The organism is Acidovorax sp. GW835-FHT14G06, assembly GCF_058793595.1.
On sequence record NZ_JBXAGA010000002.1, the window covers coordinates 326,671 to 380,889 of the forward strand.

The 54,219-nt window shown below is 66.7% G+C and carries 55 protein-coding genes (1 of these 55 only partly in view); 36 read left to right on the plus strand and 19 right to left on the minus strand.

Translation table 11 applies throughout. From position 1 onward, the window contains the following. The first annotated feature begins 45 nt into the window (after positions 1-45). The 14 genes from AC1Q64_RS04060 (at position 46) to AC1Q64_RS04125 (ending at position 15,104) form a co-directional block, all read left to right on the plus strand. The gene (locus tag AC1Q64_RS04060) at positions 46-1,335 is read left to right on the plus strand and encodes a cobyrinic acid a,c-diamide synthase CobB (protein WP_492250545.1); all 1,290 of its coding nucleotides are present in this window, start codon (positions 46-48) and stop codon (positions 1,333-1,335) included. Beyond that, positions 1,332-1,934, plus strand: a complete 603-nt coding sequence (locus tag AC1Q64_RS04065) for a bifunctional adenosylcobinamide kinase/adenosylcobinamide-phosphate guanylyltransferase (protein WP_492250546.1) — start codon at positions 1,332-1,334, stop codon at positions 1,932-1,934. Before AC1Q64_RS04060 ends, AC1Q64_RS04065 begins: the two co-directional genes overlap by 4 nt. After that, on the plus strand, positions 1,934-2,836 hold the full coding sequence (locus AC1Q64_RS04070; RefSeq protein WP_492250547.1) for an ABC transporter substrate-binding protein: 903 nt from the start codon (positions 1,934-1,936) through the stop codon (positions 2,834-2,836). Before AC1Q64_RS04065 ends, AC1Q64_RS04070 begins: the two co-directional genes overlap by 1 nt. Then, positions 2,833-3,867 (plus strand): FecCD family ABC transporter permease, encoded by a 1,035-nt coding sequence (locus AC1Q64_RS04075; RefSeq protein WP_492250548.1) that lies wholly within the window; start codon positions 2,833-2,835, stop codon positions 3,865-3,867. The genes AC1Q64_RS04070 and AC1Q64_RS04075 overlap by 4 nt, the downstream gene beginning before the upstream one ends. After that, positions 3,864-4,658: an ABC transporter ATP-binding protein gene (locus AC1Q64_RS04080; protein WP_492250549.1), complete on the plus strand. Its 795-nt coding sequence runs from the start codon at positions 3,864-3,866 to the stop codon at positions 4,656-4,658. Before AC1Q64_RS04075 ends, AC1Q64_RS04080 begins: the two co-directional genes overlap by 4 nt. Positions 4,659-4,687: 29 nt before the next feature. After that, complete coding sequence (locus tag AC1Q64_RS04085) at positions 4,688-5,155, plus strand: hypothetical protein (RefSeq protein ID WP_492250550.1); 468 nt, start codon at positions 4,688-4,690, stop codon at positions 5,153-5,155. Then, positions 5,152-5,538, plus strand: a complete 387-nt coding sequence (locus AC1Q64_RS04090; protein ID WP_116747427.1) for a DUF2149 domain-containing protein — start codon at positions 5,152-5,154, stop codon at positions 5,536-5,538. The genes AC1Q64_RS04085 and AC1Q64_RS04090 overlap by 4 nt, the downstream gene beginning before the upstream one ends. After that, positions 5,535-9,758: a cobaltochelatase subunit CobN gene (gene cobN, locus AC1Q64_RS04095; RefSeq protein ID WP_492250551.1), complete on the plus strand. Its 4,224-nt coding sequence runs from the start codon at positions 5,535-5,537 to the stop codon at positions 9,756-9,758. The genes AC1Q64_RS04090 and cobN overlap by 4 nt, the downstream gene beginning before the upstream one ends. 29 nt (positions 9,759-9,787) lie before the next feature. Next, positions 9,788-10,357, plus strand: coding sequence for a cob(I)yrinic acid a,c-diamide adenosyltransferase (cobO, locus tag AC1Q64_RS04100; RefSeq protein ID WP_056064339.1), 570 nt, complete (start codon positions 9,788-9,790; stop codon positions 10,355-10,357). 69 nt (positions 10,358-10,426) lie between these two features. Beyond that, positions 10,427-11,368, plus strand: a complete 942-nt coding sequence (gene cbiB, locus AC1Q64_RS04105) for an adenosylcobinamide-phosphate synthase CbiB (protein ID WP_492250682.1) — start codon at positions 10,427-10,429, stop codon at positions 11,366-11,368. After that, on the plus strand, positions 11,365-12,444 hold the full coding sequence (locus AC1Q64_RS04110) for an aminotransferase class I/II-fold pyridoxal phosphate-dependent enzyme (protein WP_492250552.1): 1,080 nt from the start codon (positions 11,365-11,367) through the stop codon (positions 12,442-12,444). Before cbiB ends, AC1Q64_RS04110 begins: the two co-directional genes overlap by 4 nt. Continuing rightward, positions 12,441-13,235: a HipA family kinase gene (locus AC1Q64_RS04115; protein WP_492250553.1), complete on the plus strand. Its 795-nt coding sequence runs from the start codon at positions 12,441-12,443 to the stop codon at positions 13,233-13,235. Before AC1Q64_RS04110 ends, AC1Q64_RS04115 begins: the two co-directional genes overlap by 4 nt. Further along, the gene (locus AC1Q64_RS04120) at positions 13,222-13,614 is read left to right on the plus strand and encodes a DUF3037 domain-containing protein (protein WP_492250554.1); all 393 of its coding nucleotides are present in this window, start codon (positions 13,222-13,224) and stop codon (positions 13,612-13,614) included. Before AC1Q64_RS04115 ends, AC1Q64_RS04120 begins: the two co-directional genes overlap by 14 nt. Positions 13,615-13,649: 35 nt before the next feature. Next, positions 13,650-15,104: a cobyric acid synthase gene (locus AC1Q64_RS04125; protein ID WP_492250683.1), complete on the plus strand. Its 1,455-nt coding sequence runs from the start codon at positions 13,650-13,652 to the stop codon at positions 15,102-15,104. Positions 15,105-15,135: 31 nt separating this feature from the next. Here AC1Q64_RS04125 and AC1Q64_RS04130 read toward each other — a convergent pair whose 3' ends face one another. Beyond that, complete coding sequence (locus tag AC1Q64_RS04130; RefSeq protein ID WP_492250555.1) at positions 15,136-15,924, minus strand: class I SAM-dependent methyltransferase; 789 nt, start codon at positions 15,922-15,924, stop codon at positions 15,136-15,138. Here AC1Q64_RS04130 and cobT point away from each other — a divergent pair. Further along, positions 15,923-16,987, plus strand: a complete 1,065-nt coding sequence (gene cobT, locus AC1Q64_RS04135; protein WP_492250556.1) for a nicotinate-nucleotide--dimethylbenzimidazole phosphoribosyltransferase — start codon at positions 15,923-15,925, stop codon at positions 16,985-16,987. The genes AC1Q64_RS04130 and cobT overlap by 2 nt on opposite strands. A gap of 21 nt (positions 16,988-17,008) precedes the next feature. On the opposite strand, the gene AC1Q64_RS04140 is transcribed toward cobT, so the two are convergent. After that, on the minus strand, positions 17,009-18,142 hold the full coding sequence (locus AC1Q64_RS04140; RefSeq protein ID WP_233584229.1) for a GGDEF domain-containing protein: 1,134 nt from the start codon (positions 18,140-18,142) through the stop codon (positions 17,009-17,011). Positions 18,143-18,391: 249 nt separating this feature from the next. Here AC1Q64_RS04140 and AC1Q64_RS04145 point away from each other — a divergent pair, with 249 nt between their 5' ends. From AC1Q64_RS04145 to AC1Q64_RS04170, 6 genes are all read left to right on the plus strand, one after another. Then, positions 18,392-19,462 carry an ABC transporter ATP-binding protein gene (locus AC1Q64_RS04145; protein WP_492250557.1) on the plus strand — a complete coding sequence of 357 codons (1,071 nt, stop codon included), beginning with the start codon at positions 18,392-18,394 and terminating at the stop codon, positions 19,460-19,462. A gap of 61 nt (positions 19,463-19,523) precedes the next feature. Next, the gene (locus AC1Q64_RS04150) at positions 19,524-20,816 is read left to right on the plus strand and encodes an ABC transporter substrate-binding protein (protein WP_492250558.1); all 1,293 of its coding nucleotides are present in this window, start codon (positions 19,524-19,526) and stop codon (positions 20,814-20,816) included. 181 nt (positions 20,817-20,997) lie between these two features. Beyond that, entirely contained in the window at positions 20,998-21,912 is a 915-nt protein-coding gene (locus AC1Q64_RS04155) for an ABC transporter permease (protein ID WP_492250559.1), read from the plus strand. Between the two features lies 1 nt (position 21,913). Further along, positions 21,914-22,807: an ABC transporter permease gene (locus AC1Q64_RS04160; protein WP_492250560.1), complete on the plus strand. Its 894-nt coding sequence runs from the start codon at positions 21,914-21,916 to the stop codon at positions 22,805-22,807. 13 nt (positions 22,808-22,820) lie between these two features. Beyond that, positions 22,821-23,585, plus strand: a complete 765-nt coding sequence (locus tag AC1Q64_RS04165) for a GntR family transcriptional regulator (protein ID WP_056747172.1) — start codon at positions 22,821-22,823, stop codon at positions 23,583-23,585. Positions 23,586-23,608: 23 nt separating this feature from the next. Beyond that, a complete protein-coding gene (locus AC1Q64_RS04170; protein ID WP_492250561.1) occupies positions 23,609-24,355 on the plus strand; it encodes an aspartate/glutamate racemase family protein in 747 nt (248 codons plus the stop codon). A 138-nt stretch (positions 24,356-24,493) separates the two neighbouring features. Here the strand turns inward: AC1Q64_RS04170 and nth are convergent, their stop codons facing one another. Together nth and AC1Q64_RS04180 are read right to left on the minus strand one after the other, a co-directional pair. Then, positions 24,494-25,132 carry an endonuclease III gene (gene nth, locus AC1Q64_RS04175; protein ID WP_492250684.1) on the minus strand — a complete coding sequence of 213 codons (639 nt, stop codon included), beginning with the start codon at positions 25,130-25,132 and terminating at the stop codon, positions 24,494-24,496. Positions 25,133-25,134: 2 nt separating this feature from the next. Further along, positions 25,135-26,100: a LysR family transcriptional regulator gene (locus tag AC1Q64_RS04180; protein ID WP_492250562.1), complete on the minus strand. Its 966-nt coding sequence runs from the start codon at positions 26,098-26,100 to the stop codon at positions 25,135-25,137. Between the two features lie 124 nt (positions 26,101-26,224). Here AC1Q64_RS04180 and AC1Q64_RS04185 point away from each other — a divergent pair, with 124 nt between their 5' ends. Then, positions 26,225-27,697, plus strand: a complete 1,473-nt coding sequence (locus AC1Q64_RS04185) for an amidase (protein WP_492250563.1) — start codon at positions 26,225-26,227, stop codon at positions 27,695-27,697. 89 nt (positions 27,698-27,786) lie between these two features. Then, complete coding sequence (locus tag AC1Q64_RS04190; protein ID WP_492250564.1) at positions 27,787-28,764, plus strand: Bug family tripartite tricarboxylate transporter substrate binding protein; 978 nt, start codon at positions 27,787-27,789, stop codon at positions 28,762-28,764. Positions 28,765-28,815: 51 nt separating this feature from the next. Here AC1Q64_RS04190 and AC1Q64_RS04195 read toward each other — a convergent pair whose 3' ends face one another. Beyond that, positions 28,816-29,295 (minus strand): AraC family transcriptional regulator, encoded by a 480-nt coding sequence (locus AC1Q64_RS04195; RefSeq protein ID WP_492250565.1) that lies wholly within the window; start codon positions 29,293-29,295, stop codon positions 28,816-28,818. Positions 29,296-29,420: 125 nt separating this feature from the next. Between AC1Q64_RS04195 and AC1Q64_RS04200 the strand changes: the two genes are divergently transcribed. Further along, positions 29,421-30,611 carry an aminotransferase-like domain-containing protein gene (locus tag AC1Q64_RS04200; protein ID WP_492250566.1) on the plus strand — a complete coding sequence of 397 codons (1,191 nt, stop codon included), beginning with the start codon at positions 29,421-29,423 and terminating at the stop codon, positions 30,609-30,611. A gap of 7 nt (positions 30,612-30,618) precedes the next feature. Then, the gene (locus AC1Q64_RS04205) at positions 30,619-30,846 is read left to right on the plus strand and encodes a SlyX family protein (RefSeq protein ID WP_008906148.1); all 228 of its coding nucleotides are present in this window, start codon (positions 30,619-30,621) and stop codon (positions 30,844-30,846) included. 24 nt (positions 30,847-30,870) lie between these two features. Here the strand turns inward: AC1Q64_RS04205 and AC1Q64_RS04210 are convergent, their stop codons facing one another. Continuing rightward, positions 30,871-31,503 (minus strand): TetR/AcrR family transcriptional regulator, encoded by a 633-nt coding sequence (locus AC1Q64_RS04210; RefSeq protein ID WP_492250567.1) that lies wholly within the window; start codon positions 31,501-31,503, stop codon positions 30,871-30,873. Positions 31,504-31,600: 97 nt separating this feature from the next. Between AC1Q64_RS04210 and AC1Q64_RS04215 the strand changes: the two genes are divergently transcribed. After that, positions 31,601-33,655: an oxidoreductase gene (locus tag AC1Q64_RS04215; protein WP_492250685.1), complete on the plus strand. Its 2,055-nt coding sequence runs from the start codon at positions 31,601-31,603 to the stop codon at positions 33,653-33,655. Positions 33,656-33,834: 179 nt separating this feature from the next. Here the strand turns inward: AC1Q64_RS04215 and AC1Q64_RS04220 are convergent, their stop codons facing one another. From AC1Q64_RS04220 to pstS, 3 genes are all read right to left on the minus strand, one after another. After that, positions 33,835-34,494, minus strand: a complete 660-nt coding sequence (locus tag AC1Q64_RS04220) for a 3'-5' exonuclease (RefSeq protein ID WP_492250568.1) — start codon at positions 34,492-34,494, stop codon at positions 33,835-33,837. 76 nt (positions 34,495-34,570) lie between these two features. Then, complete coding sequence (locus tag AC1Q64_RS04225) at positions 34,571-36,094, minus strand: CYTH and CHAD domain-containing protein (RefSeq protein WP_492250569.1); 1,524 nt, start codon at positions 36,092-36,094, stop codon at positions 34,571-34,573. A 110-nt stretch (positions 36,095-36,204) separates the two neighbouring features. Beyond that, positions 36,205-37,275: a phosphate ABC transporter substrate-binding protein PstS gene (gene pstS, locus AC1Q64_RS04230; protein ID WP_492250570.1), complete on the minus strand. Its 1,071-nt coding sequence runs from the start codon at positions 37,273-37,275 to the stop codon at positions 36,205-36,207. 323 nt (positions 37,276-37,598) lie between these two features. Between pstS and AC1Q64_RS04235 the strand changes: the two genes are divergently transcribed. Then, positions 37,599-39,248 (plus strand): methyl-accepting chemotaxis protein, encoded by a 1,650-nt coding sequence (locus tag AC1Q64_RS04235; RefSeq protein WP_291436213.1) that lies wholly within the window; start codon positions 37,599-37,601, stop codon positions 39,246-39,248. 15 nt (positions 39,249-39,263) lie between these two features. After that, complete coding sequence (locus AC1Q64_RS04240) at positions 39,264-39,467, plus strand: hypothetical protein (protein ID WP_291436211.1); 204 nt, start codon at positions 39,264-39,266, stop codon at positions 39,465-39,467. A 111-nt stretch (positions 39,468-39,578) separates the two neighbouring features. On the opposite strand, the gene AC1Q64_RS04245 is transcribed toward AC1Q64_RS04240, so the two are convergent. Next, a complete protein-coding gene (locus AC1Q64_RS04245; RefSeq protein ID WP_492250571.1) occupies positions 39,579-40,841 on the minus strand; it encodes a sensor domain-containing diguanylate cyclase in 1,263 nt (420 codons plus the stop codon). A 91-nt stretch (positions 40,842-40,932) separates the two neighbouring features. Between AC1Q64_RS04245 and AC1Q64_RS04250 the strand changes: the two genes are divergently transcribed. Then, positions 40,933-41,277 (plus strand): DUF6172 family protein, encoded by a 345-nt coding sequence (locus AC1Q64_RS04250; RefSeq protein ID WP_492250572.1) that lies wholly within the window; start codon positions 40,933-40,935, stop codon positions 41,275-41,277. Positions 41,278-41,328: 51 nt separating this feature from the next. Here AC1Q64_RS04250 and AC1Q64_RS04255 read toward each other — a convergent pair whose 3' ends face one another. Beyond that, complete coding sequence (locus tag AC1Q64_RS04255; RefSeq protein ID WP_492250573.1) at positions 41,329-42,609, minus strand: DEAD/DEAH box helicase; 1,281 nt, start codon at positions 42,607-42,609, stop codon at positions 41,329-41,331. Between the two features lie 241 nt (positions 42,610-42,850). Between AC1Q64_RS04255 and AC1Q64_RS04260 the strand changes: the two genes are divergently transcribed. The 4 genes from AC1Q64_RS04260 to AC1Q64_RS04275 all read left to right on the plus strand — a co-directional run bounded on the left by AC1Q64_RS04260 (position 42,851) and on the right by AC1Q64_RS04275 (position 44,175). Further along, a complete protein-coding gene (locus AC1Q64_RS04260; RefSeq protein WP_492250574.1) occupies positions 42,851-43,321 on the plus strand; it encodes a DUF2721 domain-containing protein in 471 nt (156 codons plus the stop codon). Further along, positions 43,318-43,680 carry a translation initiation factor Sui1 gene (locus AC1Q64_RS04265; RefSeq protein ID WP_492250575.1) on the plus strand — a complete coding sequence of 121 codons (363 nt, stop codon included), beginning with the start codon at positions 43,318-43,320 and terminating at the stop codon, positions 43,678-43,680. The genes AC1Q64_RS04260 and AC1Q64_RS04265 overlap by 4 nt, the downstream gene beginning before the upstream one ends. A gap of 13 nt (positions 43,681-43,693) precedes the next feature. After that, positions 43,694-43,906, plus strand: coding sequence for a DUF3820 family protein (locus AC1Q64_RS04270; RefSeq protein WP_492250576.1), 213 nt, complete (start codon positions 43,694-43,696; stop codon positions 43,904-43,906). A gap of 95 nt (positions 43,907-44,001) precedes the next feature. Further along, positions 44,002-44,175, plus strand: a complete 174-nt coding sequence (locus AC1Q64_RS04275) for a LiaI-LiaF-like domain-containing protein (RefSeq protein WP_199226324.1) — start codon at positions 44,002-44,004, stop codon at positions 44,173-44,175. Positions 44,176-44,225: 50 nt separating this feature from the next. Here the strand turns inward: AC1Q64_RS04275 and AC1Q64_RS04280 are convergent, their stop codons facing one another. Both AC1Q64_RS04280 and ytfE read right to left on the minus strand, forming a co-directional pair. Then, complete coding sequence (locus AC1Q64_RS04280) at positions 44,226-44,702, minus strand: group III truncated hemoglobin (RefSeq protein WP_492250577.1); 477 nt, start codon at positions 44,700-44,702, stop codon at positions 44,226-44,228. Between the two features lie 17 nt (positions 44,703-44,719). Then, positions 44,720-45,469, minus strand: a complete 750-nt coding sequence (gene ytfE, locus AC1Q64_RS04285; RefSeq protein WP_492250578.1) for an iron-sulfur cluster repair protein YtfE — start codon at positions 45,467-45,469, stop codon at positions 44,720-44,722. Positions 45,470-45,559: 90 nt separating this feature from the next. On the opposite strand from ytfE, the gene AC1Q64_RS04290 reads away from it, so the two are divergent. Next, entirely contained in the window at positions 45,560-46,078 is a 519-nt protein-coding gene (locus AC1Q64_RS04290; RefSeq protein ID WP_492250579.1) for an RrF2 family transcriptional regulator, read from the plus strand. Between the two features lie 73 nt (positions 46,079-46,151). Here AC1Q64_RS04290 and serB read toward each other — a convergent pair whose 3' ends face one another. From serB to mfd, 5 genes are all read right to left on the minus strand, one after another. After that, the gene (gene serB, locus AC1Q64_RS04295) at positions 46,152-46,865 is read right to left on the minus strand and encodes a phosphoserine phosphatase SerB (protein ID WP_492250580.1); all 714 of its coding nucleotides are present in this window, start codon (positions 46,863-46,865) and stop codon (positions 46,152-46,154) included. A 98-nt stretch (positions 46,866-46,963) separates the two neighbouring features. Continuing rightward, positions 46,964-47,761, minus strand: a complete 798-nt coding sequence (gene map, locus AC1Q64_RS04300) for a type I methionyl aminopeptidase (protein WP_291436192.1) — start codon at positions 47,759-47,761, stop codon at positions 46,964-46,966. Continuing rightward, a complete protein-coding gene (locus AC1Q64_RS04305) occupies positions 47,758-48,012 on the minus strand; it encodes a ParD-like family protein (RefSeq protein WP_015014749.1) in 255 nt (84 codons plus the stop codon). Before AC1Q64_RS04305 ends, map begins: the two co-directional genes overlap by 4 nt. A gap of 88 nt (positions 48,013-48,100) precedes the next feature. Then, positions 48,101-48,763 carry a hypothetical protein gene (locus AC1Q64_RS04310; protein ID WP_291436190.1) on the minus strand — a complete coding sequence of 221 codons (663 nt, stop codon included), beginning with the start codon at positions 48,761-48,763 and terminating at the stop codon, positions 48,101-48,103. A gap of 73 nt (positions 48,764-48,836) precedes the next feature. Further along, complete coding sequence (gene mfd / locus AC1Q64_RS04315; RefSeq protein ID WP_492250581.1) at positions 48,837-52,301, minus strand: transcription-repair coupling factor; 3,465 nt, start codon at positions 52,299-52,301, stop codon at positions 48,837-48,839. Positions 52,302-52,397: 96 nt separating this feature from the next. On the opposite strand from mfd, the gene AC1Q64_RS04320 reads away from it, so the two are divergent. Continuing rightward, the gene (locus AC1Q64_RS04320; RefSeq protein WP_492250582.1) at positions 52,398-53,312 is read left to right on the plus strand and encodes an IspD/TarI family cytidylyltransferase; all 915 of its coding nucleotides are present in this window, start codon (positions 52,398-52,400) and stop codon (positions 53,310-53,312) included. Positions 53,313-53,425: 113 nt separating this feature from the next. Further along, entirely contained in the window at positions 53,426-53,905 is a 480-nt protein-coding gene (gene ispF / locus AC1Q64_RS04325; RefSeq protein ID WP_291436183.1) for a 2-C-methyl-D-erythritol 2,4-cyclodiphosphate synthase, read from the plus strand. 47 nt (positions 53,906-53,952) lie between these two features. On the opposite strand, the gene AC1Q64_RS04330 is transcribed toward ispF, so the two are convergent. Beyond that, positions 53,953-54,219 carry the final stretch of a sensor histidine kinase gene (locus tag AC1Q64_RS04330; protein ID WP_291436181.1) on the minus strand. 1,278 nt of this gene lie beyond the right edge of the window, so 267 of the gene's 1,545 nt are visible here — the last part of the coding sequence; its start codon lies beyond the right edge, outside the window — the gene reads right to left on this strand; the stop codon is at positions 53,953-53,955.

Below are 54,219 nucleotides of genomic sequence, written 5' to 3' on the forward strand. Positions count from 1 at the left end.
TCCGCCTTCTGTTCGTGTAAGGCAAGACCCCCTTCACCCTCCCCCTTGCCGCTCTTGTGTACCCCCCAGGGCCGGCGGGTGCGGGTGTTCAAGTGCGGGCCGGATTTCCTGGACCCGCACTGGCACCAACTGGCCAGTGGTGCGCCGGTGCACCAGCTCGATTTGTGGATGAACGGTGAGGCCGACTGCGCGCAGCGGCTGCACGACGCTGCGCGCGAGTCGGACCTGATCCTCATCGAAGGCGTGATGGGTCTGTTTGACGGCAACCCCAGCGCAGCCGACCTAGCCCGGTACTTTGCGGTGCCGGTGCTGGCGGTGGTCGATGCCTCCGCCATGGCGGGCACGTTTGGCGCGCTGGCCTATGGCCTGCGCCACTACCGCCCGGGCCTGCCCTGGGCCGGTGTGCTGGCCAACCGTGTAGGCAGTGCCCGCCATGCCGACATGTTGCGTGACGGCTTGCAAGATGCCGACGACTGGATGGGCGCGCTGATGCGGGTGCAGACAGGCAATGCGCCTTTAGCCGCCAAGGCCGGTGCGGCGCTGCTGCCCGAGCGCCACCTGGGCCTGGTGGCTGCGCACGAGCTGGACGACAGCCTGCAGCGGCTGGACGCAGCGGCCGATGCCCTGGCCGCTACACCCCTGGGCCAGATGACGCTGGAGGATATGCAGCGCTGGGCCGTGGACTTTCCGGCGCCCGCCTCGAAGATTGCTGCGCCATCGCTGCTCGCGGGCCGCACCGTGGCCGTGGGGCGTGACGCGGCGTTCTGTTTTACCTACGCCGCTAATGTGCAATGCCTGGAACAGATGGGCGCCCGCGTGGCGTTCTTCTCGCCCCTGCAAGACACGGCGTTGCCGGACTGCGATGCCGTGTGGCTGCCCGGCGGTTACCCCGAGCTGCACACCGCGCAGATCGCGGCCAACACCGGCATGTTGGCCAGCCTGCGCGCCCATGTGGCCGCGGGCAAACCCATGTGGGCCGAGTGCGGCGGCATGATGGCGCTGTTCGATTCCATCACGCTGACCGATGGCAGCGCGGCTCCGCTGTGGGGCCTGCTGCCGGGCCGCGTGACAATGCAAAAGCGCCTAGCAGCGCTGGGGCCGCAGCAACTGACCGTGGCAGGACACACGTTGCGCGGCCACACCTTCCACTATTCGACCAGCGACAGCAGCGCCCCCGTGGTGGCCCGCACGGCGCGCCCGAACGAGGCGGTTGCGCCGGATGCGGGCGAGGCGCTGTACGAGCAAGGCAGCATCCACGCGAGCTACTTCCATGCGTGGTTCCCTTCGAGTCCCGAGGCGGTGGCGCATCTGCTGGGCGGTGAGAGCAAAGCATGAATTCCGTCTCGCATTCCATCACCACCGAACTCATCCTGGGGGGGCAGAAAAGCGGCAAATCCCGCCGCGCCGAACTGCTGGCACGCGACTGGCTGGCGCAGTCCAGCGACCACCGCGCCGTGCTGATCGCCACGGGCCGGGCCTGGGACGACGAAATGCGCGAACGCATCGCCCGCCACCAACGTGACCGCGCCGAACGGGTGCCTGGCCTGCAAACCGTGGAAGAGCCGCACGACGTGGCCGCAGCCCTCACGCGGCTCAGCACGCCGCACACCCTGGTGGTGGTGGACTGCCTCACGCTGTGGCTCACCCACTGGACCATGCCCATGGGCGTGGAAAGCATGAATTTGGAACAAAAACAGGCGCTAGCGCTTGATTGGAAAGCGCAGAAGGCTATGTTTTTGGTAGCAATTGGACAGTCCCCCGGGCCCGTTGTTCTGGTGGGCAACGAAATTGGCCTGGGGGTCATCCCGATGGGGCGCGAGGTGCGCGCCTTTGTGGATGCACTCGGCACGCTCAACCAGCAGGTGGCGCAGGTGTGCCCCCGCGTGACGCTCATGGCGGCTGGCCTGCCGCTTACCTTGAAAGAACCTCGCTGATGAAACCCACCCCCGTGCGCCGCATCCTCTGGGTGATCGCCATCGTGATTGCGCTGGGCCTGCTCATGGCCGGCTTGGCGCGTGCGCAGCCCGTGCACATCAAGGACGACAAGGGCCGCGAGGTCTCGCTGCCCCGTCCGCCGCAGCGCATCGTCAGCCTGCTGCCCTCGTTGACCGAAAGCGTGTGCGAGCTGGAGCAATGTCACCGGTTGGTGGGTGTGGACCGCTATTCCAACTGGCCAGAAGCGGTAATTGGCAAGTTGCCCAAGGTGGGCGGCGGGCTGGACCCGAGCATCGAGGCCGTCGTGGCGCTCAAGCCCGATGTGGTGTTGATGTCTGTCAGCTCGCGCGCCAGCGACCGGCTGGAGGCGCTAGGCCTCACCGTGGTACAGCTGGAGCCCAAGACACATGCCGACGTGCGCCGCGTGCTGGGCACGGTGAGCGACCTGCTGGGCGTGCCTCGCGCGCAAGGCTCCGACCGTCTCTGGCGCGTGATCGACGCGGGCGTGCTGGCGGCAGCGCAGTCCCTGCCGTCCAAGGCCAAAAATGTGCGTGTGTACTTCGAGGTGAGCCGGGGGCCCTATGCAGCGGGCGAGGCGTCGTTCATTGGCGAGTCGCTCACACGGCTGGGCGTGCGCAACGTGGTGCCCGCGTCGCTCGGACCGTTTCCGCGCCTGAACCCCGAGTTCGTGGTGCGCGCCAACCCCGACATCATCATGATCGGCAACCGCAGCATGCAGGCCATGGTGCCGTACCCCGGCTGGGCTTCCATGCGTGCCATCCGCGAGAACCGGCTGTGCGTGTTTGGCCCCGGCGATTCCGACGTGGTGGTGCGCCCTGGGCCGCGCATGGCCGAGGCGGCCCGCATCATGGCGCGGTGTCTGGTGGACAAAGCTTCATGACCGGCGTTGCCCTGGACTTGCCCACGGGTTCCGCCAGCCGCCGCGCCGCATGGTGTGCCGCCTGGCTGTTGCTCGCCAGCGTGTTGCTGGCCGTGTGTGGCGCCAGCGTGGGCAGTACGGGCTTTGACAGCGTGCTGCGCATGCACGGCGATCCCGTGGCCTGGCAGATCGTATGGGACATCCGCCTGCCGCGCACGGCGGGTGCGTGGCTGGCGGGTGCGCTGCTGGGCCTGTCGGGCGCGGTGGCGCAGGGACTGTTTCGCAACCCGCTGGCCGACCCGTACCTGCTGGGCAGCGCCTCGGGTGCCGCATTGGGCGGGGCGGTGGCGATGGCGATGTTCGGCGTGTCGCCGGTAGCGGCGCAGTGGATGGCACGCATCGGCATCACGGGCATGGCATTTTTGGGCGCGGCGGGGGCGGTGGTGCTCACGCTGCTGCTGGCCAAGGGCGTGCAGCACACGCTGCGCCTGCTGCTGGCGGGGGTGATTGTGGGCGTGGTGCTGGGCGCGCTGCGTGACCTGGTGGAACTGGCCTCGCCCGACATCCTGCAGGCCATGCAGGCCTTCACGCTGGGCAGCACGGCTTTTGTGGGCTGGGCGGCCTGTGTGCTCATGGCCGTGGCCTGGACGCTGTGCTCGGTGGTCGCCTGGATGCTGGCACGTGCGCTGGACGGCCTCACGCTGGGTGAGGCCACGGCCGCCAGCCTGGGCCTGCCGCTCATGCCCATGCGGGTGGGGCTGGTGGCTGCCATGGCGCTGGCCACGGGCACGGCGGTGGCGCAGACGGGGCTCATCGCCTTTGTGGGGCTGGCGGCCCCGCACTTGGTGCGTTCCATCGTGCGCGTCACACACGAACGGCACATCGTGCTCTCCAGCCTGATGGGCGCGGTGCTGCTCATGGCGGCCGACATCCTGGCGCGCTGGCTGCTGGCGCCACAGGAGTTGCCCGTAGGCGTGCTCACGGCGGCCCTGGGCGGCACCTATCTGCTGTGGCTCATGCACCGGCGCACCTCGCAAGGGGGCGCACTATGAAATCAATAGCTATCAGTGCAAATGGAATAAGCGCCAGCATCGGGAATAGCTCAATATTGCAGGGCATTGACCTGCAATTGCCCGCCGGGCGCTGGACCAGCATCGTCGGCCCCAACGGCGCAGGCAAGTCCACGCTTCTCAAGGTGTTGGCTGGCCTGTTGCCGCGCGCCGCGCTGCAGGGCGAAGTGTTGCTGCTGGGCCGCCCGCTGTCGCAGATCCCCGCGCGCGAACGTGCCCGCCAGCTCGCCTGGCTGGGCCAGAACGAAGGCTCGGCCGACGACCTGACCAGTTATGACGTGGCCATGCTCGGCCGCCTGCCGCATCAGGCTTGGCTGGCGCCGCCGGGTGCGGCCGACCATGCAGCGGTGGAGCAGGCGCTGCGCACCACGCAGGCCTGGGACTGGCGCCACCGCCCGCTGTCGCAGCTGTCGGGCGGCGAACGCCAGCGCGTGCTGCTGGCCCGCGCCCTGGCGGTGCAGGCGCAGGTGCTGCTGATGGACGAGCCCCTGGCCAACCTCGACCCGCCGCACCAGACCGACTGGCTGCACACCATGCGTGCATTGGTCGATGCGGGGGGCACGGTGGTCAGCGTGCTGCACGAGGTGTCGCTGGCACTGCAGTCCGACGACATGGTGGTGATGGCACAGGGCCGCGTGCTGCACCAGGGCGCCTGCGATGCACCAGCCACGCACGCGGCGCTGGAGAGCGTGTTTGACCACCGCATCCACGTGCGGCATCTGGATGGCATGTGGATGGCGCTGCCATCGATGCAGCGCAAGCACAGCCAATGAAACAACACATGGATTGAGGGAGTGGAAGCATGAACATCGAATCGGGGTTTTCGCAGGTCGCGCAGTCGTTGCTCTGGCCCGTGCTGGTGCTGGTGGGGCTGGCGTTTGTCTACGCGCTGTGGTCGGGCGGCGCCACGCTCATGGAGGCCTGGCAACGCTGGCGACAGCCGCAGTACCGCTCGCTGCGTGTGCTGCCGGGGCTGTCGATGGAAGAACTGGAGCTGCAACTGGTGCGCCAGGTGGAGCCCGTGCGCCTGCTCAGCCGCCTGTCGCCCATGCTGGGGCTGATCGCCACGATGATCCCGCTGGGCCCCGCGCTGCAGAGCGTGGCGGCGGGCAACGGCCAGCAGGCCCTCGCCGTTTTCAGCGGCGCCTTTGCGGGCGTGGTGCTGGCGCTGGCCGCCGCGTCGGTGGGCCTGGTGGTGTATTCGGTGCGGCGCCGCTGGCTGCTGGCCGAACTGCTGGTGGTGCGCAAGGAGCGTGGGGTGGCGCAATGAGCTTGCGCCACTTGAACGTCCTGGCCGAGGACGACGACGATCCGATGCTGTCCGCCGTGAACCTGGTGGACGTGTTCCTGGTGCTGGTCGTGGCGTTGCTCACGGCCGTGGCCGTGCAGACCCAGACGAGCGCCAACGAAAGCGTCACCATCATCCGCAACCCCGGCCAGCCCGACATGGAAGTGGTCGTGCGCGAGCAGGGCAAGGAAGTGCGCTTCAAGGGCGCTGGCAGCGCAGCGCAAGGGCAGGGCGTGCGCGCGGGCGTGGCCTACAAGCTGGAAGACGGCAATATCGTCTACATCCCTGAAACGGGCGCTGCTCCTGCCAGCGCTTCGGCCGGTGGCGCGGGTGGCTCCGCCACGCCGGCACCCGCCAAGCCATGAAGGCACTGATCTTGCGCGCGGCACTATGGTGCCTGCTGCTGGCTGCGCCGCTGGTGCATGCCGTCCAGGCTGAGAAAGCCTTGGCAGCGGGCGGCGCCGATAAAACAGCGCCGGTGCTGCTCTGGCTCACGTCCGACATCACCACCGCCCCGCGCACGGCCATGGTGCAGCGCCTGGCCTCCGACGCGGGCCTGGGCTTTGTGCACATCGACTACCCGCTGGCCGGCCCGGCGGTACTGGACGCGGCCCAGGCCCAAAAGCTGGAGCGCGCACTGGCAGGCGCCGCCATGGTGTGGGTGGATGCACCGCATGCCAGCGTGGAGGCGCGCTTGCGCCGCATGGTCGGCGCGCAGCTCGATGCCCGCGCCGCACGCGCCCCGGGCCGCGTGGTCTGGGTGCCTGCGGGCACGCCTGCTGTGGACCTGTCCGCGCTGGAGGCTCCTGCCCGCATGGCGGCCTACCTGCAGGCGGGTGGCCCGCGCAATCTCAAGAACGCCATCGCCCTGGCGCGCGCCACGGTGGCAGGTGTTGCGATGCCGACCCTGCCCGCGCCCGACATCCTGCCCGCCCGGGGCATCTACCACCCCGATGCGCCCCGCCTGCTGCCCAACGCCGCCGCGCTGGAGGCCTGGCGCCAGGGCCAGCCCGCGCTGCGCAGCCTGCCCGCCGTGGCCGTGCTGGTGCACCGCCACCACTTCATCGACGGCAGCACGGAGTGGCTCGATGCCTGGCTGCGCACCTTCCGTGAGCAGGGGCTGTTCGCTTATGCGGCCTTTGGCCAGCAGGTCACGGGGCAGACGCTGGCCGAGGTGCTGGAGTTGCCCGCTGAAGGAGGCTCTGGCCCCGGCCCGGGCCGCCTGCATGCCTCTGCCCTGGTGCTGCACCAGCTCGTGCCCCAGGCCGCCGCGCTGCAGCCGCTGCTGGCGCGCTGGGGCGTGCCGCTGCTGGGCACGCAGCCTTACCGTGCAGGCGATGCTGCGGCGTGGGAGGCCAGCGACACGGGACTGTCGCTGTCCGACGTGCCGTTTTACCTGGCACAGCCCGAGGCGGCAGGCGCCATCGACCCCATCCTGGTGGCAGCCCACGGTGCCGAGGGGCAAGACTTTCGCCTCATTGAACGCCAGGCCCAGGCCGTGGCCGCCAAGGCGCGGCGACTGATCGCACTGCAGATGAAGCCTGTTGCGGACAAGCGCCTGGTGGCCATGGTCTACAACTATCCGCCGGGCGGCACCAACTTCGGTGCCTCGTTCCTCAACGTGCCGCGCAGCCTGGAGCAGGTGTCCAGCGGACTGGCCCAGGCAGGCTACCGCACGCAGCAGGTGCCGGAGCAGGGCTGGATCGATGGGCTCAAGCCGCTGCTGGCCGCCTACTACCCTGGCGCCGATGTGCGCGCGCTGCTGCAAAACGGCCAGGCCGCCGCGCTGCCGCTGGCGCGCTATGAGCAGCACCTTGCCACGCTGCCAAAGGCCGTGCGCGAGCGCATGAACGCGTACTGGGGCGCGCCCGAAAAGAGCCGCTACGTGGTCGAGTGGCAGGGCGAAAAGGTGTTCGCCATCCCGCGCCTGCAGGTGGGAAAGCTCTCGGTATTGCCGCAACCCCCGCGCGAAGAAACACTGCGCCTGGGCCAGAACCCGTTCATGCACAAGAGCAAGGCGCCGCTGTCGCACCATTACCTGGCGGTGTACCTGTGGGCGCAGCTGGAGGCCGATGCGCTGATCCACTTTGGCACCCACGGCACGCAGGAATGGGCCGGTGGCAAGGCGCGTGCGCTGGATGTGTACGACGACGCGCTGCTGCCCCTGGGCGATCTGCCTGTGGTCTATCCCTACATCGTGGACAACCTGGGCGAGGCCCTTACGGCCAAGCGCCGGGGCCGCGCCGTGCTGGTGAGCCACCGCACGCCCGTGTTCGCCCCGGCAGGTTTCGAGGCGCGCATGGCCCACATGCACGAGGTGATGCACGAATGGGAAACCGTGGACGAAGGCCCCACGCGCCGCGCGCTCGAAAAGCAGCTGGTGGCGCAGTTTGTAGAACACCAGCTGCACCGCGACCTGGGCTGGAGCGCCGAGCGCATCACGGCCGACTTCCACGGCTTTCTTGAAATCCTGCACCCCTACCTGGACCAGCTCGCGCAAAGCTCGCAGCCCAAGGGCCTGGCCGTGTTCGGCCGCGTGCCCGCGCCCGAGCAGCGGCGCGAGACCATCCTGCAGGCGCTGCGCAAGCCGCTGATCGAGGCGCTGGGCGAAGACATCGACGAAGCCTTCCTCATCAAGCACGACGCGGTGTTGGCCGCACGCCCCGCGCGCTGGCTGGAAGTGGCGCTGACCGACGCGCAGGCCGCCAGCGTGCTGGACCTGCGCCCCGTGCTGCCTGACGCGCCGCCCGCACAGGACGGCTTGGTGCGCGCCGAAGACCATGTGCCCAACCGCGCCGCGCGCAAACCCATCGACACGCCCGCGCTGCTGCAGCTTGCGCAACGCGCGCAGGAGCTGGAGCGCCTGCTGGCCACGGAGGGCGAGCTGCCCGGCATGCTGGCTGCGCTGGAAGGTCGCTACCTGTCCGCTGCGTACGGCGGCGACCCTATCCGCAACCCCGACAGCCTGCCCACAGGCCGCAACCTCACGGGGCTGGACCCGAGCCGCCTGCCCACACGCCAGGCCTATGCCGTGGCGCAGACGCTGTTCAACGACTGGTTCAAGGATTACCAGGCGCGCCATGGCGGCCAGGCGCCAGAGCGTTTGGCGCTGTCGCTGTGGGCAGGTGAAACATTGCGCCACCAGGGCATCATGGAAGCGCAGGCGCTCGTGGCGCTGGGCATGCGCCCGGTGTGGGACGACTCGGGCCGCCCGGCGCGGGTCGAGACCATCCCCGCCGATGAGCTGAAACGCCCGCGCGTCGATGTGCTCATGAGCATCACCGGCTCGTACCGTGACCAGCTCCCCGCGCTGATGGCGCTGCTGGACCGTGCGGTGGCCCAGGCCGCCACGGCCGAGCCCGGCAACGTGATCGCTCGCAATACCGCGCAGATCGGCCAGGAGCTGCGCAAGCAGGGCGTGCCCCGCGCGCAGGCCGAGCAACTGGCGCGTGTGCGCGCGTTCGGCAATGCAGTGGGCGACTATGGCACCGGCCTGTCGGACGCGGTGCAAAGCGACGGCCTGCAAACCAACGATGCGCGCCTGGGCCAGATGTTCCTCGAACGCATGAGCCAGCCTTATCTGGAGGGCGAGCCGGTGACGGGCGTTGCGGGCGGTGTGGCGGCTCAGGCATTGGGTGCCCACCTGCGCCGCACCGATGCCGCCATCCTGTCGCGCAGCTCGCACCTGTATGCCATGGTCAGCTCGGACGACCCGTTCCAGTACCTGGGCGGCCTGTCGGCGGCCGCCCGCGTGGCGGGGCGAGCACAGGGGCTGGAGCTGCATGTGGCCCAGCTGCAGGATGCAGGCGAGCCCACTACCGAGACTGCGCAGCGCGCCATTGCGCTGGAGATGCAGTCGCGCTACCTGCACCCTGGCTGGCTCCAGGCGCAGAAGGCCGAGGGCTATTCGGGCACGCTGCAGGTGCTCAAGGCCGTGCAGTTCGCCTGGGGCTGGCAGGCCGTGGCGCCCGACACGGTGCGCAGCGACCATTGGCAAAGCATTTATGACGTGCTGGTGCGCGACAAGCACCAGCTGGGCCTGCCCGAGTGGCTCAAAGAGCATCCGCAGGCTTATGCCCAGTCGCTGGAGCGCCTGGTGCAGGCGCAGCGCCAGGGCTATTGGCAGGCCGATGCCGACACGCGAAAACAACTGGCGCAGATGTACCAGGAGCTGACGCGTGCCGCGCCGCTGGCGGCCGAGCTGCCCAGCGTGCGCCGCTGGGTGGAGCGAGCGGCTCGTGGTGAGGCCGTAGAGCTGACCCCGCCTGCAGGCATGGCCATTGCCGCGCCGCAGTCGCCAGCCCTGGCAGCGCCACAGCCTGCGCCCCCCGCCGCTGACCTGCCCGCGCCGCCCGCCCAGGCAGAAGCACCACCTTCTGCGCCCGCCGTGCCTACCATGGGCGTGTTGCTGGAGCGGCAGCCGGAGCCAACCCCTTCTGGCAGCGCCACCGAGCCCAGCCCCGTGGAGCGCATGGCCGGCATCGTGGCCCTGCTGGTCATGGCCCTGGTGGCGATGGCGGGCGCCGCGTGGCAGGCGCGCCGTCCGTCCTCGCTGTCTTCCCCGTTGCAACCGGCCGGCGTGTGATGCCCGGTCTCTCTGAAAGAATCGACACCATGCAGATCGAAACCCCGCCCACCGAAAAACGCTACGAAAAGCCCGAGGGCGAACGCCGGGGCCTTGTCATCGTCAACACCGGCGACGGCAAGGGCAAAAGCACGGCCGCCTTTGGCCTGGCGCTGCGCGCCCATGGCCGGGGCAAGGCCGTGAAGATCTTCCAGTTCATGAAGGTGCCCACCGCGCGTTTTGGCGAGCACCGCATGTTCGAGCAGATCGGCCTGCCCATCGAAGGCCTGGGCGACGGCTTCAGCTGGAAGAGCAAGGACCTGGAGCACTCGGCCCAGCTTGCGCGCGACGGCTGGGAAAAGGCGCGCGCCGCCATCCTGTCGGGCGCGCATTTTCTGGTGGTGCTGGACGAGATCACCTACCCGCTGATCTACGGCTGGCTGCCGCTCGACGGCGTGTTGCAGACCCTGCGCGATCGGCCCAAGGACGTGCACGTGTGCCTCACCGGCCGCCGCTGCCCCCCCGAGATCATCGAGCTGGCCGACACCGTGACCGAGATGCAGCTGATCAAGCACGCGTTCAAGGCGGGCATTCCCGCGCAGCGCGGCATCGAAGACTGAGCCACTGTGTCCGAGCACTGGTCCTTGCTACTGCTCCCTGGCCTGGGCTGGCCTGCGGCAGCGGTGTGGATGGGCGTGCCGCTGCTGGCACTGGCCATTGACTGGTGGTTGGGGGAGCCGCCCGCCCGCTGGCACCCGGTGGTGTGGATGGGCACGGCCTTGCACTGGGGGGGGGAGCGGGTGGCCCCGCTGACGCCTTTGGCACAGGACTTTCGGCGTTTTTGGCTGGGGGCGCTAGTGTGGATTGCCTTGGCTGCTATTGTTTTGATAGTTTTCTGGTGGTTGCAGCACTTGGCGTTGATGCTGATAGGTTGGCTTGCCCTCGGCATGCTGGCGCTGCTGCTCAAGCCCCTGCTGGCCTGGCGCATGCTGCACGACGAGGTGCTGGCGGTGGAGGTGGCGCTGGGCCAGTCGCTGCCCGCCGGGCGCGCGCAACTGGCCCGGCTGGTGAGCCGGGACGTGAGCGCTCTCACCGCCGTGCAGGTGCGCGAGTCGGCCATCGAGTCGCTGGCCGAGAACCTCAACGATTCCTTGGTGGCGCCGCTGTTCTGGTTTGCGCTGCTGGGTCTGCCGGGGGCTGCGCTGTACCGCTTTGCGAATACGGCCGATGCCATGTGGGGCTACCCCGGCATGCGCGGTGGGCGCTACTGGCAATGGGCGGGCAAGTGGGCCGCGCGGGCGGACGATGTGCTGTCTTGGGTGCCGGCCCGCATCACCGCCTTGTTGCTGGCGGTGGTCGCCAGGGGACTGCCGTTTTCCACGCTGGCCCGCCAGGCGCGCAAGACGCCATCGCCCAACAGCGGCTGGCCCATGGCGGCCATGGCACTGGCGTTGAACGTGCGCCTGGCCAAGCCCGGGGTGTACACACTGCACAGCAAGGGCCGCCGGGCGGGGCCGCTCGATACGCGGCGCGCTGCACGCCTGGGCACGCAGGTGGTGCTGGCCATGGTGCCCGTGGTGGCGGGCCTGCAGTTGCTGGTGCTGGTGGTGTTTGCTTGGGCGCATGCATGAGCTCGCCGCGTCGTTTCTCTGCGCCCACGCCGTTGCACGGTGGCCCGGACGCCGCGGGCGTTCCGGTGTTTGATTTCTCGACCAACAGCAACGCCTGCGGGCCATGCCCCGAGGCGCTGCACGCCGTGCAGGCGGCCGACGCCACGCGCTACCCCGACCCGGCCTACACGGCGCTGCGCGAGGCCCTCGGCGCCTTCCATGGCGTGGTGCCGGGGCGCATCGTGCTGGCCGCGAGTGCCAGCGAGTTCATCCACCGCATCACCGCGCTGGCCGCACAGCAGGGCGCGGTGCAGGTAGCTGTGCCGCCACACAGCTATGGCGACTACGCCCAGGCCGCGCAGGTGCGCGGGCTGGAGGTGCTGCGGGGCGGCGGCGCCGCAGCGGGCCTGCAATGGGCGTGTGAGCCCTCCAGCCCTCTGGGTGTGGAAGATTCCTCGTTGCGCGGTTGGCGACAAAGCGATGCCGACGTTGCCTGGCGTGTGCTCGACTGCGCGTATGTCCCCCTGCGGCTCGGCGCGGAGGGCGCATGGGCTGGCGCGCCGTCGCCGCTCATGCCCTCGGCCTGCTGGCAGCTCTGGACCCCCAACAAGGCCCTTGGGCTGACGGGTGTACGTGCCGCCTATGCGATTGCGCCGCCAGACTGTGAAGAGCAGGCGCTGGGGCTGACGGCCCTGGCGTCTTCCTGGCCTGTGGGCGCCCACGGCGTGGCACTGCTGCAGGCGTGGACGCAGGCCACCGTGCAGCAATGGCTGGTGCACAGCCTGCGCACCCTGGGCGATTGGAAGGCGCGCCAGCAGACGCTGTGCACCGATCTGGGCTGGGCTGTGCACGCGGGCAGCCTGGCCAACTATTTCTGCGTGCAGCCTGCTACCCACACGTTGCAGAGCGATCTGGCTGCGCTGCGCGCCGGCGGCATCAAGCTGCGCGATGCGGCGTCATTCGGCCTGCCCGGCACCGTGCGCCTGGGGGTGCTGGCGCCCGCCGCACAAGATGCGCTGCAGGCCGCATGGCAGGCCGTCTTGGGCCCTGCGGGCCGTACCATCCCGCATTCCATCGGATCGAGGGAGACCTTGTGAGAACCATCACCGTCAATCGCTACGTCACGCCGCTGCGTGAAGGTGGCTCCATGCCCGCCATCGTCGAGGGCGACGACCTGGGCACCTACGTGCTCAAGTTCCGTGGCGCAGGGCAGGGCGTGCGCGCACTGCTGGCCGAGATCATTGCGGGCGGCATCGCCCGTGCGCTGGGCCTGCCCGTGCCCGAGATCGTGCTGGCCCAGCTCGACCCCGCCCTGGCGCAGACCGAGCCCGACCCCGAAATCCAGGACCTGGTGCGCGCCAGCGGTGGCCTGAACGTGGGGCTGGATTACCTCTCGGGCGCGCTCAATTTCGACCCGGCGGTGGATGTGGTGTCGGATGATTTTGCCTCGCGCCTCGTGTGGTTCGATGCCCTGGTGGGCAATGTGGACCGCACTGCGCGCAACACCAATCTGCTGATGTGGCACCGCCAGCCCTGGCTCATCGACCATGGTGCGGCGCTGACCTTTCACCACGCCTGGAACGGCACGGTGGCCCTGCCCGCCAAACCTTTTACGCCCATTGCCGACCATGTGCTGCTGGCCCGGGCCACGCTGCTCGCGCAGGTGGATGCCGAGCTGGCCGCGCGCCTCACGCCCGAGGTGGTGGCCGGCATCCTGGCCGAGGTGCCCGATGAATTTCTGGTGCTGGCCGGTGCAGATCACGAAGAAGGCCTGCTGACCGCTGCCGCCACCCACCGCCAGGCCTATGTGGACTACTTCTGCGCCCGCCTGGCCGGGCGCGCCACCTGGGTGAATGCACTGAAGGAGGCCGCCGATGCACGTGCCTGAGGTGTATGACTACGCCATCGTGCGCGTGGTGCCGCGTGTGGAGCGGGAAGAGTTCATCAACGCGGGTGTGATCCTGTCGTGCCAGCGCACCGGCTTTCTCCAGGCTGCCATCGCGCTCGATGAAGCGCGTCTGCTGGCCATGGACCCGCACGCCGACATTGACACTGTGCTCCGCCACCTGGCTGCCATCGTCGCCATCTGTGCGGGCGACGAAGGCTGTGGCCCCATCGCCCGCCTGCCGTACCGCCAGCGCTTTCACTGGCTCACCGCCAAACGCAGCGCCATCATCCAGACCTCTCCCGTACACACGGGCCGTTGCACCGATGCGGCCGCAGCACTTGAACACATCATGGACCGCATGGTCCGCCCATTGCCTTGACTGAAAACTCTGCTCCCCAATTGGCCCGTTGCGTGATGGTGCTGGGCACCACCAGCGGCGCCGGCAAAAGCTGGCTCACCACGGCGCTGTGCCGCTACTACAGCAACCAGGGTCTGAAGGTTGCGCCGTTCAAGGCGCAGAACATGAGCAACAACGCACGCGTGGTGCCTGGCCCTGCGGGTGTGATGGGTGAAATCGGCAGCGCCCAGTATTTCCAGGCCCTGGCTGCGCGTGCCGAGCCTGAGGTGCGCATGAACCCGCTGCTGCTCAAGCCCGAGGCCGACACGCACAGCCAGGTCGTGCTGATGGGGCAGGTGAGTGCCGAGCTCACGGCCATGCCCTGGCGCGGCCGCAGCGAAAAGGTGTGGCCGCAGATCGCTGCAGCGCTGGATGCACTGCGTGCCGAGAACGACGTGGTGGTGATCGAGGGCGCCGGTTCGCCCGCCGAAATCAACCTGTACGCCAGCGACATCGTCAACATGCGCGTGGCCCGCCATGCCGATGCACGCTGCCTGCTGGTGACCGACATCGACCGGGGCGGCGCGTTCGCCCACCTGTACGGCACCTGGGCGCTGTTGCCCGAGGATGAGCGGGCGCTGGTCCATGGCTTTGTGCTCAACAAGTTTCGCGGCGATGCCAGCCTGCTGGCGCCTGCGCCGCAGATGCTGCAAGACCTCACTGGTGTGCCCACCGTGGCCACCATCCCCATGCAATGGCGCCATGGCCTGCCCGAGGAGGACGGCGTGTTCGATGACCGCACGTTGTCAGCGGGCGCGGTGCACACCACCGTGGCCGTCATCGCCTACCCGCGCATCAGCAACCTCGACGAGTTCCAGCCACTCAAGAACGTGCCCGGCGTGCGCCTGCTCTGGGCGCGCAGCCCGGCCGACCTGGCGGGCCTCAAGCCCACCGACTGGGTGGTGCTGCCGGGCTCCAAGTCCACCGCTGCCGACCTGGCCTGGCTGCGCGCGCAAGGGCTGGACCAGGCCATTGCCCATCACGCGGGGCAGGGCGGCACGGTGCTGGGCGTGTGTGGCGGCCTGCAGATGCTGGGCGAGGCGCTGATCGATACCGCAGGCATCGACGGCAATGCGCCGGGCCTGGGCCTGCTGCCGCTGGTCACCACCTTCGAGGTTGCCAAGACCGTGGAACGCACCCAGGCGCAGTTTGGCGCAGTGTTGGGGGCCTGGGCCGCGCTGGCGGGTGTGCCCGCCACGGGCTACGAAATCCACCACGGCCAGACCGCCCAGCACCCGGCCATGGCTGCCAAGGGCGATGTGGCGCGCGAGGTCATCCCCGGCATCGCCTGGCAGAACCCGGCGGGCAACGTGCTGGGTGTGTACCTGCACGGCTTGTTCGAGGATGCCGCCGTGCTGCACGCGCTGTTTGGCGCGCAGGTGCCCACGCTGGACAGTGTGTTTGACGGACTCGCGGGCTTTCTGGGCAACAGCTTCACACCGGGCGTGCTGGATGCGCTGGTGGCGCCTTAGCTCGCCGGATACCGTGGCGCCATTCAGCCCCTCACACCCGTTCGCAGTGGCAGGCGAGGGTGGTGTACGGAAAGCGCACGGTGTCCTGCCCGCGCAGCGCGGGGTGTCGGGCTATCAAAGCCTCGATCTGGGCGTACACCTTGGCGCGTTCAGCATCCGGCAGGGCCGCGATGAAACTGATCGACATGAAACGGTCCACGATGACCTGCTGGGGGGGGCCCACATGCTCGTGGGTCAGCCGGGTCTCGACCAATGGGCCGAAACCGAGGTGTGGAAAGGGTTTGCGCCAGTCGCCCTTGTAGAAGCGCGGGGCATCGCCCTCGTGGGGCGTGATGATGGTGGTGAGCTCGGCCACCCAGTCCACCGACTCATCGCGCACGTTCCACACCAGTCCCAGCTTGCCGCCCGGCCGCAGCACGCGGTGAAATTCGTCGAGGGCTTCGCGGGTGGCAAACCAGTGGAAGGCCTGTGCACAGACCACGGCATCCAGCGTGCCGGACGGCAGCGGAATGGCCTGTGCCGTGCCCGCCACGGCGCGCACCGTGGGCAGTTGCAACGCTTCGATCTTGGCGTGCATGGCGTCCACGGGCTCCACGCCCACCACCGTGGCCCCGGTGGTTGCGAGCAGCGCGGTGAACTTGCCGGTGCCCGCGCCCACATCGGCCACCTCGCGACCGGGGCCCAGTCCCAACGTCTGTGCCAGCCAGGCCGACAGCGCTGCCGGGTAGTCCGGCCTGCCGCGCGCGTAGGCCTGCGCTTCTTTTTCAAAACCCTGCTGTGCCGCTTTGTGCACGGCGTTCTTTGTGTTCTCCATCACCATGACCTCACCTTTCGTACTTCCATCCGTTGCTGACCTGCATGATGCCGCGTTGGCCAGCCGCCTGCAGCACGTCATTGACCACAAGACCAAGCCCCTGGGCTCGCTGGGCCTGCTGGAGCGCCTGGCGTTGCGCCTGGGCGTGATTCTGGGCACCGAATCCCCCGTGCTGCATGCCCCCCAGATGCTGGTGTGCGCGGGCGACCACGGCCTGGCCGCGCGGGGTGTCTCTGCGTTCCCGAGCGATGTGACCTGGCAGATGGTGGAGAACTTTCTGGCGGGTGGCGCGGCCGTGAGCGTGCTTGCGCGCCAGCATGGCCTGGGCCTCACGGTGGTGGACTGTGGCGTGGCCAGACCTATCGCTGCGCGCGATACAGCACCCGGCCAGCCCCGCTTGTTGCTACGCAAGGTGGCACCCGGCACGCAGGATGCCTCCGTCGGCCCAGCGATGAGTGCCGAGCAATGCGCCCAGGCGCTGGCCAACGGGGTGGAGGTGGTGCGTGCCCTGCCAGGCAACGCCTTGCTGCTGGGCGAGATGGGGATTGCCAACACCTCGGTGGCATCACTGCTGCTGGCGCGCCTGGCGGGGCTGCCGCTGGTCGAGGTGACGGGCGCGGGCACGGGGCTGGATGCTGCGGGCATCGAACGCAAGCGCGCCGTGCTGCAGCAGGCGCTGGATGCCAATGCGGGCGCCACCAGTCCGCTGGAGGCCCTGGCTGCCCTGGGGGGCTACGAGGTGGCCACGCTGGTGGGCGCAGTGCTGCAGGCAGCGGCCGAGCGGCGCGTGATTGTGGTGGACGGCTTCATCACCAGCGCGGCCGTGCTGGTGGCCAGCCGCATCGCGCCGCAGGTGCTGCAGCGCTGCGTGTTTGCCCACCGTTCGGGCGAACGGGGCCACAGCCTGATGCTGGCGCAGATGCAGGCCGAGCCCTTGCTGGACCTGGGCATGCGCCTGGGCGAGGGATCGGGCGCGGCGCTGGCCTGGCCGTTGCTGCAATCGGCCTGCGCCGTGCTGCGCGAGATGGCGAGTTTTGAATCGGCTGGCGTGGCGACGCAGACGGCCTGAGCCGCCCTGCTTGGGCAGGCTCTAGCCCACGACGGTCTGGTTGCGGCCTTCTTCCTTGGCGCGGTACAGCGCGGCGTCGGCGCGGGAGAGCATCGCGTCCAGGGTCTCGTGTGACCCGGACCAGCTGGTCAGCCCGATGCTCACCTCGCAGTCCAGCGGGTGCCCCGAGGCCAGCGTGGCGTGGATGCGCTGGGCCACGGCCAGGGCCGCTTGCGCGTCGGCTCCCGGCAGCAGCACCAGAAATTCCTCGCCCCCGTAGCGACCCAGGCGGTCGGCGCGGCGCAGCACCTGGCGGGTGCGCTCGGCAAAGTGCACCAACACCGCATCGCCGTGCTGGTGGCCGCGCGTGTCGTTCACCGCTTTGAAGTTGTCCAGGTCCACCATCATGATGGACGGACCGCCGCCGTAGCGCTGCGCGCGCTCCAGCTCGTCCTCGCAGCGCTGCAGCAAGGCACGGCGGTTGAGGGTTTGGGTCAGCGAGTCATAGGTGGCCAGGTGCTCCAGCTCGGTGCGCAAGCGGTCCGTGGCCATCAGCACCGCGCCGATGGACAGCATCAGCACGGTGAGCGCATAGGCACCGATGTACAGGGTCTGGAACAGCGAGGGCTCCATCAGGTCGTTGCCCGCGTGCCCAGCCAGGATGGAACCCAGCCTGACCCCCAGTACCAGCATGTGCAGGCCCAGCATCACCTCTACCAGCCGCACCGGGAAGTTGCGCCCCCCGTGGCGCAGCATGAAGCGCAGTTGCGCGGCGTACAGCGCCCCCATCACCACGGTGAAGAACCCCACCCGCACCGCGTAGTTGGGCCACCCGTAGGTCAGCCAGGCAAACACCACCGTGGTGCCGGCCATCACCCAGTTCCAGGTGCGCCAGGTGGCGGGCTGGCCCATGAACTGGCGGGTGCCCATGTAATAAGTGACCGAGCCCAGCACCAGCAGCTGGTTGGCCAGCACCAGGCCCAGCCAGTCGGGGATGGCGCCACGCGCGCCAAACAGCACGGTGGACAGCAGCCACAGCAATGGCGCCGCCGCCCATCCGCCCACGCCCCGGATGCTGGGCGGGTAGTGCCGCCGCATGAACAGCAGCACCAGGGCCATGACGGCAGACATGAAGCCCGCAAGGGCGATCATGGAGCGCGGGTCGAGGTTCGTCATGCGGCAGGCAAGAGGAGGGGGAGGGACGTGCCGACGTAATAAATTGTTTCAAAGGCGAAGCCAGTATAGCTACGCACCCGCACAGCTCAGCGCTGTTTCGGTGCATGGTTTGCCCGAGGTTGGGTCGGGGGAAGCGCTGCTGTGGACCGGTATGGGGCGGGATGTTGCGCCGTGTTGGTGCATTTTGTATGCAAAGTTCATAAAACATTGTGTACAAAGTTGGCATGGGCCTTGCCTAGGGCATACGCCATGCAAAGTACTCCTCCTGCGCCTACCCCCGCGGCCATAGAAATCATTGCGCTCACCAAGCGCTATGCCAGCGGCAAGCCTGCCGTGGATGCGATCAACCTGCGCATTGCCAGCGGCAGCTACTGCTGCCTGCTGGGGCCTTCGGGCTGCGGCAAGAGCACCACGTTGCGCATGATTGCCGGGCACGAATCGGTGACGAGCGGCGACATCCTGCTGGAGAACCGCAACATCACCGACCTGCCCGCCGCTGCACGCGGCACGGCCATGATGTTCCAGAGCTTTGCGCTGTTTCCGCACCTCTCTGCGCTGGACAACGTGGCCTTCAGCCTGAAGATGAAAGGCGTGGCCAAGGCCGAACGCCAAGCCAAGGCGCGCGACCTGCTGGAGCGCGTGGCCCTGGGTCATCTGGCCGAACGCAAACCAGCTGAACTTTCGGGCGGGCAGCAGCAGCGTGTGGCGCTAGCCCGTGCCCTCATCACCCAGCCGCGTGTGCTGCTGCTCGATGAGCCGCTGTCGGCCCTCGACCCTTTTTTGCGCATCCAGATGCGCGCCGAGCTGCGCCGCTGGCAAAAAGAGCTGGGCCTGACTTTTATCCATGTGACCCACAGCCAGGAAGAGGCTATGGCCCTGGCCGACACCATGGTGGTGATGAACCACGGCGTGATCGAGCAGGTGGGCTCGCCCCACGAGGTCTACAACCGGCCCGCCAGCGAATTCGTGGCGCGATTCATGGGGGGGCACAACGTGATCGACACGCCCGAAGGCAAGGTGGGCGTGCGCACCGATCACCTGCAGATTGCCCCCGCCAGTGCCGAATTGCCCTGGGGTGCCCAGCGCATGCAGGCCGTGGTGACCGACGTGGAATATCAAGGCACCTACGTGCTGCTGGGCTTGCAAAAGCAGGGCGTGGCTCTGTCGGCCAACGCCACGGCGGCGTATTCAGTGATGGTGTCCGAGGCCACCTTTGCCGCGCAGCCCTACCAGGTGGGGCAGGGCGTGCAGTTGCACTGGACGCCCGACCAGGCGCACCCGCTGTCCGTGCCCGCTCCCGCAATGGCCGTCGCCGCCTGACCGCGCCGCCACGTTCCCTCTTTTTTCACCCGTCCCCTTCCGCAACCCAAGGAGTTTTCCCATGTCCGATGCTTCCCGTGCTGATTCCCCTGTTGTTGTCTCCGATGCCACTGGAGTGGCGCGCCGCTCGTTGCTCAAGGGCACGGCGGGCATCCTGGCCGCTGGCATGTTCCCGGCCGTGCATTCGCAGGAAAAGATCGTGCTGCGCTACCTGGGCACGGCGGTGAACCAGGACAAGGCGATTGCCGAAAAATTCAAGGCCGACACCGGCATCGAGATCCAGTACGTGGCCGTGACCACGGACGACGTGACCAAGCGCGCTGTGACCGCGCCCAACAGCTTTGATCTGATCGACACCGAGTACTTCTCGCTGAAAAAGATCGTGCCCACGGGCAACTTGAAGGGCATCGACACCAAGCGCATCAAGAACGCCGACAAGATCACCACGCTGTTCACTACGGGCATGGTCAACGGCAAGGCCGTGGGCGACCAGGGCACTGCACCCAAGAAGGTGATCTACCTGGAAGGCGAAAAATCCAAGAAGTTTGCGACCGCGCCCACGCAGTTCATGTCGCTCATCCCGACCACCTACAACGCCGACACGCTGGGCATCCGCCCCGACCTGATCAAGCGCCCCATCAACTCTTGGGCCGAGCTGCTCAACCCCGAGTTCAAGGGCAAGACCGCAATCCTCAACATCCCCTCCATCGGCATCATGGACGCCGCCATGGTGGTCGAGGCCATGGGCATCTACAAGTACCCCGACAAGGGCAACATGACCAAGAAGGAGATTGATCTGACGATCAAGACCCTGATCGAAGCCAAGAAGCAGGGCCAGTTCCGTGCGCTGTGGAAGGACTTCAACGAGTCGGTGAACCTGATGGCATCGGGCGAAGTGGTGATCCAGTCGATGTGGAGCCCCGCCGTCACGGCCGTGCGCACCAAGGGCATCGCCTGCAACTTCCAGCCCCTGAAGGAAGGCTACCGCGCCTGGGCCGCAGGCTTTGGCCTGCCCGCCACGCTGAGTGGCCGCAAGCTCGATGGCGCCTACGAGTTCATCAACTGGTTCCTCGACGGCTGGGCCGGTGCGTACCTGAACCGCCAGGGCTACTACAGCGCCGTTCTGGAAACTGCCAAGTCCAAGATGGAAGCCTACGAGTGGGCCTACTGGATGGAAGGCAAGCCCGCCACGCAGGACATCAAGAGCCCCAATGGTGATGTGCTGGCCAAGGCCGGCGCGGTGCGCGACGGCGGCAGCTATGAGTCGCGCATGGGTGGTATCGCCTGCTGGAATGCGCTGATGGATGAGAACAACTACATGGTTCAAAAATGGAATGAGTTTGTAGCGGCGTAGAGGTTTCGCCCCCTGAGGCGCTGCGCGCCTTCCCCCTCTCTCATATTGCTTCGCAATCTGGGAGGGGGACGCTCCCAGCGCGGCGGGGCGGCCCTTGCGCGGGAGCACTGGTCTTGGGTAGCGCCAGTTTTAGAGATGTGCGCCGAATTTCAGACCCTTGGATTCATTGATTGCAAACACCATGAGCACGACCACCACACCGTCCTTACCCGCTGCAGCCATTCCTGGCCGCAGCATTGCCGCCTGGTGGCAGGCTGCGCCATTCACGCTGGTGTTCGCGCTGTTTTTCCTGGTGCCGCTGGCGCTGATCGTGATGGTCAGCTTCTGGGACTTCAATGAGTACGAGCTGTTGCCGGGTTTCACGTTCAAGAACTACGTGTCGATCTTCGCGGGCTGTGGCGATGCGTCTGAGGGGTTGTGCGTCACGCTCAAGACGTACTACTCCACGCTCAAGTTCAGTTTTCTGGTGTGGCTCATCACGCTGGTGATCGGCTTCACCGTGGCCTATTTTTTGGCCTTCCATGTGCGCTCTTCGGGCATGCAAACGCTGCTGTTCGTGCTGTGCACGATTCCGTTCTGGACATCCAATGTGATCCGGATGATTTCGTGGGTGCCGCTGCTGGGGCGCAACGGCTTGGTGAACCAAACCTTGGTGGGCATGAACCTCATCGAGACGCCCATCGAGTGGCTGCTGTTCTCGGACTTCTCGGTGGTGCTGGCCTTTGTGCACCTGTACACCATGTTCATGATCGTGCCCATCTTCAACAGCATGATGCGCATCGACCGCAGCCTGATCGAAGCCGCCAGCGACAGTGGCGCAAGTGGCTGGCAGACGCTGTGGAACGTGATCGTGCCGCTGTCGCGCACCGGCATCATCATCGGCTCGATCTTTGTCATCACCATCGTCATGGGCGACTTCGTGACCATCGGCGTGATGGGCGGCCAGCAGATCGCATCGATTGGCAAGATCATCCAGGTGCAGACGTCTTACCTGCAGTTCCCGCTGGCGGCGACCAATGCCGTGATCTTGCTGGCCGTGGTGCTGATGATCATCTGGGGCCTCACGCGCCTCGTCGACATTCGCAAGGAGCTGTGAGATGACAACCCGCATCCGCGAAACCCGCCCCGCCAGCTTCTGGCCCTTGGCCATTGTCTTTGCGCTGTTCGTGCTGTTCATGTACGGGCCCATGTTCGTCATCGTCATCCTGAGCTTTCAGGGGCCTGAAGGGGGGCTCACCTTTCCGATGCGCGGCGTGTCGCTGCACTGGTTCGCCAAACTGGCCGACGGGCTGGGCGTGGTGGACATCGGCGCGGCGCTGTGGCGATCGCTGGGCCTGGGGGTGGCGGTGATGCTGTGCACGGTGGTGCTGTCGGTGCTGGCGGGCCTGGCCTTTCGAAAGCGGCTGGCGGGTGGCAACACGCTGTTCTTCATCGTCGTGGCCAGCCTCATCATGCCGTCCATCATCGTCTCGCTGGGCATCGGTCTGGAGTTCCGGCTCATCGACAACGGCATCAAGGCGGTGCTCGAATGGCTGGGCATGGAGAGTGCACTGGAGGGCTATGGCACGTCGCTGGGCCTGTTCACCTCGGCCCTGGGCGCGCACCTGACCTGGACGCTGCCGTTTGGCCTGCTCATCATGTTTGCGGTGTTCAACCGCTTCAACCCTGCGTACGAAGAAGCCGCACGCGACCTGGGCGCCACGCCCTGGCAGGGCTTTGCGCATGTGGTGCTGCCGCTGATCGCTCCCTCGGTCGTGGGCATTGGCATGTTCGGCTTCACGCTCAGCTGGGACGAGATCGCCCGCACCTCGCAGGCCATTGGCGACGTGAACACGCTGCCCTTGGAGCTGCAAGGGCTGACCAGCACGGTGACCACGCCATCCATCTATGCGCTGGGCACGCTGACCACGGTGGTGTCTTTCATCGTCATGGGCATCACGCTGGCGCTGGTGTGGGCATTGGGTCGCAGGCGCAAGGGCCGTTCGGGGTAAAAACGGCACCCTTATGACGACCACCCTCCCCAAGCCCCGGCGCGCGCGCGCTGCGGTCACCGAACCGCCCGTGCAGCCCGACACGACAGGCCAGCTCAGCGACAACGACATGTACGACCGCATGGTGTCGGCCATCCTCGACCACCGCCTGCCCCCCGGCACCAAACTGGTGGAGGACAAGCTGGCGGCGGCCTTTGGTGTCTCGCGCACACGCGTGCGGCCCGTGCTGGTGCGGCTGGCCAATGAGCAGGTGGTCACGCTCACACCCAACCGGGGCGCGTCCATCGCGCAGCCCACGCCGCAAGAGGCGCTGGAAGTGTTTGAGGCCCGCCGCTTGCTGGAACCACGCCTGGTGGAGCTGTTCATCGCTAACGCCACCGATGCCGACATCGCCGCGCTGCGCACCTGCATCGACGACGAAGAAGCCGCCCGCGCCAGTGGCGACATGCGCCGCGCCATACGCCTGTCGGGCGATTTCCATTTGCATATCGCACAGGCGGCAGGGCACCAGACGCTGGGCCGCATCCTTCGCGAACTGGTCTCGCGCACCTCGCTCATCCTGATGACCTACAGCCCCAGCCACGCCCAAACCCGCGAAGAGGCCACGGCCTGCGGTTGCCGCGAACACCGGGCGCTGATCGATGCCATTCGCCTGCGCGATGCGCGCGAGGCGCCCCGGCTGATGCTGGCCCACCTGGCGCGCATCGAGTCGCAACTGGAGTTCACGCCCCCTGCGGCAGAGGCGCCCGATCTGGCGCGGTTGCTGGGCGGGGTCTGACTCGCTTTTCACATCCTTCCTCCATGCGTCAACTGCTCGTCATCAACCCCAACATGTCAGCCAACGTCAGTGCCTTGCTGCAGCGGCATGTCCAGGGGGCTACAGGCTCGCATGTGGCGGTGCGCACGGCCACGGCCCGCTTTGGCGCTCCGTACATCGCGTGCGAGGCGAGCTACGCTGTGGCAGCCCACGCCGCGCTCGATGTGTGGGCGCATGAGATCGCACAGCCGCAGACCGCGCCCGACGCGGTGCTGATCGGCTGCTTTGGCGACCCTGGCCTGATGGCGCTGCGCGAGAGCAGTCCGGTGCCCGTCACTGGCCTGGCCGAAGCGTCATTCATCGAGGCTGCGCGCCACGGCCGCTTTGCCATCGTCACCGGCGGCGAGCGCTGGGGCCCCATGCTGCAGCGCCTGGCCCAGGCGCTGGGCCACGCCCACGCACTGGCAGGCATCCACACCGTGGCGCCCACCGGTGCCCAACTGGCCGCCGACCCCGAAGCGGCCCGCGCATTGCTGGCCCAGGCGTGCCGCGATGTGGTGCGGCAGATGGGGGTGCAGGCCGTCATTTTGGGCGGTGCGGGGCTGGCCGGCATGGCTGCTGCCGTGCAGCCGCAGGTGCCGGTGCCGGTGATCGACAGCGTCGTGGCCGGTGCCACCTGGGCGCTGCGCGCGCACCCCGTGCCGCCGGAGCGCAAGGTGGCAGGGTTTGATGTGGCCTGGGTGGGGGTGTCGCAAGAGATGGCGGCGCTGGGCACCCGCTGCGTTGCCTGACCCGGCCTTGCGGGCTGGCGATTGCGCAAGGGCTCGCAATCTCCGCCAAAAGCGCAGATTGCGAGGGTTTTTGGCTGGATGCGCTAGAAGAATATGCGCTGGTTGCTATGAAACTTGAAGCGCTGTGCGTTCTGCGCGTTAGGGCGCCGGCGTCTTCGGCCGGTAGTCGCAATACTCGCTCACCACACATTCCCAGCAGCGCGGCTTGCGAGCCTGGCACACATAGCGGCCCAGCAGGATGAGCCAGTGGTGCGAGTCCACAGCATAGGCGGCGGGCACGCGTTTCATCAGCTGCAGCTCCACCGCCAGCGGGTTCTTGCCCGGTGCCAGGCCTGTGCGGTTGCTCACGCGAAAGATGTGCGTGTCCACCGCCATCGTGGGCTGGCCAAAGGCCACGTTCAGCACCACGTTCGCTGTCTTGCGGCCCACGCCGGGCAGGGCCTCCAGCGCCTCGCGCGTGCGGGGCACCACGCTGCCGTGCTGCTCCACCAAGATGCGGCAGGTCTCCATCAGGTTCTTGGCCTTGGTGCGGTACAGGCCGATGGTCTTGATGTAACCCTCCAGCCCCTCCAGTCCCAAATCCAGGATGGCCTGGGGCGTGCCTGCCACGGGGAACAGCTTGCGCGTGGCCTTGTTCACCCCCACGTCGGTGGCCTGGGCCGACAGCAGCACGGCGGCCAGCAGCTCGAACGGGGTGGTGTATTCCAGCTCCGTGTTGGGCATAGGGTTGGCCGCCTTGAGGGTGGCGAAGAAGGGCTCGATCTGGGCGGTTTTCATCATCATCGTTGGCGGTGTGGGGCAGGGGGCTGACTTCTTTTGGCGGGCGCGGCCGGTGGCGGATTGTCCCGCAGCTGCGCCTGCAGAAACTCCAGGAACATGCGCACGGCAGCGGGCAGGGTGCGGCCGCTCAGGGTTTGCAGCTCGGCGGCGCGGGCGCTCATGCCGGGCTCGCGGATCTGGGCGGCATGCATTTCGCCGCGCAACACGCGGTCGCGCACCGTCACCTCGCCCGAGATGGACAGGCCGCCGCCATGCAGCACAAAGTGCATCAGCGTCTCGAAGTGGTTGCACACCAGCGCGGGCTCAAAGACCAGGCCCCGCTGGCTGCAGCCAATGTCGAACAGCTGGCGCACGGTGTTGTCCCGCTCGGGCAGGGCGATGGGGTAGGCGTGCATCTGCGCCAGCGTGACGGAGTGGGCGCGTGCGAGCGCGTGGTCAGGCCGCATGATGGCAATGACGGGCGCGGCCTGGCGGTGCTGCACGGTGATGTCCCGCTCGGCCGAGCGGCTGTAGGTCAGGCCAATGTCTGCATCGCCGTTGAGCACCGCCACGGTCACAGCTGCGGGGCTGGCCACGCGCAGGTGGAACTGGATGCCGGGGTACTGCAGGCGGAACTGCGCCATCACGCGGGGCAGGAACTCGATGGCAAAACCCGCAGAGCTGCAGATGCGCACCAGCCCCGTGCGCAGGCCCTGCAGCGCCTGGATGTCGGAGACCACGCGGTCGGCCTCCAGCGCGCCGCGCCGGGCATGGGCGGCCAGCAGCTCGCCCGCGGCGCTGGGCGCCATGCCGCGCGGGCGCCGGTCAAACAGCGGCACGCCCAGCAGGTCTTCGAGGGCGGCGACTTGGCGGCTCACGGCCGAGGGCGACACATTGAGGCGCGCGGCGGCCTCGCTGACGGAGCCGCTGCGCACCACCTCCAGAAAGTAGCGCAGCGCCGTGTCCTGCAAGCGGCTGGAAAGCATGGGGGGCCTTTTGGGGTGCGGATTGCGTAAAACGCAAAGATAACCCCAGAAATCGTTGATTGTCGAAACGCAGCGGGCTGCTTATGCTGACCCATAAATGACACATCCACCGGCCCCGGCCCCCATGCCTTCTGCAAACAGCGTCACCCCGGGTGGTACCCCCAGCCACATCGTGGACTACACGGCCGCCAGACTGTCGCGCGCCATCCATGCACGGGAGGTCTCCTGCACTGAGGTGCTGGACGCCTACCTGGCCCAGGTGGACCGGCTGAACCCCGTGGTGAATGCATTGGTGGCGATGGTGGACCGCAACGCCCTGCGCACGCAGGCGTCAGAGCGCGATGCGCAACTGGCGCGCGGCGAGAGCCTGGGCCCGCTGCATGGGTTTCCGCAGGCGCCGAAGGACATCATGCCCGCCGCAGGCATGGTCACCACGCGGGGCTCGCCCATCTTTGCCGGGCAGGTGTCGGCCACCGACGCCGTGGTGTTCGAGCGCATGCGCGCAGGCGGCGCACTGTTCATCGGCCGCAGCAACTCGCCTGAGTTTGGCCTGGGCGGCCATACCTACAACCCGGTGTACGGCACCACGCGCAATGCCTACAACCCGGCCGTGTCGGCGGGCGGCAGTAGTGGCGGCGCAGCCGTGGCAGTGGCATTGCACATGCTGCCCGTGGCCGATGGCTCGGACATGATGGGATCGTTGCGCACGCCAGCGGCTTTCAACAACGTGTATGGGCTGCGTACCTCGTTCGGCCTGGTGCCGCACGGGCCGACGGAGGAAGTGTTCTTCCAGCAGTTCAGCGTGGCCGGGCCCATGGCCCGCAACATCCCGGACCTGGCGCTGCTGCTGTCGGTGCAGGCGGGTTTTGATGCGCGCCTGCCGCTCACGCGGCGCCACGAGGACGTGGCCCTGCTGGGCCAGCCGCTGGAGCGCGACTGGCGCGGTGCGCGCATCGGCTGGCTGGGTGACCTGGGCGGCCATTTGCCCACCGAGCCTGGCGTGCTGGCCACCTGCGAGCAGGCGCTGGAACACTTCCGCACGGTGGGTTGCACCGTGGAATCTGTGGCGCCCGCATTCAATCTGGAACAGCTGTGGAACGCATGGATCGACCTGCGCAGCTTCAGCGTGGCAGGGGCCAATGCGGCCTTGTATCGCAACCCGGCCACGCATGCGCTGCTCAAGCCCGAGGCGGTGTGGGAGATCGAGCGTGGCATGCGCCTGACGGCCCTGCAGGTGTACGACGCAGCCCGCGTGCGCAGCGCCTGGTACCAGGTGCTGCGCGGCCTGTTCGACAAGTTCGACTTCCTGGTACTGCCCGCCGCCCAGGTCTTTCCGTTCGATGCCGGGCTGGACTGGCCCCACGAGGTCGGCGGCCGCACCATGGACACCTATCACCGCTGGATGGCGACCGTGGTGCCCGCCACCATGGCCGGCCTGCCCGCGCTGGCAGCCCCCGCAGGTTTTGGCCCCGGCGGCCTGCCTGCGGGGCTGCAGATCATCGGCCCGGCACAGTCTGACGCCGCCGTGCTGCAGATCGGCCATGCCTACGACCAGGCCAGTGGGTACGCGCGCCAGCGCAGCCCCTTGCTGGGGTGACGTGGGCCTCGCTGCTCGCCATTCCGTCTCCCACCGTGAATCCCGGCTACCCCCCGCTTTTGTCAACGTGCTTTCTGGAGAGCTTCACCATGCTGCGTTCCCGCTTCGTATCGAGTCTTCTGCTCAGCGCCCTGGTGCTGGGCGCGCCCGGCCTGGCGCAGGCACAGACATACCCCGACCGACCCATCAAGCTGGTCGTGCCTTTTGCCCCAGGCGGAGCCACCGACATCCTGGGACGTTTGCTGGCTACGGCCTTGGGAGAGCGTCTGGGGCAGCCCATGGTGGTCGAGAACCGGCCCGGTGCGGGCACCGTGGTGGCGGCGTCCATGGTGGCCAAGGCGCCCGCTGACGGGTACACGCTGCTGCTCGGGTCCAACACCACGCTCACCATGAACCCGGCCATCCGCACCAACCTGCCGTACGACCCCATCAAGAGCTTTACGCCCCTGGCCCTGGTGGCCGACATGGGGCTGCTGCTGGTGGCCCACAACGACACCCCGGGGCAGTCGCTCAAGGACATCGTGGCCCAGGCCAAGGCCGCGCCGGACAAGTTCTCGTACGGCTCCTATGGCACGGGCTCGTCGGTGCACTTTGGAGCCGAGATGCTCAAGACCACCGCAGGTTTTCCGATGATGCATGTGCCTTTCAACGGCAGCTCGCCCAGTCTCACGGCGCTGATGGGTGGGCAGGTGCAACTGGCGGTGGACACGGTGGTGGTATCCACCCCGCTCATCAAGTCCGGCAAGATCAAGGCGATTGCGGCGCTCAGCCCGCAGCGCCTGGCCTTGCTGCCCAATGTGCCCACGGTGGCCGAAAGCGGCTACCCCGGCTTTGACATGGGTTCCTGGTTTGCCTTTGTGGGGCCCGCAGGGCTGCCCGCACCCGTGCAGAAAAAGCTGGAAAAGGCCCTGGCCGAGACCATGGCCTCGGCGGAGTTCAAGAAGAAGATGGTGGACATCGGCCTCACACCCCTGGGTGGCAATGGGGACGCGCTGCGCGCACGCATTGAGCGCGAGCTGCCGCTGATGCGCGCGGTGGCGGCGCGGGCGGATATCCGGGTGGATTGACGGTGGGCGCTGAAAAGGGCTACCCGGCCCGTCAGCGCAACCCCATGGGATTCAGCGCGTCCGCTTGACCGGAATACACAGCCAGCACGGAAAGCGTCCCGTGGCCGGGTCCACTGCAAAGTCCTCGTCGTAGATCTCCAGCGCAGCGCGGGGCTCCCATTCCCAGCCGTCGGGGATCTGGCCCGGCGTGCCCATCTGCGCCCAGGCGGCGGCAATCTCGTGCCCCGTGCCCACAAAGTGCATGCAGGCGTAGTCGCCGCCTTCGTAGTCCATCACCTGTACATCGGGCCCGGTGCGCAGGCCCACGCCAATCTGCACCGCTGCGTCATAGCGGCACTGCTCGGGCGGCGTGCAGCCCGGGTCATCGTGGCTGAAGCCATAGAACTTGGGGCGCGGATCATCCAGCCGATGGGCGGCACACCAGCTGCCAAAACGCTCCCACAACTCGGTCAGGCCCGGGTGGCCGTAGGCGCCGGTATGGCGCATGGTGGCAAGGCGCATGCGGGGCAGGGTGCGGAGGGTCAGGGTCATGGCGGGCAGGGCAGTGGCGGTGGACGGAAAACCCAGTTTAGAGCCTCTTGGAAAGACACCGCATGAATCCTGCGTCGCAATTGGCGACAATGCAGAGTTTGTTGCCAACCACTTCTGTCCACGCCATGCAATTTGCCGACCGCCTGAACAACGTAGAAACCTCCGCCATTCGCGAGCTTTTCAAGCTGCTGGGCAAGCCCGGCATCATCAGCTTTGCGGGTGGCTTTCCGGACAGCGCGATGTTTGACGTGGAAGGCATCCGCGCAGCCAGCAACGCCGCCCTGGCCGAAGAGCCCGGCGCAGCATTGCAATATGGCGCCACCGAGGGCTACAACCCGCTGCGCGAGCAACTGGCCGCCTTCATGACCAGCAAGGGCGCCAAGGATGTCGCGGCCGACAACCTCATCGTCACCACCGGCAGCCAGCAGGCGCTGGACCTGCTGGGCAAGACCCTCATCAGCCCCGGCGACAAGGTGATTGTCGAAGGCCCGACCTTCCTCGCCACCATCCAGTGCTTTCGCCTGTACGGCGCCGAACTCATCAGCGCACCCATCGATGGCAATGGCGTGAAGACCGACGAGCTGGAAAAGCTCATTGCCGAACACAAGCCGAAATTCGTTTACCTGATCCCCACCTTCGGCAACCCCAGCGGCGCCATGCTGAGCCTGGAGCGCCGCAAGGCCGTGCTGGAGATGGCCGTCAAGCACAACACGCTGATCGTCGAGGACGACCCCTACGGCGACCTGTACTTTGGCGACGCGCCTCCCCCCAGCCTGCTCAACCTGTCGGCCACCGTGCCCGGCAGCCGTGAGCTGCTGGTGCACTGCGGCAGCTTGAGCAAGGTGCTGTCGCCCGGCCTGCGCGTGGGCTGGATGATTGCCCCGGCCGAGCTGCTGGGCAAGGCCACCATGTGCAAGCAGTTCAGCGACGCGCACACCAGCACCTTTGCCCAGGCCACGGCCGCGCAGTACCTCAAGGCCGGCCGCATGCCTGGCACCCTGGCCCATGTGCGCAAGGTGTACGCCGAGCGCGCCCAGGCCATGGGCGATGCGCTGCGCAAGGAGCTGGGCGACGCCATCGAATTTGTGCAGCCCCAGGGCGGCCTGTTCGTGTGGGCACGCCTCACGGGTGTAGGCGGCAAGGTGGCCGATGGCAACGTACTGGCCAAGCGCGCGATTGAGAAGGGTGTGGCCTTTGTGCCCGGCACGCCGTTCTTCTGCGCCAACCCCGACCACGCCACCTTCCGCCTGTCGTTTGCCACGGCCGATGTGGACAAGATCCGCGAAGGCGTGGCGCGCCTGGGCCAGGCGATCTGACGCCTCCATGTCCGACACCAACGATCTCGCCAACGTTCTCCAGCGTCTCGAAAGCCTGGAGATCAAGGCCAGCTTTACCGAAGACCTGCTGGACCAGCTGAACATGACCATCTACCAGCAGCAGCAACTGATCGACCGGTTGACGCACGAGGTCATCCAGCTGCGCCAGCAGGCGCCCGAAGGCGGCTCGAACGGCCCGCGCAACCTGCGCGACGAGCTGCCGCCGCATTACTGATCGGAGCTGATCCGATCGCTCGGTCTACGCCCTGACGGATCGCCAGGCAGCCTCGGCCAGCTCGGTGCGGTAGGTAGTCGGCGAGGGCAAACCGCCCTGTGCCGCATTGCCCGACAGCCAGGCCCTGCAATAGCTCTGCACCGGCCCCATCACCAGCGACGGCATCAGCTCGCACGGCAGGTCGCGCAGCGCGCCGGACCGGCGGTGGGGCTCAAACCAGGCCACCAGTGCCTGGTTACGGCGCCGCGCTGCCTCGGCCAGGTCTGGCGTGCGCGGGCCGGCGGCCACGGCGCCCCGCGCTTGGAACAGAAAACGCGCCCGTTCAGGCTGTGCCACCACCCAGTCCAGATAGCCCGTGACCAGGGCCTGTACGCCCGCCTCCACGCCCTGGGCGGCATCCAGCTGCGCCTGCACGCTGCGCGACTGGTCGTGATAGATCTCGAAGAACAACGCCGCCACGATGCCGTCCCGGTTGCCAAAGTGGTGATAAATGCTGCCCACGCTGGCCCCGCAGCGCGCCCGCACTTCGTCGATGGTGACTGCATCCACGCCGCCTTCGGCCGCGCAGGCCAGGGCGGCGTTCAGGATGTCCTGTCGGCGGTCGGTGGTTGCGTCGGCAGGGGATGAGGTGGGGGGCGGGGAATTGCGGCTTGCCATGGAATGCGATTCTAGAATAAAGTTCTAGAAAATATTTCTAGTCCACGATCCTTCCATGCATTCCTCTCCCATTGCCGCCCCTGCCGCCGCTGCCTCCATGCCCGGCACTGCCTTGTACCCGCACCTGCTTGCCCCGCTCGATCTGGGCTTCACCACCCTCAAGAACCGTGTGCTCATGGGCTCCATGCACACCGGGCTGGAAGACGGGCGCGACCTCTCGCGCATGGCGGCGTACTTCCGCGAGCGTGCCGAGGGGGATGTGGGCCTGATCGTGACGGGTGGCTTTGCGCCCAACATCGCGGGCTGGGCCAAGCCGTTTGCAGGCACGCTGGCGACCTCGGGCGCGGCCAAGCGCCACCGCGTGGTGACCGAGGCCGTGCACGAGGCGGGCGGCAAGATCGCCCTGCAAATCCTGCACACGGGCCGCTATGCCTACCACCCGCTGGCGGTGGCGCCGTCGCGGCTGCAGTCGCCGATTTCGCCGTTCACGCCGTTCGCGCTGTCGGCGAGCGGGGTGGAGCGCCAGATCCGCGCCTTCGTGCGCTGTGCAGTGAAGGCGCGCGAGGCGGGCTACGACGGCGTGGAGGTGATGGGCTCGGAGGGCTATTTCATCAACCAGTTTCTGTCGCAAGCCACCAACCTGCGGCGCGATGCCTGGGGCGGCGACTACAGCCACCGCATGCGGCTGCCGGTGGAGATTCTGGCCCGCATGCGCGAGGCCGTGGGGCCGGACTTCATCATCATCTACCGCCTGTCCATGATCGACCTGGTGCCCGGCGGCAGCGCGTGGGACGAGATCGTCACCCTGGGCAAGGCCGTGGCCACCGGCGGGGCGAACATCGTCAACACCGGCATTGGCTGGCACGAGGCGCGGGTGCCCACCATTGCCACCAGCGTGCCGCGCGCAGCGTTTGCCTGGGTCACGCAAAAGATGAAGGCCGAGTTTGCGGCGGCGGGCATCACCACGCCGCTGGTCACGTCCAACCGCATCAACACGCCCGAGGTGGCCGAGCAGGTGCTGGCCGATGGCTGTGCCGACATGGTGTCGATGGCGCGGCCACTGCTGGCCGATGCCGCGTTTGTGAAGAAGGCTGCGCAAGGACGGGCTGACCGCATCAACACCTGCATCGCCTGCAACCAGGCCTGCCTGGACCATGTGTTCCAGAACAAGACCAGCAGCTGCCTCGTCAACCCGCGTGCTTGCCATGAGACGGAGCTCGTGTACCGCCCCGTGTCGTCGCGCAAGCGCATCGCGGTGGTGGGCGCGGGGCCTGCAGGCCTCACCGCTGCCACGGTGGCTGCCGAGCGTGGCCACGAGGTCCACCTGTTCGACGCGGCGCCCGCCATCGGCGGCCAGCTCAACATGGCCAAGGTGATTCCGGGCAAGGAAGAGTTCCACGAAATGCTGCGCTACCTGGCCACACGCGTGGAGGACACAGGCGTGCAACTGCACCTGAACGAGCGCGTGTTGGCCGCCGACATGGCGGGCTTTGACGAGGTCATCGTCGCTACCGGTGTGGAGCCGCGCGACCCGAAGATCCCCGGCCAGGACCACCCCAAGGTGCTGAGCTACATCGACGTGCTGCGCCACGGCAAGCCGGTGGGCGAGCGCGTGGCCATTATCGGCGCGGGCGGCATCGGCTTTGATGTGGCCGAGTTCCTCACGCATGGTGAGCACCCCTCCACCACGCTCGATTTGCCCGCCTGGAAGGCCGAATGGGGCATCACAGACCCGGCCGAGGCGCGCGGTGGCCTGGCCGCCAGCGGCCCGCGCGTGACGCCCCCTGCACGGCAGGTGACGCTGCTGCAGCGCAAGAAGGGCAAGCTGGGCGGCGGCCTGGGCAAGACCACGGGCTGGATCCACCGCACCGTGCTGAAGATGAAAGCGGTGGAGATGGTGGGTGGCGTGAACTACGAGCGCATTGCCGACGAAGGGCTGCTGGTCTCGTACGGCGAGAAGCGCGAAGACCCGACCTGGATCCCTTGCGACACCGTGGTCCTGTGCGCGGGCCAGGTGCCGTTGCGCAGCCTGGCGCAGGACCTGGAGGCCCAGGGCCGCAAGCCCCACCTCATCGGTGGTGCGCTGGAGGCCGGCGAGCTGGACGCCAAACGCGCCATCGACCAGGCGGCGCGGCTGGCAGCCCGGCTGTAGGTCGGTGCGTACATCGCCTGCAGGGGCTCACAGGGCCTCACAGGGCGTGTCAGGCGTGTTATTGAGGCCTTTTAGGCTGGTAGCGCTAGTGGAATATGCCTGAGCAGCTATATTTTTGATAGTGAATATAGGATGGCGACTGCCGTGATGGGTCACGGCGGCTGTGCCGTCCTTATCCCTCAGGCGGACAGATTCAGGGCGTTGAACACCCGCAGCGCTGCCCACGCGTCGTTGGCCGCGTAGACCAGCTGGGCCTCGCTCAGCCGGGCGTTGGCCCAGTTGGAGGTGGCGGCTTTTTTGGACTTGATGAAGCGCCGGTTGAACAGCACCGCCACGGCCCCTTTCACGCCCATGTCCTTGCGGTAGCCGCGTTGGCGGAACACGGCGTTCAGCTCCAGCACATCGGCTGGTTGCACGCCCAGCTTGTGCTGGATGCGCTTGGTGTCGTCACCCAGCCCAAAGCCCGCCTTGGTCACACCCTGCAGGGCCAGCAGCTCGGCCACGCGCGCTCGGCAGCCGGGGTCATGCAGCTGGAATACCCAGGCCCGCTCCAGCGTGGCCAGTTGCACGATGTGCGGGCCGTCCGACTGCTCATCGCGCACAAAGGTGGGCTTGGACTCGGTGTCGAACCCCCAGGCGCTGGCGCTGGCCAGTGCATTGCAGGCCTGGTCGGCCTGTGCGGGTGTGGAGACCAAGGCGATGCGGTCCAGCCCCAGGCGTTCAAAGGGCTCCAGCAGGGCGATCTGGTCTTTGTCTGGCGTGGGGTGTTGTGTGGTGCGCGCAGACGGTGGGTGGGGTGTGGCAGGTGGCTGGCGCCGGAAGGAAGGAGAGGCGGTCATGCGGGCCATTGTGCCGTGTGGGGGAACCGCATGTTCCCCTTGGTGCCGCACAATCCCACGGCAGCCTTTGCGGCCGTCAGCGTTTGCCGGTTTTGCGCAAGCGGGGGGCTTCCAGAATGCGCGCCAAGGCCTGCTCACAGGCCGCCACGGCCAGCGCCTCGCGCCCTGCCAGCCAGCCCACGCCAAACCAGGCGTTCGGCTCGCCGGACTCGGCAAGCTCGCGGTACAGCGCAGCGGCCACGCGTTCGTCGTTGAGGCGGCCCAGTGCCGATAGCGCGGGCTGCAGACTGTCCAGAAACCGGGTGCTGTGTGCATCCAGTGCGGGCGCCACGAACTCTGTGAGGTAGCGCAAGCGTTTGAGGCGCTTGCGCAGGCGGTGTTGTGCCTGCGGCGTGCGGGTGGCAAAACCCCGTGTGCCTTTTTGCACCTGGCCGTGTAGTGCGCGCAGGCGCTGCTGCAGCAAATGGCGCGTGGCCCGGGCGTCCAGGCCCGCTGGGGCGCCGTGGGTGGCATCCGGGCCCTGGGTGGTAAAGGCCATCAGGCCCACCAGCACGCTCTGGAATGCCGCGTTGCGCACGATGTGCGCAGCGGCGCACATCCCTGCGTCTTTGTCCTTGTGCGACGGCATCGGTGGCCCTCCGGCAGCGCGCAGTTCGACACCGATGCGTTGCAGCACCTGGCTGCGGTCCCGCAGATGGCCGAGCTGCTGGAACACATCGACCAGGGGCGGCTCCCAGGCAAAGTCGAAGCTGCCCGGGGCCAGCGGAGCCAGCTCGCGCAGGGCGGTACGCAGGCGGCGGATGCCGATGCGCAGCTGGTGTACCTGCTCGTCGTCCATGGAGCCGTCCGCCAGGTCACTGGCAGGGCCCAGGATCTGTTGCAGGCAGTGCGTCACCACAGCGCGCTGCAGCGCCAGCCCGGTTGGCAGTTGCTGGTAAGTGGCGGAAAGGTCCCTGACCTTGCGGGGCGAGCGGCTGCCGGGTGCGGCCAGCAGGCGCTCGCCCCGCTCGGCCTTGGACACCGTGCTCAGAAACAGCCCGTGGCGTGAGGCCCATTGCGTGGCGAGCGCTGCGAGGCCCGCCACCGGCCCGGCCATGAGTTCCAGCTCCAACTCGCAAATGGGGGCCTCGGCCTGCTGGGGCGTGCCCCGGTGGGCCACCACCCGGCCGGTGTCCAGTGCCAGCTCGACCACCGCGCCCTGGCGGTTGACGTCGCGGGTGAGCCTGTCCATTTCGGTGCCGTAGGTTTCGGTCAGCGGGCCACTGGCGGCTTGCAGGGCCTGCAGCAGCTGGGTGCCCGCTACGGTGCCGCTGTGCAACTGAGGTTGGGGCTCGGGGGCGGAGCCTGCGGTGGCCGGGCCGCGCGCGACGTTGTGCTCCTGCCTGTCCAGCGGGCCGTCGCCCAGCGCCTTGACGGTTTGCACCCACTGGTCGCCCTCACGGCGCAGGCGAAACGCAATGCCTCGGGACGCCAGCGCGCCGTCGGGCGTGTCGAAGTAGCGTGCCTCCATGCGGATGGCTGCCCACCGGCCCCGGCGTACAGCCGCCTGCACCGCAGCCAGGCGATCGGGCGGGATACAGAATTTGAATTCGATTTCCATGGTGGACGGAATTATCCTGCGGTATCGCCATCGCGGGGCCATGCCGGATTAATGATGGAAGAAACCCACCTTCAAATAATCGAAAAGCAATTATTTGAATGAATGCCGATTTATTGTGATGAACGATTGAAGGAGGATATCAAGCTCATGCCCAGCGGCTTGCCTTGGTTATCACGGATGGAGGTAATGATTTTGAATGCTGATGCTTGAACCCGGTCTGGCAGGCGGACAAAGTTATTCTCTTGCACCAGGGTATCGCCATTGAGGAACGACCACAGAATGAATCGGAGCGCCTGGGCCGTCTGGTCGGGGTTCTGCGTGACCTTGGGGAACACCACAAAGGTGCCCATGGTGATGGGCCACACGGATTTACCGGGCCGCTGCGTCAAGGTGCTGTTGAAAACCCCGGTGGCAGACCAATCGCTGTTGGCCAGCGCCGCCTTGAAGGCATCGATGGAGGGTTTTACATAATTGCCTTCAGCATTTTTCATCTGCACGGTGGTCAGCCCGTATTCAGCCACATAGCCATGGTCCACATACCCAATGGCACCCACCGTATCGCGCACGCCCTTGGCCACGCCATCGCTGCCTTTGAAGGCCAGCACCCCTGCAGGCCAGGCAATGCTGGTCTTGGCGCCGTAAGAGGCTTTCCATTTTGGGCTGACCTTGCCCAGGTAGTCCGCAAAGTTGTAGGTGGTGCCTGAGCCATCGGCACGCACCACCACCTTGATCGGCAGGTCGGGCAAAGGGACATCGGGGTTCAGTGCGACGATCTCTGCTGCATTCCATCGCGCAATTTCGCCCATGAAGATGCTGCTGAGGACCTCGCCCGTCAGGCGCAGCTGGGTGTTTTGCACCTTGGGCACGTTGATGATGGGGCTGATGCCGGTGATGGCCACGGGCAGCGCCAGCAGGCCGTGCTCCATCAGGTCCTTCTCCGCGGGGTACACATCCGTCGCGCCAAAACCGACGGCCTGTTGCTGGATTTTTTTCATGCCCGCGCTGGAACCTACCGGGTCGTAGTCCACCGCGCTTCCAGTGGCCTTTGCATAGGCCTTGGCCCAGCTGCGGTAGATGGGTGCAGCCGCCGACGAACCAGCGCCCGTCACGGTTTGTGCGCTAGCGGGCCCTGCCTGCAACAGGGCCATGGTCATCAGTAAGACAAGGTAAATATATTTCATGTGTTTTGTGTAATGGTTTTTATGAATAACGATATGCCGTGCCGATTTCTGGTGTGATTGAAATCCATGCGCGACCATTGTGCGGATTGAGCACTTTTGTGCCGATCCTAGCAAAATGGCGCCGATTTTAATCAAGGTCGGGAGCGAGCAAGGTTTCTCAGTCCGTCATTATTTTGTCATTTGAAACAATTAGTATCTTTTGCATGCCGTCGGGGCGCGGTGCATGGCGGGTAGTGGGCTTTCCCCTGCGGCAACACGCGTTCGCTCCCACAAGGCGGCGGCGCCCTGGTGGACCTTCACGAAAGATTCAGATGCTTCAAAAAATGAAAATTGGTACCCGCCTGGCCCTGGCATTCGCCGTGTTGCTGCTGCTGATCTCGGCCCTGGCGGCTGGCGGCATCAGCGGTGCCAAGCGGTTGACCGAGCGCAGTGCAGCGCTGTATGGCGACCGCACCGTGCCCATGGGTGTGTTGGCCGAGATCAGCCACCTGACGCAGCGCAACCGCGTGCTGGTGATGGACATGCTGATGGACCCTGGCACCAGTAACCTGGAGGCCAGCCACACGGCCCTGACCGCCAATGTCGAGCGCATCCAGACCCTGTGGAAAGAGTACGCAGCCAAGCCGCTGGGGGCCGAGGAACAGGCCCTGGCGCAGGCCTTTGCCAACGCCAACGCCACCTACCTGGACAAAGGCCTGATCCCTGCGTCTGCTGCGCTGGTGGCGGGCAAGTACGACGACGGCTCCGAGCTGTACATCACCCAGATCCGTCCCAACGCGCTCAAGGTGCAGGACGCCATCGAACGACTGGTGGCGTTGCAGATCAACGTGGCCGCGGCAGAGTTTGCGGGGGCCCGTGCCATGAGCGACACCATCCACTGGTGGATGCTGGCTGCTACCGCCCTGGCATTGCTGTCAGGTGCTGCAATGGCGTGGGTCATCACCCGCTCCATCTCGCGGCCGCTGCGTCAGGCCGTGGTGCTGGCGCGCACCGTGGCGGGGGGCGACCTGACAGCGCAGATCGATGTGCGCGGCAACGACGAGACTGCCGAGCTGCTGGGGGCCCTGCGCGAGATGAACCACCAGCTGGTGCGTGTGATCACCGAGGTGCGCGCCAGTACCGAGACTGTCGCCCATGAGGCTGTGGTGATGGCGGGCGGCACCGAAGACCTGGCGCGCCGCACCGAGGTGCAGGCGTCCAACCTGCAGGAGACGGCCGCTTCGATGGAGCAGTTGACCATCACCGTGCAGCACAACACCGACAACGCCCAGCGTGCCACCGCCCTGGCGCAGGAGGCGAGCAACGTGGCCAACGAAGGCGGCAGCGTGATGCGGGACGTGATCGCCACCATGCAGGAGATCAAGACCCAGTCGCAGAAGATCACAGACATCATCAAGGTGATCGACGACATCGCTTTCCAGACCAACCTGCTGGCGCTGAATGCGGCGGTGGAGGCTGCCCGTGCCGGTGAACAGGGCCGGGGCTTTGCCGTCGTGGCGGGCGAGGTACGGGGGTTGTCGCAGCGCAGCAGCATGGCCGCCCGTGAGATTCGCGGGCTGATCTCGGCCAGCGTGCAGGGCGTGGAGCGCGGGTCCACCCTGGTGGGCCAGGCGGGTGAGCGTGTGGCCAACACCGTGCACCATGTGAACCAGGTGGTGTCGCTCATTACAGCCATCAAGGACGCGGGGCAAGAGCAGGCCCGGGGCATTGCACAGATCGGCGAAGCCGTGCGCCAGCTGGATACTGCCACGCAGCAGAACGCGGCACTGGTAGACGACAGTTCATCCGCCTCGACGGGCATGAAGAATCAGGTGCGGCGCCTGCTGGAGGTGATTCATCAGTTCCGCCTGGCGCCCGATGCTGCCTTGGATGCGAACACTGCCTCCCGCTTGCCGTTGGGCGGCCCCGCACCAGCGCTTGCTCTGCAGGGCAGGGAGGCTCAGTCGGCCCAGCTGGCCCTGTCCGAGCGCTAAGTCCATTCATCCGACATGAACCGCACCGACGTATTGATTGCGATTGCCGAAGTGGCCCGCAACGGCGGTGCCGCTGCACCGGAGGATGCCATCTCGCAGCTGGCCGTGATCATCGACGACCTGGAGCTTTCCTGCAGCGGATCGGAGCATGTGATGGAAATGTTGCTCGGCATTGCGGCCTGCCTGTGGAACCTGCAGCAGGAGCGGATGCGGCTCTAGCCCGCAACGGCGCCCTTGACGGTATCCACTGCGGCGATCACCGCTGGAATCAGCTGTGCTGCGTGACAACCGCGCGAGTAGAGACGCGGAGACGGCTGGATTGCATGGGGTTTACTCGTCCAGCGTTTCGAGCGAAGCCACCTGGTTACGTCCCCGGTGCTTGGCCAGGTACAGCGCCTGGTCCGCACGGTCGAGCATGTCACGCAGGCTGCGGTCGTTATGGCGGAAAGTGCCCACGCCCAGGCTGGTTGTGATGCGGTAGCTCTGGCCCGCATCGTCGATGAGCTGCAGCGCGCGGATGCTGTGCAGCATGCGCGTGGCCACTTCCATGCCTTCGGCCAGTGTGGTCAGTGGCAGCAGCACGCCAAACTCTTCGCCACCCAGGCGCCCCACGGCATCGCTGGCACGCAGCTGGCCCTTGATGGCCTGTGCAAACGCCATCAGGGCACGGTCGCCCTCCAGGTGGCCAAAACGGTCGTTGATGGCCTTGAAGTGATCCAGGTCCAGCATCAGCAAGGTCAGCGGCTCTCCGTTGCTGCGCGAGTGGGCGTAGGCCGACTCGGCGCACTCCAAAAATGCGCGGCGGTTGGCAATGCTCGTCAGCATGTCGGTGGTGGCCAGGCGCTGCAGCTCGCGCTCCAGGTTCTTGCGCTGCGTCACGTCGCGGTAGATGCCTTCCACCCCCGCAAAATTGCCCGCGTGGTCGTACAGCAAATGGCTGCTAATGGAGATGTCGATCACGGTACCGTCGCGTCGCACCATCTGGCCCGGAAAATCCGACACCTCGCCATGCTCCATGATGGCGGCCTTGAACGCATCGCGGTCGGTGCTCTGCGGGTAGTACGACTCGGCGGTGCGACCCTCGATTTCATGGGGCTCGTAGCCCAGCACCCGGCGCACCCCGGGACCCACATGCTGCACGATGCCCTGGGCATCGGTGCGGTAGTACACGTCTTGCATGTTCTCGAACAGGCGCCGGAAGTTCTGCTCGCTCTCGCGCAGCTGGGCCTCGATCTCGCTCTGGTGCGTCATGTCCATGCCGCACATCAGCACGGCCGGTGCGCCATCCCATTCAATGGCCACGCTGCTGATCAGCACCATGCGCAGGTTGCCGCGCTCTGTGCGGATGCGGAACTCGGACGACTTGTTGGGCCGGCCGGCCTGCTCGGGCACCGCTACCTGCTGGATGCGGTTGGTGGAGCGCACCTGGTCCAGGGGGTGCACAAAGTCGCCGGACATGCGGCCTATCAGGCTGTCGGTGCTGGGCGCTTCCAGCAGCTCCATGCTGGCCGCGTTGGCAAAACGGATGGCGCCGTCCTGCGTGACGAGCACAGCCGCTGGCAGCATTTGCAGCAGACGCAGGTCGTGGGACATCGGGCTCGGTGGTTACCAAAAGTAATGCACCATTGTGGCACTGGGGGGTGCGACTGGGAATCCATATCTGTCATACGCGCTACCATCGCCCATGAGAAAAACTTTCCAACTCCATGTTGAAGGCAAGAACCGCGACCGCGTTCTGGATGCCGTAAAGCACGAAATCCGCAAATACATCAAGCGCGAACGGCGCCGCGACCTGCCCGAAGGAGCCGATTTCTGGGACTTTGACTGCCAGTTTGGCCGCACCAAAGAAGACGCTGCCGTGGCCCACCTCTCGGCCTTGACCGGGTTGATCAACGGCGTGGCCGCCGAGGGCGGCAGCCAGTTCTATGTCGAGATTCTGGCCAAGCCCGCCAAGCGCGCGCCAAGGGCGCCAGGCGAGTCGCAAGGCACTGATGAAGATGGTATGGACGAGGACCACGAAGGGGTCTGAAACGGAGGCTGCTTGGGCTGCCACCCTTCACGGCTCTTCCAAAGGCTCCTTTCAGGAGCCTTTTTTATGGGCAGTGGACAGTGATTCCAACGCTGCAGCCGCTGCTGCGCGCAGCTTGTCTTTTTTGCTGGGCCGCTTGCCCTTGATACCACCTGTGCCCTGGGGATCGGTGACCGACGCAGGGGCGGCTGTCTCTGTGGGTTCAAAGCCCGCAATCTGCTCACGCTCAAGGGTGAGGTGTTGGCGTTTTTCGATCAGCCGGAAATGCGCTTCGACATCGGCGGTCACGAAGCTCACGGCCATGCCGCTCTCGCCTGCGCGGCCGGTGCGGCCGATGCGGTGCACATAGTCCACAGCCGATCGTGGCAGATCGTAGTTCACCACGGCAGGCAGCTGCGCAATGTCGATGCCGCGCGCTGCGAGGTCGGTGGTGACGACCACCTGCCAGCGCTCGTCCTTGAACTCCTGCAGCACCTGGTTGCGTGCGCCCTGGCTCAGGCCCCCGTGGAAGGGCGTGGCATAGATGCCTGCCTTGTACAGCTTTTCAGCCACGTGCTCGGCGGCGTATTGCGTGGCCACAAACACCAGCACGCGCGACCAGTTGTGTTCCTTGACCAGATGGCGCAGCAGCTGGGTGCGGCGGCTGGCGTCCACCGCAATGGCGCGTTGTTCAATGGCCGGTTCGTTGCCCGGCGTGTGGGGCACTTCCACGCGCACCGGCTGGTTCAGCAGCCCATCGGCCAGCGCCTGTACTGCAGCAGGAAAGGTGGCCGAGAAGAACAGGTTTTGCCGCCGGGCGGGCAGCAGCGCCAGCACGCGCTGCAATTCTTCGGCAAAGCCCAGGTCCAGCAGGCGATCGGCTTCGTCCAGCACCAGGTGTGCGACGGCCGACAGGCGCAGGGCGTTGTGATCCACCAGGTCCAGCAGGCGGCCCGGCGTAGCCACCACAATGTCGGCGCCGCCGCGCAGGCCCAGCATCTGAGGGTTGATCGACACGCCCCCAAACACGATGGCGATCTTGAGCGGCTGTTGCAGGTGCTGCGCCAGGCTGCGCAGCACTTCGCCCACCTGCGCAGCCAGTTCGCGGGTGGGCACCAGCACCAGGGCACGCACCCGGCGCGGGCCCCCGGTGGCGCTGAGCTGTAGCTGCTGCAGCAAAGGCAGGGCAAAGGCCGCCGTCTTGCCCGAGCCCGTCTGTGCCGTACCCAGCAGGTCCGCCCCTTGCAGGATGGCAGGAATGGCGCCCGCCTGAATGGGCGTGGGCGTCACAAAGCCTGCTTTGTCGGCGGCATGGACGAGGGCGGGGGACAGACCGAGGGAGGCAAAAGGCATGGAAGGGCGCTGAAGAGGCGTTGAAGGGAGGCACGCAAGGCAGCGCGGACGGAACAGTGATGGCATGCATTGTCGCCGCAGTTGCCAGATGCCCTCTTGCCACGTGCCTTCGCGCAGGCCTGCAATGCGGGCCTTGCGCGTGCGCCGCTGCAGGGAATGCGAGTGCTCCCCGCCCGCCTGTGGCGACCGATAATCGGGCCGCCTTGATTTTTAGTTGACCGTTTTCTCGGACCCGCATCCCATGGCTTTGCCTCTTGATACCTCCGCCATCACCCACGGCATTCAGTTGGCGGTGGCGCCTGTGTTTTTGCTCACCGCAGTGTCCGGAATGATCGGCGCCGTGGCGGGGCGCCTGGCCCGAATCATCGACCGGGCTCGTGTGGTGGAGGACCGTGCGCGCACCAACACCGAGCCCGAATTTCTGGCCCGTGCCTACAAAGAGCTGGCTGACTTGCGCTTGCGGGGGCGACTGGCCAATGGCTGCATCGCGCTGTTGACGTTCTGTGCGTTCCTCATTGGCACGACCATCATCCTGCTGTTTCTGGGCGAAACGACCGATTTCCAATCCAGCCGGTTGGCTGTTTCGGGGTTTCTCGCGGGCGTTGCGTGCTTTTTGATGGCGCTGGTGTGTTTCTTGACCGAGACGCTGCTGGCCACGCGATTGCTCGACTTTCACATGTTGCAGCAAGAGGTGGAGGGGAAGAAACCATGAAGTCTTTTGCCGACCTGGGCGGCCTGGTGTATTCCACCGACTCGGGCCGCATGTGCCCCGCCTGCCGGCAGCCGGTGGCGCAGTGCGTGTGCAAGCAAAACAAGCCCCTGCCCATGGGCGACGGCATCGTGCGCGTTTCGCGCGAGACCAAGGGGCGTGGCGGCAAGGCGGTCACCCTGGTCAAGGGCGTGCTGTTGGACGAGGCCGCGCTGGAGCAGCTGGGCAAGCAGCTTAAGACCGCCTGTGGCAGCGGTGGCACGGTGAAGGATGGTGTGATCGAGGTGCAGGGCGACCATGTGGAGCGCGTGATGGCCGCGCTGCAAAAGCTGGGCCACAAGGTCAAGCGCGCCGGCGGCTGAGGAGGCTGGGGCAATGGACGCAGAAAAACTGCAGCGCCTGGTCACCACCGAGATGCCGTACGGCAAGTACAAAGGCACGCTGCTGGCAGACCTGCCGGGCAACTACCTCAACTGGTTTGCGCGCGAGGGGTTCCCCAAGGGCGAGCTGGGCCAATTGCTGGCGCTGATGCACGAGATCGATCACAACGGGCTGTCTGACCTGCTGCGGCCCTTACGTGGGCGCTGAGAGGCCTGGGCCAGCACAAAAACTGGGGCGTTGCCCTGGTTGCTGTCCACCATAATGGTTGTTTTCAGACCAACAACCACACCGAGGGAATGCACATGAAGGGCAATATCGCTGCGATCGTTCTGGTCGTGCTGGGCGTGTTTTTTCTGCTGACCAACCTGGGGCTGATCAGTATCAGCCTGCGCGAGCTGTTGCGGGTGTGGTGGCCCGTGGCGCTGATTGCAGTGGGTGTGGCGCTGTTCTTCACGCCGGGCAACAAGGGCAAATAAGCCAGGGGCGGGCGCTCGCGGCGGTGTTGCCAGTTGCCTGTCTTCAATCGTCAGCCCTGCTGGGCTTCTCCGCTGCCGTGGTGGTGGGCGCCGTGCGCGCCGTGCTCCTCGCGGGGCTGCACAAAACCGGGGTCGCTGCCAAAGTAGCCTCGGAACAGGTTGCGCGCAATGCCATGGGCCGCTACCTGCAGCTCGCGCGCCACCTCAGGCGCAAACAGGCGGTTGGTGTGCTGTTGCCACAGCCCCACCCAGGTCGCAAAGTGGGCGGGCGTGACGCCCTCCAGCGCCATGTGTTTGCCGAAGACATCGCCTTTGAAGCTGCGGGCGCCCAGCGCCACGGTGCTCCAGAAGTCCACCAGGCGCTGCAGGTGGGTGTCCCAATGGCCGTGCAGGGCTTTTTCAAACACCGGCCCCAGCAGCGGGTCGCGGCGCACATCCCCGTAAAAGCCGTGCACCAGCAGCGTGATGCTCTCCACGCTGGGGGTGAGCGTGGCGGTGGGCTGGGGCGCGACGGTTTCCTCGGTCATGGGGGCAGTGTGCCTGCTCACTGGCACCCGCAGGCTGACGTGGCACAAGCTTGCGCGGGTGCTGCGCTGGCTTCGAATTGCGGGAACAGCACGTTGTTTTCGAGGTGGATGTGGTTGATGAGGTCATCCCCCAACTGCGCAATGCCTGCATAGAGCGCGCGCCAGGTGTTGCACGCGCCTTGGGGAGGCGTGGCGTCCTGCGTCAGGGCGTTGAGCTTGTCCAGCGCTTCCCCATGGTCCACGTGTTCGGCGCGCATCATGCCAATGGGCTGGCCCACAAACGGGTTGCCTCCGTTCTTGAGCATGGGAAACAGCACTTGTTCTTCCTTGAGCATGTGCGACAGCAGCTCTTCGTGCATGACCTCCAGGTGGTCGGCCAGGCCTGCAGGCACCTGAGGGTGGTCGCGGTGCACAGCCTCCACGCGGCGGGCCATGCGGATCAGCTCGGGCAACTGCTGGCGGTGCACCTCGTGGTAGCGCACCAGGATGTGGTCGATGAGCGCGCTGGGCGACGCGGCCCCTGGTACGGCGTCGCTGCGCTGCAGGGCCGCCAGCTCGGCCAGCACGGCGTCGGCGTCCAGCCCCTTGTCGGCAGCCGCCTTGGCCAGGCTCACCTGGCCGCCACAGCAAAAGTCCAGCTTAAGGCGCCTAAACACCGCGGTGGCGCCCGGCAACTGCACTGCGATCTGGCCGATCTGCTGCTCGGCGCTCAGCGGCAGTGGGGTGGTGGGGGCTGTGGCGTGCAGGGTGTCGATGCGGGCGTTCATGGTGGTCCTTTAAAGATTCATATCGTGTGAATATTTTAGCGAATAAAATTCAGGATGTATGCATCTTTTTGATTGATCTGCGGCAAACCCATGCGACTGACCCAATGGACCGACTACACGCTGCGCGTGCTGATGTATTGCGCCGCCACCGAAGGGCGGGCGCAGCCCGTCACCATCACCGAAGTGGCCGAGGGCTATGGCATCTCGCGCAGCCACCTGATGAAGATCGTGCAGCAACTGTCGGCGCAGGGCCTGCTCGAGACCACGCGCGGGCGGGGCGGTGGTATGCGGCTGATGCAACCTGCATCTGCCATCCACATTGGCGCCGTGGTGCGCGCCACAGAAACGGATTTCAACCTGGTGGAGTGTTTTGACCCGGTCTCCAACCAGTGCCGCCTGAGCAGCCATTGCCGCCTCAAGGGTGTGCTGGGCCAGGCCATGCAGGCCTATCTGGCGGTGCTGGATGGCGTGACGCTGGCGGACCTGGTGGCTCCCACGTCACAGCAGGGTGCGGCGCTGCAGGCCATGGTGGCCGCGCCACGCGCGGGCAGTGCCCGCCGCAGGGCCTTTTTGGTGCCCGGATTGCCCGATGCACCTGGTTTTGAATAAAAACGGGGCAGTGCGCTAGTTCTATATGCCTGAATAGCTATCAAATTGGTAGCATCCGGTGGCGCCACGCCGCTCAGCGCAGCACTTCCAGCAGCCGGTCCAGCCCACCTTGGTTGATGGCCACCTTGGCCTGTGCACGCACAGCGGGCTTGGCGTGGTAGGCCACCGACAGGCCGGCAGCACCCATCATGGGCAGGTCGTTGGCGCCATCGCCCACGGCAATCGCCTGCTGCGGCGAGATGCCCATGAGCGAGGCCATTTCCAGCAGCGTGCGGCGTTTTTCGGCACCGTCGCAGATGTCGCCCCAGGCCTGGTCCACCATGCGGCCGGTGAGCTGGCCGTCTTGTACTTCCAGCATGTTGGAGCGGGCAAAGTCGATGCCCAGGCCCGCCTTCACGCGGTCGGCAAAGAAGGTGAACCCGCCCGAGACCAGCAGCGTGGTCAGGCCTGCAGCCTTGGCGGCGGTGATCAGTTCCTTGGCGCCGGGGTTGAAGCGCAGGCGCTCGGTGAACACCTGCTCCATGTGCTGCACCGTCACACCCTTGAGCAGCGCCACGCGCTGGCGCAGGCTCTCCTTGTAGTCGGTGATCACGCCCTGCATGGCTGCCTCGGTGATGGCGGCCACCTCGGCCTTGCGGCCTGCGGCATCGGCGATTTCGTCCACGCACTCGATGTTGATGAGGGTGGAGTCCATGTCAAATGCGATGAGCTTGTAGCTCGACAGGGATAGCGGGGGCACGACGCCCTGGATGACGAGGCCGGGGGCGAATTCGGTAGCGTGGGTCATGGCAGAAAGGGAGGGGCAGATACAGGTGTCAGAGCCCGCAATGGTATCGCCCCCTGTGCAATACCTGATGTGACAGAGGACCGGCGTCGCAGCCCTTTTCAGGTTATCGGCGCGTAGCTGCCCGTGCCCTCGGGCCAGGGCGTGAGCACCTCGAACCCGTCGGCCGTCACGGCCACCATGTGTTCCCACTGGGCGGACAGCGAGCGGTCGCGGGTGACCACGGTCCAGCCGTCGGCCAGTTCCTGGGTATCGCGCTTGCCGGCGTTGATCATGGGCTCGATGGTGAACACCATGCCTTCCTCCAGCCGCAGGCCCTGGCCGCGCTGGCCGTAGTGCAGCACCTGGGGCTCGTCGTGGTACACCTGCCCGATGCCGTGGCCGCAGTATTCGCGCACCACGCTGAACCGCTCGCGGTGGGCCACGGTCTGTATGGCATGGCCCACATCGCCCAGCGAGGCACCGGGGCGCACCTGGGTGATTCCCGCGCACATGGCCTCGTAGGTGGTGTTCACCAGGCGGCGGGCCAGCGGGCTGGGTTCGCCCACAAAGTACATGCGACTGGTGTCGCCAAACCAGCCATCCTTGATGATGGCCACGTCGATGTTGATGATGTCTCCGGCCTTGAGCACCTGGCCGGGCGACGGAATGCCGTGGCAGATCACGTGGTTCACAGACGTGCACACCGTTTTGGGATACCCCAGGTAGCCCACGTTGGCAGGCACAACCTGCAGTTCGTTCACGATGTAGTCGTGGCAGAGCCGGTCCAGTGCCTCGGTGCTGACGCCGGGCTGCACGTGCGGCGTGATCATGTGCAGCACGCGGGCGGCCAGGCGGCCGGCTTCACGCGCCTGGGCGATTTCGGCGGGGGAGCGCAGGGTGACGCGGGACGACTTCATTGCACACGCCGTCCGCTGTGGCCGGGCTTGGCGGCCACGGAAGCCGCTACCGTGTCCAGATCGAAGCCCCCGGCCTGTTCGGCGCGGATCAGCAGCTGGCAGATGTCGCTGTGGTCGAGGTTGGGATGCAGCTCGGCCAGCATGCCGATGCGCATCCAGTGCTCTGCTTGAGCATTGATGGAGCGAGACAGGGCGTTGCTGGCAACGCGCAGGTTCTCGTGCATTTGGTCTGAAATTTTGACAATACCCATGCAGCGAATTGTATGCGAAACATATACGTTTCGTATCTCTGAACGCATCCTGTGCACGTTTTCAACGCTGCGCTGATGCCTTGCAGCGCTAAGGTGGGGGGCGCTTCAGATAGAGCTGGTCTGACCAGGTGGCCAGCCACTCGGGTTTGAACGCCACGAAGATCGCGGCGAGCATGCCCGTCACAAACCCGTCTCCCCAGGCCATGAGCCAGCGGGCTACCAGCGACAGTTCGTCGCCCACACCGGGCAACAGGTGCCCGGTCCACTGCGAGAGCACGCCTGCTGCAAACACGCAGGCCACGGTGCCCAGAAACGCCCGGCCCAGCACGTACACAAAAGGCTGGGTACCCACCCAGCGCCGCAGCAGCGCACCCAGCGCCAGGGCCAGCGTGGCGGGCACCACACCCAGCCAGATGGCGGCGCTCAGCGCATCGGCCCAGTCCAGGGCGGGAGATAGCAGGCCGGCGATAGCGCCCACAGCGATGAGCACGGGGATGGCCAGCGGCCAGCCCAGCATCAGCACCACCAGGCTGGCCCCCGACCACTGCAGCTGCAGCGGCATGGCGTGCAGCGTGGGCAGCGCCCACAGCCATGGCAGAAACACCAGCGTGGCCAGCAGTGGCGTCCACAGCGGGGACGCCGCGCCATGAGACTGGTGCACCAGCGGCTTGCCGCTGGCCAGCAGGCGCCAGGGTCGCGTGGCCAAGGCGGCTGTCAGGGCCACCAGCGCGATTAGGAACTCCAGCCACATTGTTTTGCTTCTGTTTTGATAGCTATTGGCGCTTGATTCACTAGCGCTTGCGGCCTCTTTGGCTTGTATCTGGCTACGCAGCGACCACGGGTTGCCCCAGGTTGCGCAAAATGTCCCGCACCATCTGTGCCCGGTCTTTCGGGTCCTTCAGCTCGCGCTCGATGCGCAGCTTCTCGTTGCCCGCCAGCTTGATGTGCTTGTTCTTCTGGATCAGCTCGATGATGCGCATCGGATCGATAGGCGGCTGCGGTTTGAAGGTGATGTTAATGACACCTGGGGCGGCATCGACCTTGACCACGCCGTAGGGCTGGCTCAGCACGCGCAGGCGGTGCACGTCGATGAGGGTCTGGGCCTGCGGCGGCAGCTTGCCGAAGCGGTCCACGATCTCTTCGAGCAGGCCGTCGATCTGGTCGGGCGTCTTGGCCGTGGCCAGCTTCTTGTAGAACGACAGGCGCAGGTGCACGTCGCCGCAGTAGTCATCGGGCAGCAGCGCGGGGGCGTGCAGGTTGATGTCGGTGGTGACGGACAGGGGCGAGAGCAAATCGGGCTCCTTGCCTGCCTTGAGCGCCTTGACGGCCTCGTTCAGCATCTCGTTGTAGAGCTGGAAGCCGACTTCGAGCATGTTGCCGCTCTGGTTCTCGCCCAGCACCTCGCCCGCGCCGCGGATCTCCAGGTCGTGCATGGCCAGGTAGAAGCCGCTGCCCAGTTCCTCCATCTGTTGGATGGCCTCCAGGCGCTGCTGCGCATGTTTGGTCAGCCCTTCAATGTCGGGCACCATGAGGTAGGCATACGCTTGGTGGTGGCTGCGGCCCACGCGCCCGCGCAACTGGTGCAGCTGCGCCAGGCCGAACTTGTCGGCGCGGCTCATGATGATGGTGTTGGCTGTGGGCACGTCGATGCCGGTCTCGATGATGGTCGAGCACAGCAGGATGTTGTAGCGCTGCGCCACAAAGTCGCGCATCACGCGCTCCAGATCGCGCTCGGGCATCTGGCCGTGGGCCACAGCGATGCGCGCCTCGGGCAATATTTCTTCGAGCTTCTGGCGCCGGTTCTCGATGGTCTCCACCTCGTTGTGCAGGAAGTAGACCTGCCCGCCGCGCTTGAGTTCGCGCAGCACCGCCTCGCGGATCACGCCCGTGCCCTCGTTGCGCACAAAGGTCTTGATCGCCAGGCGCCGCTGCGGCGCGGTGGCGATGACCGACAGGTCGCGCAGGCCTTCGAGTGCCATACCCAGCGTGCGCGGGATGGGCGTGGCTGTCAGCGTCAGCACGTCCACTTCGGCGCGCAGGGCCTTCATCTGCTCCTTGTGGCGCACGCCAAAGCGGTGCTCCTCGTCGATGATCAAGAGGCCCAGGTTGTGGAACTTGGTGGACTCGGAAAGCAGCTTGTGCGTGCCGACCACGATGTCCACCGTGCCGTCGCCGATGCCCTTGATGGCCGAGGTGATCTCCTTGCCCGAGCGAAAGCGCGACACCTCCGCCACCTTCACCGGCCACTTGCTGAAACGATCCACCAGCGTCTGGTAGTGCTGCTCGGCCAGCAGCGTGGTGGGCGCCAAAAACGCCACCTGTTTGCCGCCCGTCACTGCCACAAAGGCCGCGCGCAGGGCCACCTCGGTCTTGCCAAAGCCCACGTCGCCGCAGACCAGGCGGTCCATGGGGCGGGGTGAAATCATGTCCTGGATCACCGCGTGGATGGCGGCGTTCTGGTCGGCCGTCTCCTGAAAGCCAAAGTCGTTGGCAAAGGTTTCGTAGTCTTGTGGGCTGTAGCGGAAGGCATGGCCTTGGCGCAGTGCGCGGCGGGCGTAGATGTTGAGCAGCTCGGCCGCGCTGTCGCGCACCTGCTCTGCGGCCTTGCGTTTGGCTTTTTCCCACTGGCCGCTGCCCAGCTTGTGCAGCGGGGCTTCGTCGGCACTCACGCCCGTGTAGCGGCTGATCAGCTGCAGTTGGCTCACGGGCACATACAGCACGGCCTTGTCGGCGTATTCGAGGTGCAAGAACTCCTGCATGGCGGGCGTGCCGTCGGGGTTCTTGTTGCCCACGTCCATGTTGATCAGGCCCCGGTAGCGGCCAATGCCATGCGCGCTGTGCACCACAGGGTCGCCCACGTTCAGCTCGGCCAGGTCCTTGATCAGCGCCTCGACGTCGCTCACCTGCTCCTGCTTCTTGCGTCGGCGCGTGGTGGGGCCGGCGGCAAACAGCTCGGTCTCGGTGACGAAGTCGATGCCGTCCTCGATCCAGCTGAAACCCACGGTGAGGCCGGCGGTGGCAATGCCCACCTTCTCGTCGGTCGTACCCTGGAACTCGGCCAGCGAGTCGAAGGCTGGCGGATTCAGCTGCGAAGCGCGCAAAAAGTCGAGCAGGCTTTCGCGCCGGCCATCGCTTTCTGCCAGCAGCAGCACGCGGTGTTGCGTGTTGCGGATGTGGGCGTGCAGCCGGGCCAGCGGGTCTTCGGCACCACGCACCACCGACAGGTCGCCCAGCTTCTGGAAGTGCGGGTTGTCGGCAATGTCCTCCACGCCGGGGCGGATGGACAGCTGAGCATGCTCCTTGGCGCGTGTGTAGAACTGGTCGGCCGAGAGGAACAGCGCCTCGGGTGGCAGTACCGGGCGCTCGGGGTCGCCCTGCACCAGGCGAAAGCGGTCTTTCGTGTCCTGCCAGAAACGTTGAAACGCGGGCTCCAGGTCGCCGTGTAGCACCACGGTGGCCTCGCCGCCCAGGTAGTCGAACACGGTAGCCGTCTCGTCGAAGAACAGCGGCAGGTAGTACTCAATGCCAGCTGTGGCTACGCCTGCACCCATGTCCTTGTAGATGCGGCTCTTTGTCGGGTCGCCCTCCAGCATCTCGCGCCAGCGGCTTCTGAACTTGGCCCGCGCATCGTCGTCCATGGGGAACTCGCGGCCGGGCAGCAGACGCACCTCGGGCACGGGGTACAGGCTGCGCTGGCTGTCGGGGTCGAACGTGCGGATGCTGTCGATCTCGTCATCGAACAGGTCCACACGGTACGGCACGAGGGAGCCCATGGGGAACAGGTCGATCAGCCCGCCGCGCACCGCGTATTCGCCCGGGCTCACCACCTGCGAGACATGGCTGTAGCCCGCCAGCGTGAGCTGGGCCTTGAACTTTGCTTCGTCGAGCTTTTGCTTGACCTTGAAGTGGAAGGTGTAGCCCGCCAGGAAGGAGGGCGGGGCGAGGCGGTACAGCGCTGTGGTGGCAGGCACCAGCACTACATCGGCTTCACCCTGCGAGATGCGCCACAGCGTGGCCAGTCGCTCGCTGATCAGGTCCTGGTGCGGCGAGAAGGTGTCGTAGGGCAGCGTCTCCCAGTCCGGGAACAGCGCGCAGCGCAGGCCCGGCGCAAAAAAGGCCATCTCGTCGATGAGCCGCTGTGCATCGGTGGCGTCGGCCGTGACGATGGCGGTGGTGCGGCCCCCTGCCTTGTCACGTTCGGCCAGGCGGGCCAGCAGCAGGGAATCGGCGCTGCCCACGGGGCGGGGCAGGGTGAAACGTTTTCCGGGGGAGAGTTTGGGCAGTTCCATGCGGACGGTGTCGTCGGGGCCCGCCGCATCCCCAGGGGCGCGAAACGCGCACGGGCTGGATCGGAGGGCAACGGGAGATTTTAGAATGAGCGCTCCATGACTGCTCCCCTGCTGCACCCCCTGCTCACCCCCTTGTCGGCCCAAGGGCGGTTTTGGGCCTTGCTGCCCTGCGCCGGGGTGGGGTCGCGGGCCGTGCCAGCAGGTGCAGGCAGCGCCCCGCAAGTGCCACCGGCCCAGGCATCGACTGTGGCGGCGTTCTCAGCCCCGGGGGCGTTGTCTGCCAGCGCTGCCGCCGCTGCAGCCCCGTTGCCCAAGCAATATCACCTGGTGGCAGGCCATCCGATGGTGCTGCACACACTGGCCGCCTTTGCTGCAGTCGGGCGCTTGCTGGGCACGCTGGTGGCCGTGGCGCCGGGGGATCACTTTTTGGACGCCCACGCGCATCCCGCGTTTTTTGTGGTGGAGTGCGGTGGCCCTACGCGTGCCGACACGGTGCGAGGCGGCCTCAAGGCCTTGCTGGAGCGCGGCGCGCAGCCCGACGACTGGGTGCTGGTGCATGATGCAGCGCGTTGCCTCGTGACCGCCGAGCAGATTGATGCGCTCATCGACCAGTGTGCGGGCGACAGTGTGGGCGGCCTCCTGGCGCACAAATTGGCCGACACGCTCAAGACCTCCATCGACGGCCCGGGCGGCGTGCGCGTGGCCTCTACCGTGGACCGCAGCGACAAGTGGCTGGCGCAGACGCCACAGATGTTCCGCATCGGCCCGCTGATGGACGCCATCGACAAGGTGGGCTCCAATGTGACCGATGAGGCCAGTGCGATGGAGGCCATGGGTTTTCACCCCCGGCTGGTGCCCGGCGGGGCACAAAATTTCAAGGTCACCTACCCGGACGACTTCGCACTGGCGGCTGCCGTGCTGGCCCAGCGGGCGCACAGCACCACGCTGGAGCGCTATGGCGGCGAGCGGGGGCAGGTGAACGCGGCCCCCGGCAAGAAGAACCTTTTTTAGCCCACCGCGCAGGGTTTGCCAGCACCACCGGTACGCTGCCTGCATTGCACGGCCAGGGAGCCTGACCGACGGTCCCGGCGACTGAGCACTCAAACATTCACAAAGGCAGACAGATGAATTTCAGGATTGGAGAAGGCTGGGACGTGCATGCGCTGGTGCCCGGCCGCCGCCTGGTGATCGGCGGGGTGGAGATCGCCCATCCCACGGGCCTGCTGGGCCACTCGGACGCCGACGTGCTGCTACACGCCATCACCGATGCCTTGCTGGGCGCGGCGGCCCTGGGAGACATTGGCAGCCACTTCCCCGACACCGATGCCGCGTTCCGGGGCGCGGACTCGGGCGTGCTGCTGGCCGAGGCGGCGCGGCGGGTGCGTGCCGCTGGCTTTGAGATCGGCAACATCGACAGCACGGTCGTCGCCCAGGCCCCGCGTCTGGCTGCGCACATCCCCGGCATGCGGGCCGCCATCGCGCGGGCGGTGGGTGTGGCTGAGGGCCAGGTCAATGTGAAAGCCAAGACGGCAGAGCGCCTGGGCCCGGTGGGGCAGGGCCTGGCCATGGAGGCGCGGGCTGCTGCTTTGATCTACGCCACTTAATAAGCGCACCGAACGGTGCCCTTATTGTTTCTGTACGGCCTTTGTTTTCAGTCGGCGGCTGTTGACCCCAGCCGGTCTTCGGCCCGACGCCGGGGTAACTGGCGTTTGACAGATGGTCGCTGCAGGCGCTGCTTGGGGTCCACGCCCTCGGGCAGGCTGGTGGCGCGCTGCAGTTGCAGGTGGGCCACCAGGCCGCCGGTACTGGAGTTTGCCAGCGCAAAGATGCCGCCCATGCGCTGCACCGTCTTGTCCACAATCGACAGCCCCAGGCCTGCCCCCGCCGCTGCCGTGCGCGCTGAGTCGCCCCGGAAGAA

What these genes read in the sequence shown, in the direction of transcription:
- AC1Q64_RS04120 (WP_492250554.1), top strand. Translation starts at nt 13,222, where the DNA reads ATGCACGTGCCTGAGGTGTATGACTACGCCATCGTGCGCGTGGTGCCG.
- AC1Q64_RS04220 (WP_492250568.1), bottom strand. Translation starts at nt 34,494, where the DNA reads ATGACCGCCTCTCCTTCCTTCCGGCGCCAGCCACCTGCCACACCCCAC.
- AC1Q64_RS04150 (WP_492250558.1), top strand. Translation starts at nt 19,524, where the DNA reads ATGTCCGATGCTTCCCGTGCTGATTCCCCTGTTGTTGTCTCCGATGCC.
- pstS (WP_492250570.1), bottom strand. Translation starts at nt 37,275, where the DNA reads ATGAAATATATTTACCTTGTCTTACTGATGACCATGGCCCTGTTGCAG.
- AC1Q64_RS04160 (WP_492250560.1), top strand. Translation starts at nt 21,914, where the DNA reads ATGACAACCCGCATCCGCGAAACCCGCCCCGCCAGCTTCTGGCCCTTG.
- AC1Q64_RS04085 (WP_492250550.1), top strand. Translation starts at nt 4,688, where the DNA reads ATGAACATCGAATCGGGGTTTTCGCAGGTCGCGCAGTCGTTGCTCTGG.
- AC1Q64_RS04310 (WP_291436190.1), bottom strand. Translation starts at nt 48,763, where the DNA reads ATGTGGCTGGAGTTCCTAATCGCGCTGGTGGCCCTGACAGCCGCCTTG.
- ytfE (WP_492250578.1), bottom strand. Translation starts at nt 45,469, where the DNA reads ATGAACGCCCGCATCGACACCCTGCACGCCACAGCCCCCACCACCCCA.
- AC1Q64_RS04180 (WP_492250562.1), bottom strand. Translation starts at nt 26,100, where the DNA reads ATGCTTTCCAGCCGCTTGCAGGACACGGCGCTGCGCTACTTTCTGGAG.
- AC1Q64_RS04065 (WP_492250546.1), top strand. Translation starts at nt 1,332, where the DNA reads ATGAATTCCGTCTCGCATTCCATCACCACCGAACTCATCCTGGGGGGG.
- AC1Q64_RS04165 (WP_056747172.1), top strand. Translation starts at nt 22,821, where the DNA reads ATGACGACCACCCTCCCCAAGCCCCGGCGCGCGCGCGCTGCGGTCACC.
- AC1Q64_RS04090 (WP_116747427.1), top strand. Translation starts at nt 5,152, where the DNA reads ATGAGCTTGCGCCACTTGAACGTCCTGGCCGAGGACGACGACGATCCG.
- cobN (WP_492250551.1), top strand. Translation starts at nt 5,535, where the DNA reads ATGAAGGCACTGATCTTGCGCGCGGCACTATGGTGCCTGCTGCTGGCT.
- mfd (WP_492250581.1), bottom strand. Translation starts at nt 52,301, where the DNA reads ATGGAACTGCCCAAACTCTCCCCCGGAAAACGTTTCACCCTGCCCCGC.
- AC1Q64_RS04075 (WP_492250548.1), top strand. Translation starts at nt 2,833, where the DNA reads ATGACCGGCGTTGCCCTGGACTTGCCCACGGGTTCCGCCAGCCGCCGC.
- AC1Q64_RS04210 (WP_492250567.1), bottom strand. Translation starts at nt 31,503, where the DNA reads ATGGCAAGCCGCAATTCCCCGCCCCCCACCTCATCCCCTGCCGACGCA.
- AC1Q64_RS04235 (WP_291436213.1), top strand. Translation starts at nt 37,599, where the DNA reads ATGAAAATTGGTACCCGCCTGGCCCTGGCATTCGCCGTGTTGCTGCTG.
- cbiB (WP_492250682.1), top strand. Translation starts at nt 10,427, where the DNA reads ATGGGCGTGCCGCTGCTGGCACTGGCCATTGACTGGTGGTTGGGGGAG.
- AC1Q64_RS04305 (WP_015014749.1), bottom strand. Translation starts at nt 48,012, where the DNA reads ATGGGTATTGTCAAAATTTCAGACCAAATGCACGAGAACCTGCGCGTT.
- AC1Q64_RS04205 (WP_008906148.1), top strand. Translation starts at nt 30,619, where the DNA reads ATGTCCGACACCAACGATCTCGCCAACGTTCTCCAGCGTCTCGAAAGC.
- AC1Q64_RS04275 (WP_199226324.1), top strand. Translation starts at nt 44,002, where the DNA reads ATGAAGGGCAATATCGCTGCGATCGTTCTGGTCGTGCTGGGCGTGTTT.
- AC1Q64_RS04250 (WP_492250572.1), top strand. Translation starts at nt 40,933, where the DNA reads ATGAGAAAAACTTTCCAACTCCATGTTGAAGGCAAGAACCGCGACCGC.
- AC1Q64_RS04255 (WP_492250573.1), bottom strand. Translation starts at nt 42,609, where the DNA reads ATGCCTTTTGCCTCCCTCGGTCTGTCCCCCGCCCTCGTCCATGCCGCC.
- AC1Q64_RS04270 (WP_492250576.1), top strand. Translation starts at nt 43,694, where the DNA reads ATGGACGCAGAAAAACTGCAGCGCCTGGTCACCACCGAGATGCCGTAC.
- cobO (WP_056064339.1), top strand. Translation starts at nt 9,788, where the DNA reads ATGCAGATCGAAACCCCGCCCACCGAAAAACGCTACGAAAAGCCCGAG.
- AC1Q64_RS04140 (WP_233584229.1), bottom strand. Translation starts at nt 18,142, where the DNA reads ATGACGAACCTCGACCCGCGCTCCATGATCGCCCTTGCGGGCTTCATG.
- AC1Q64_RS04245 (WP_492250571.1), bottom strand. Translation starts at nt 40,841, where the DNA reads ATGTCCCACGACCTGCGTCTGCTGCAAATGCTGCCAGCGGCTGTGCTC.
- nth (WP_492250684.1), bottom strand. Translation starts at nt 25,132, where the DNA reads ATGAAAACCGCCCAGATCGAGCCCTTCTTCGCCACCCTCAAGGCGGCC.
- AC1Q64_RS04125 (WP_492250683.1), top strand. Translation starts at nt 13,650, where the DNA reads ATGGTGCTGGGCACCACCAGCGGCGCCGGCAAAAGCTGGCTCACCACG.
- AC1Q64_RS04225 (WP_492250569.1), bottom strand. Translation starts at nt 36,094, where the DNA reads ATGGAAATCGAATTCAAATTCTGTATCCCGCCCGATCGCCTGGCTGCG.
- AC1Q64_RS04280 (WP_492250577.1), bottom strand. Translation starts at nt 44,702, where the DNA reads ATGACCGAGGAAACCGTCGCGCCCCAGCCCACCGCCACGCTCACCCCC.
- AC1Q64_RS04185 (WP_492250563.1), top strand. Translation starts at nt 26,225, where the DNA reads ATGCCTTCTGCAAACAGCGTCACCCCGGGTGGTACCCCCAGCCACATC.
- ispF (WP_291436183.1), top strand. Translation starts at nt 53,426, where the DNA reads ATGAATTTCAGGATTGGAGAAGGCTGGGACGTGCATGCGCTGGTGCCC.
- AC1Q64_RS04215 (WP_492250685.1), top strand. Translation starts at nt 31,601, where the DNA reads ATGCCCGGCACTGCCTTGTACCCGCACCTGCTTGCCCCGCTCGATCTG.
- AC1Q64_RS04170 (WP_492250561.1), top strand. Translation starts at nt 23,609, where the DNA reads ATGCGTCAACTGCTCGTCATCAACCCCAACATGTCAGCCAACGTCAGT.
- AC1Q64_RS04260 (WP_492250574.1), top strand. Translation starts at nt 42,851, where the DNA reads ATGGCTTTGCCTCTTGATACCTCCGCCATCACCCACGGCATTCAGTTG.
- AC1Q64_RS04190 (WP_492250564.1), top strand. Translation starts at nt 27,787, where the DNA reads ATGCTGCGTTCCCGCTTCGTATCGAGTCTTCTGCTCAGCGCCCTGGTG.
- AC1Q64_RS04265 (WP_492250575.1), top strand. Translation starts at nt 43,318, where the DNA reads ATGAAGTCTTTTGCCGACCTGGGCGGCCTGGTGTATTCCACCGACTCG.
- AC1Q64_RS04240 (WP_291436211.1), top strand. Translation starts at nt 39,264, where the DNA reads ATGAACCGCACCGACGTATTGATTGCGATTGCCGAAGTGGCCCGCAAC.
- map (WP_291436192.1), bottom strand. Translation starts at nt 47,761, where the DNA reads ATGAAGTCGTCCCGCGTCACCCTGCGCTCCCCCGCCGAAATCGCCCAG.
- AC1Q64_RS04110 (WP_492250552.1), top strand. Translation starts at nt 11,365, where the DNA reads ATGAGCTCGCCGCGTCGTTTCTCTGCGCCCACGCCGTTGCACGGTGGC.
- AC1Q64_RS04080 (WP_492250549.1), top strand. Translation starts at nt 3,864, where the DNA reads ATGAAATCAATAGCTATCAGTGCAAATGGAATAAGCGCCAGCATCGGG.
- serB (WP_492250580.1), bottom strand. Translation starts at nt 46,865, where the DNA reads ATGACCCACGCTACCGAATTCGCCCCCGGCCTCGTCATCCAGGGCGTC.
- AC1Q64_RS04155 (WP_492250559.1), top strand. Translation starts at nt 20,998, where the DNA reads ATGAGCACGACCACCACACCGTCCTTACCCGCTGCAGCCATTCCTGGC.
- cobT (WP_492250556.1), top strand. Translation starts at nt 15,923, where the DNA reads ATGACCTCACCTTTCGTACTTCCATCCGTTGCTGACCTGCATGATGCC.
- AC1Q64_RS04320 (WP_492250582.1), top strand. Translation starts at nt 52,398, where the DNA reads ATGACTGCTCCCCTGCTGCACCCCCTGCTCACCCCCTTGTCGGCCCAA.
- AC1Q64_RS04195 (WP_492250565.1), bottom strand. Translation starts at nt 29,295, where the DNA reads ATGACCCTGACCCTCCGCACCCTGCCCCGCATGCGCCTTGCCACCATG.
- AC1Q64_RS04145 (WP_492250557.1), top strand. Translation starts at nt 18,392, where the DNA reads ATGCAAAGTACTCCTCCTGCGCCTACCCCCGCGGCCATAGAAATCATT.
- AC1Q64_RS04070 (WP_492250547.1), top strand. Translation starts at nt 1,934, where the DNA reads ATGAAACCCACCCCCGTGCGCCGCATCCTCTGGGTGATCGCCATCGTG.
- AC1Q64_RS04290 (WP_492250579.1), top strand. Translation starts at nt 45,560, where the DNA reads ATGCGACTGACCCAATGGACCGACTACACGCTGCGCGTGCTGATGTAT.
- AC1Q64_RS04200 (WP_492250566.1), top strand. Translation starts at nt 29,421, where the DNA reads ATGCAATTTGCCGACCGCCTGAACAACGTAGAAACCTCCGCCATTCGC.
- AC1Q64_RS04130 (WP_492250555.1), bottom strand. Translation starts at nt 15,924, where the DNA reads ATGGTGATGGAGAACACAAAGAACGCCGTGCACAAAGCGGCACAGCAG.